Source organism: Aedoeadaptatus urinae, from assembly GCF_900155585.1.
Lineage (GTDB): Bacteria > Bacillota > Clostridia > Tissierellales > Peptoniphilaceae > Aedoeadaptatus > Aedoeadaptatus urinae.
The window spans coordinates 230,687-273,141 of record NZ_LT707416.1 but is presented as its reverse complement, the minus strand read 5'-3'; the positions used below and the strand labels follow the sequence as shown (position 1 = coordinate 273,141).

Sequence of the window (42,455 nt, the reverse complement as noted above, 5' to 3'; positions counted from 1 at the left end):
CCCGGCAAAGCAAGAAAACTCTTCCTCACCGACATCACCTACATCAAACACCAAGGCCACTTCTCCTACGTCTCCGTCATCATCGACGCCCAAACCAACGAACCCGTCGCCTACAAAACCAGTACAAGCTACAGCCTCGACTTCGTCCTCGAAACCCTCGAACAACTCAACACCTGCGGCTACAACCAAAACGCCATCATCCACTCCGATCAAGGCGTTCACTACACAGCAAAAAAATTCCGGGACACCGTCCAATCCATGGGCCTCATCCAATCCATGTCAAGAAAAGGCAACTGCTGGGACAATGCACCCTGCGAATCCTTCTTCGGCAAAATGAAACAAGAAGTCCCGTTCGACGAAAACGCCGACGACCAAGAGATCGAAGCCGCAGTCAGCGACTACATAAACTACTACCGCTACCGCCGATACCAAGAAGGCCTCGGCGATATGACGCCATACGAATACGGCTCCACACTACTCCACGCATAGGGGTTGACGTGTCCAAAGAAGCGGGTCCGCCTTAATTCGCCCTCTGCCCCTTCCCCGGGGCCCCATCCCCATCCACCCACAAAACGCTTTTTATATGTGCGGAACCCTTACGGGTTCCGATTTTTATTGGGATGTGCTGCACACCGGGCTTTTTCGAAACGGATAGATCGTTGTACCACCCACAAACGCCTTTTAGCAGTGCAATCATGACCTACGGCGAAAAAGCCCGGCATGAAAAAAACCCTGTTTGCGAACAGGGTTTTTTTGCGCTTATTTTAAGCTGCGGCCATAGGCGTCTGCCATTAAGGCGGCGGCTTTTATTTTTTCTGCGGAAATATCTTTGCTTGCCCTCTTGTACTCCGTGGTTTCCGGAACGAAGGTCATCATTTCGTCCAGGTCGTCGGCGGTAAGTCCCACGTCCTCCAGGGTAATGGGCAGGCCGATGGATTGGTTGAAGCGGGCGATTTTTTTCAGCTCCGCCTCGTTGCCGTCGTAGGCGTGGAGCACCATGACGCCGAAGGAGACCACTTCGCCGTGAAGGTAATTGCCTTCTCTCGGGATCAAACAGGCGGCGTCGAAGAAGATGTGGGCGATGTAGGAATTGTAGTAGAAATCCGGCTGATTGGTGAGATTGCTCACGTAACCCGTGGAGACCAAGACGTCCAGGGCGATTTCTTCCACGGCGCGGGAGACGCGGTTGTGCTTTACATCCTCCAGGCCCTCCTTGCCCCACTTCAGGAATGGCTCTTCGCAGGTTTTGGCAATGCCCACGCCCAGGCGGGCCATGTGGCTCAGGTCGTCGCCTTGCGATGCGGAAAGAACCTCCGCCTGCTTACTGATGCCGTCGCCGATGCCGGCCCAGAAATAGATTTCAGGCGCTTCGGCGATGATTTTCAGGTCGATAAAGATGTCCGAGGGAGACTTGGGAAATTCGTAGCCCCGCACCCGGCCGTCCTCGTGATAGACGACGGCGATGGCGGTCATGGCCGCACAGTTGGAGCAGATGGTGGGAAAGGAAAAGGCGGGCTTGTCCATGCGCAGGGACAGCACCTTCGCCGTGTCCAGGGCCTTGCCCCCGCCGATGCCGAAGATAATATCGGCCTCTTGAACGGCGGGCTCTTTCATCAGTCGTTCGATGTTTGCGTCGGTGCACTCCACGCCGTAGACAAAGGTGCCGGTGATGGTCGTATCGGTGCCCTTGAGGGCTTCTTTTATTTTTCCCGAGGCGGCATCCAGGGCGCGCTTTCCGCCGACGAGGACGGCTTTTTTAAAGCCTCTCGAAGCCAGCACCTCGGGCAATTCGTCGTAACCGTCCTTCGACAGGTGGTAATTCGGCATATACATAGTTATTTTCCCCTTTCGTTATTGCAAGATGAAAAACACTATACACCCGGCGCGCCCTCCGGCGCAAGAAATACGGGAGAAAAATATATTATTCAGTCTCTCTCTTTTCGTCTGTTGCCTCGGCTTTATTGTCTTTCATCGTTTTCTGATTGACGTCTTTCTCCTCGCTCCTTGGCTTCGCCTTCACCGGCTTCACCGAGGGCATAATGCCCTTGGCCACCACTTGAGGGAAGAGGTAGAGGCCCAGGTTTTTCGGGTGGGTGTGGTCGGAAATAAAGATCTCGTCTTCTTCTTTGGCGATTTTGTGCCAGTCGATAAGGTGCACCCGCTTCGACGCCTTGGCGGCGGCGGCGAGCTTTTGATTCACCGGCTCTTCCCAGGGATCAGGCATGACGGTGTTGACCAGGTACACCGGGTGCTTGCCTGTGGCAGCGATGAGCTCGTCCAGCACCTTCGCATTAAAGTCGTAATTGGTGCCCAGTTGAATGACGATGGGGGCATCGGGTGAGAGGGCACTGAGGTCGTGGCTTTCTAAGACCTCTTGGCCTTTCACCATTTGGCGGTTCTTCTTGCCGTCCACGGTAAATTTCGGCAGGAGCATTTTAATGTATTCCGCCTCCATTTCCGTCAAGCTGTCGCCGATCATGAGCCCGTCCTGCTCGGCCAGGGCGTTTATGTCCTTTTCGCCGAGAGCCACCTGAGGCCAGCGGCGATTGATTTCTCTGATTTCCTCGGAGAGGTTTTCGTCGTCCACGGGCTCCGGCTCTTTGGCCTTGGCCTCGGCCTTCTGCTTCGCTTCGATTCGCTTTGCCTCGGCCTTTTCCTTGGCGGCGATGCGCTTCGGACTGAAGGCCGCGGAGCCGATCAGGGTCATTACCGCAAGGGCCGCGGCGGAAATCCTCAGGGCACGCTTCTTCTTTATCGGATGCTTGAAGAGGCGGTAGGTGCCTTCCCCTAAGAGGAAGAGCACGGGCAGTTGAATGAGGACCACGGCGAAGTAGGGCAGCTCACTGTGGGAGAAGGCCTGTTGAAAGACGAGCATCACCGGGTATTGCCACAGGTAAAGTTCGTAACTGCGCTTGCCGAAATAGTTTAGCACGGGATTGCCCAAGGCTTTGGCGGCGATATTGTCGTCTTTTGCCGTGAAGAGCAGGAGGGCCGCGCCGAGGACGGAAAAGAGGGCCATGCCGCCGTAGTAGAGGAAGCCGCCGCTTTTAAAGACGACGAAGCAGATGAGCATGGCGGCCAGAAGCCCCGCTGCTTGGGGCGCTTTCGCCTTTTGACTGCCCTTGAAGCTGCCCTTTTCGCCCATAAGCCCGGCCAAAGCGCCTATGGCAAAGGCGAAGTAGCGGGTGTCCGTGCCGTAATAGACGCGGGTGATGTCTTTGACGAAGGGGGTCATAAGGGGCATTAAGAGAAGGGAGATGCCGCCGGTGACCAACAAGGACAGGGTGAGCTTGCCGCGATTCTTGCCGCAGATCCTTCTGATGACGGCCCAGATAAGATAGAACTGAAGTTGTGCCGACAGGGCCCAGAAGTGGGTAAAGGGCAAAAATTTTCCGTGGAGGTCGAAGTAGGAAAAGCCCCGCAGAATCTGTTGCCAGTTGTTCACGCCGAAGACGGCGCTGATCCCCGATGCGGCCACGTCGCGAAATTCCGCCTGAAAGGCCACGGCGGAGATAAAGAGCACCACGGTCACGACGAGGACCAATGGCGGCGTAAGCTTTTTGTACTGCTTGATGAATTTTTTAAAGGGCGCGGGCTTTTTTTTCGCCAGGTGCTGGCTCATGAGCAGATAGCCCGAGAGCAGGAAAAACATGACGACGCCTAAGTAGCCGCCGCCGATTTTATGGGGATAAAGGTGGTAAAGGATCACGCCCCACAAAGCCAGGGCGCGGAGTCCGGTAAAGGATCTGATTTCTTTGTGCAAGTCTGCCTCCTGAATACGGCAAAAGCCGTTATGTAGTCGTGGCTGCGCCGCCGAGGGCGAGCCCGCTATGGGCTAAATGTTATCACAAGGTTAGACCTATGAAAAGTTTCTTTCACCTTTTACAAGAAAAATTTTTTGCAAATAAAAAACCGGCCGATGCAGCCGGTTCGTCGTGTCATTTATTCATTAAGGATAATTCGTCGGGATCGCCGGAAAAGGTGACGACGCATACCTCCGGCCCCGTGTGGGCGCCGATAACGCAGCCCAACCGTTGGGAGGTGTCGATGTTTTTTTCTTCCATGCCCATGTCTTTCATGAGAAAATCCTTTACCAAGGCCACCCGCTCGGGCCAATCGCCGGAGTAGACATAGACCCTTTGCTCGGGATTAAAGACGCCGTCTTTGGAATGCTCTTCCATATATTTTCTCAGCTTCTTTAAATAGGCTTTGTTGCCGCGGTAGACGTCCAGCACTTCCAAGGTGCCCTCTTCCTTCTCCAGTTCCAACAGGGGGCAGAGCTGCAAGACGCCGCCGGCGATTTTCGTCGCCTTGGACACGCGGCCGCCCCGGTGCAAATACTCCAAGGTGCCCACGGTAAAGCATTCGTGAGAGGTGGTTTTGATCTTATTTAAGTAATCCGCAATGGCTTCCAGGCTTTCGCCTCGATCCCGCAGGATGGCGGCCTTTAATGCCAATAGCCCTTCACCGAAGGTGGCGGATTTGGAATCGACTACGGCGATTTTTCCCGGATAGTCTTTTTCCAACATGGCCTTCACCATTTCCGCCCCTTCGTAAGAGGAGGACAGGCCGGAAGAGAGGCCGATGTATAAGACTTCGTGGCCTTGATCGAGTGCCTCTCTAAAGGCTTCTTCCAGCACGCCGGGCAGGACCCGAGAGGTGCGGTAGACGGTGCCTTGGCGCATATTGTCGTAGAAGGTGTCGATGTCGATGGCCTTTCCCGTTTCAAATTCATTTTCTCCGTCGGAAACGGCGATGGGCAGCTCCACGATTTGAGCGCCTTCCCGCATTTTAAAATTTAAATCCGCACCGTCGTCGGTAAATATCTTTATCATGATTCGCTCCTTGTGGCGTAACTTGTTTTCGAATTCTTTTTATGATCCTCGATAATCCTTATATTACGTGTTCGGGCTTTTAAAGTCAATTACGTTTGAGCACGGAGGCCTCTACTTTTCAGCCCCCGCCACTTGTCTACTCGCCATTAAAATAATAAGGGTCGCAACCCCCAGCATGACGATGCTTCCCCCGGGCTTCAGGCCTAGGTAGTAGGAGAGGGCGAGGCCCGCCTCCGTAAAGAAGATGCCGAAGAGGATGGCGGCGACGTGGGTCTTCTTATAGCTCAGCTTCAACTGCAGGGCGCAGGAGACGGGAAGCACCAAAAGGGAGGAGATAATCAGCACGCCCACGGTGCGGGCGGAGATGGCCACGGTGAGCCCCGTCAAGAGGACGAAGATACCGCTCAGCCTGTCAGCGCGAATCCCGGCCAGGCGGGCGGAAATGCCGTCGAAGGACAGGTAGAGAAGTTTTCTATAGTTGAAAACCAGAAAGACGACCACGGCCAGAGACACGGCGAGGATCATGTAAAATTCGAAATCCGTAATGGCCACGATGGTACCGAAGAGGAAGGATTCGAAATTGGCCCCGCCTTTGACGAAGCCCGAGAGGATGGAGGCCATGCCCACGCCGGTGGACATGATCACCGCCGTGGAAATTTCCCCGTAGGAGGGAAAGCGGCGACGAATCCATTCCATGGAAAGGGCGGCGACGGCACAGGTGATGACGGCGCCTAAAATGGGATTGATGCCGAGCAAGAGCCCGAGCATGACTCCGGCCAGAGACACGTGGGACAGGGCGTCGCCGATCATGGCCAGGCGTCGATTGACGATGACCACGCCCATGGCGGGGATCACGATCGAAAGCACCAGGCCCACGATCATGGCTCGAATCATATAATCGTATTGAAAAAGCTCCATCAGCCTCACCTCTTTTCAAGGACGCCGTCTTCCAGGACGTAAATACCGTCGATCATGTCTTCCACTAAGTGTAATTCGTGGGTAATCATTAAAATCGTCATGCCGTGGGCGTCGTGGAGGTGGCGCAAAATGTGAAACAGCTCTTCCCTCGCCTTAAAGTCGATGCCCGTGGTGGGCTCGTCTAAAATAAGCACGTCGGTCATGGAGATCAGGGCCTTGGCGATTAAGACGCGCTGCCGCTGCCCGCCGGAGAGAGCGCCGTAGAGCCTGTCTTGAAAGCCCTGCAAGTCCACGAGGGAAAGGGCATCGTCGATGCGGTGCTTGCGCTCCTCTTCCGCGAGCTTTTCTCCGTAAAGGCCCAGGTCCACGATCTCCCGCACGGTAATGGGAAAGTCGTAGGAAGAGATCATGATCTGGGGCACGTAGCTGACGCGGGAAAAATCCGTGTCCTTGCCCAGGGGCTCGCCTTCGTATTCGATAACGCCCGAATCGGGCACTTCGATGCCCAAGAGGAGCTTGATCAAGGTGGATTTCCCCGAGCCGTTGGCCCCTATAAATGCGAGAAAATCTCCCTGCTTCACAGAGAGATTCACCCCTTTTAAAACCTCGTTCTTCCCGTAGGAAAAGTACAGGTCTTTTACACTGTAAATTTCTTTCATCGCAAGGCCGACTCCAATATTTTCAGATTGCTTTCCATGCGTTCGAAGTAGCTCTTGTCGGTTTCGTATTCCATGGGATCCAGTTCCTTCACTTCGGCTCCCGTTTCCGATGCGATGGTTTGTGCGATTTTGTCGTCTCCCTCCGGTTCCGTGAAGACGGTTTTAATGCCCTTGGCCTTCATTTCGTCGATGATGTCTTTCATGGCCTTGGGATCCGGTTCCGATTCGGAATTAATGCCTTCGATGGGAATTTGGTTTAAGCCGAATTCCTTGGCCAGATAGCCGTAGGCTTCGTGGCTGACGACGATGTCTTTGTGCTTCACATTATCCAACACTTTTTCGAAGGATTCGTCAAGTGCTTCAAATTGACCTGCGAGCTTTTCGTAATTGGCTTTGTAAAAATCGGCATTGTCGGGATCTTTCGCCGCCATGGCTTCGTAGATGTTTTCAGCCATTTCTTCCGCATTGTCCGGAGCCATCCACACGTGGGGATCCATGCCGCCGTGATCGTGTTCGTGACCTGCGGCTTCGTGTTCGTGATTGTCGTTGTTATGGTTGTGATTGTTGTGGTTATTGTCGTGATTATTGTTGTGGTTGTCGTGGTCGTGATCGTGTTCCGTCGCCTCATCTTCATCGTGGTGATGGTGATGGCCGCCGGCCAACAATTCGATGCCCTTCGATGCTTCCACTAAGCTCACGTCACCGTTTAAGGTGTCCTTTAAAGAGTCGGTGAAGGATTCCAGCCCGGCGCCGTTATAGATAAAGAGATCCGCTTCGTTTAAGCCGTTAATGTCCTTCGGCGAGGGCTCGAAGCCGTGGACCCCTTGGCCCTTGGGAATCATGCAGCTGACCTCGGCCTTTTCCCCGGCGATTTCCCGTGCCAGGTCGCGAAGGATGTAGGTGGTGGTCACCACCTTCAGGCCCTCGCCCTTGGGCTTTTGGCTCTCGGTGGCTACGACTTTATTGTCGTTGTTGTTATTGTTGTTATTGTCGTTGTTCGCCTTCGATCCGCAAGCGGTAAGCATCAGCGCGGCACAGGCCACGGCGATGATTTGTTTTGCTTTCATTTATACCTCCAAATAGAAATCATTGTTATTTAACATGCCTAAGTATATCACTTTTCTCCGCTTATTGGGAAGAGCTTTCAATAAATTTTTTCCTCCCCGCTTTTCTTTTTTGCGCCCATGGCTTATGATGATTCCGGGAGGGTGGCCAATGGAAAATTTATTGAGGGAAAAAGGCTTGAAGGCGACGAAGGGTCGCCTGGAGGTCTTGAAGATTTTAAAAGAGGCACGTAGGCCCATGAGCGCGGCCCAGGTCTTTCACGAGTTGCCGAAGGAAGTGTGCGCCTCTCTGTCCACGGTCTACAGGATTTTAAATCAACTGACCGAGGCGGATATTTTGCAGGCGTCCCTGGAGCAGGACGAGAGCACTTATTACGAATACCGAAACGAGGAGCACCGCCACTACATCGTCTGCTCCCGCTGCGGCAAGCTCGCCCCCATCGACGACTGCCCCTTGGATGCCTTGGAGAAGCACATTCTTCGCTCCACGGGCTACACCATTACGGGCCACCGCTTTCAGCTGGAAGGCATATGCCCCGATTGTTTAAAGAAGGAATAAAGAAACCGACGAAGCCTAGTAGAGTGACCCCATAAAGTTGGACTTAATCGAGTAAGCATTTCGCTTGCTCGATTTTGTTTTACATAACATTCGTTCTATGCGGATTTCATTCGTTCACGGTATTGCTTCGGACTCAAGCCACCCAACTTTTCTTTGATTCGATCGTTGTTGTAGTAGCGGATAAAACGTTCGATCGCCCGCACGAGTTCTTGCCGGCTTCGGTAGACGTAACCGTCGTAGATTTCTCTTTTCAGCACACTAAAGAAGTTTTCCATGGGTGCGTTGTCGTAGCAGTTGCCTTTTCTCGACATGCTCTGGAAGATGTGATGCTTTTTCAGCATGGCTTGATAGGCGGTCATTTGGTAGCCCCAACCACGATCGGAGTGGAAGGTGCGCCGGTAGGGGCAACCGTTGGTTCGTTCGATGGCTTCTTCTAAGCCTCGTAGCATGGTGACGCCGTTGGGTTGGTCGGAGAGGACGTAGCTGATGATTTCCAGATTGTACATGTCCATATATGGATCGAGATAGAGTTTCTTTGTTTGAAGTTTCCCGGTTTGATCTTCGATGTAGTATTTGAATTCTGTGGTGTCGGTGGTAATTTTTTGGTAGGGGATACAGGTGTTGAAGCGTCGATTGATTCGATTCTTCTTAATTTTGCCGACGACGCCTTTGTAGGAGTTGTACTTCTTGTATTTCCTACCGTAGGCGTGGACTTGAAGGCCCATGTCTTGAACCAGTCGTTGAACTTTCTTTTTGTTTACCACTTGGCCCCGGTTCTTCAGCTCCAGATGGATCCGGCGGTAGCCGTAGTCTTTGTGTTCGCGCCGAATGGCGAGGATCTCGTCTTTTAACGCTTGGTCTTTGTCTTCTTCGCTCCACTTTTTCTGCCAATACATAAAGGTGGATTTGGGAAAGTTGATGGCAGCGAGTATCTCTGTTAGTTGGAATTGTTCTCGGAGTTTGGCGACGATCCTCGCCTTTTTCTCATTTTTTCTTCCCTCACCAAACTCCTTAGCTCCTCCAGATATATCTTTTGAATGGTGAGCCTCCGATTCTCCGCTTCTAATTCTTTGATGCGGTTTTCCAATGCCTCACGTGAGCTTGCATCAAGAGGCTCCTTCTTAGTTGCAGACTTCGGTGGTTGATTGCAGGCGTCTTTCTTCGTCACAGGTCTCCCTCGCTTATGTGATTGCAGCCCCTCAATGCCCTCCTTTCGATACTGACTGTGCCATTTGGCGATCATGGACGGATTCGTCAAACCGAGTTCAAGGGCCAATTGTTGGTAACTACATTCGCTCGTTTCGTAACGTGTAATGGCTTCTAACTTAAACTCTACACTGTACGAGCGTTTATTTCTAGAGCGTATTAAGCCTTCATCGCCAAAATGTTTGTAATTGTTGACCCAGCGTCTGATCTGCGATTCGCCAATCTGATATTTATCTTCTAAGACGAGATAGCTTGTCTTCCCTGACAAGTATTCTTCGACGATTTTCCTCTTCAATTCATAACTGTATTTTGCCATTAAAAGACCCCCAAAGGTTGGATTTCTTGGTCCAACTTTTGGGGGTCAGTGCATAGGCCTCGTCGGTTCTTTTTATTTCATGTAGCGTCGGTCGATCATGTCTTTAATGAGCCAGGGTATGTGGCCGTAAAGGGAAAAGGACCCGCGATTGAACAGGGCTTTTTTTCCGCCGCCGTTAATGATCTGCAGGTAATTTTCCTGAGGGGTGTAGGTGCGAAGGCCGCACTCGTCGGCCAAGGTCTTCATGAGATTGTGGTAAAGCACCGGGGCCTGGCGTATGGCGAAGACCCCGGCCTTGGGCAAGCGGGGCCGATCTTTCAATGTGACCATGTCCCCCATGGCGAAGACATTGGGCGCCGCCTTTAAATAAGAATCCACGTAGACGTAATTGGATTCGGTAACGTCAAAGCCCTTGTACTCCACCTCCACGCCGGTAAAGCCCGTAGAGAGGATTAAGTAGTCGTAGGCGTAGGCTTCGTCCTCCGCCTGCACTTTCTCCCCGTCCACCCCGCGGACCGTGGTGGATTCGTAAAGGTCGATGCCCTTGTCCTTCAAGAGGCGGCGCAGCCTTTCCCTGGAGGCGGTATTCATGTTTTTCGCCACTTCACCGGAGGTGAGCAAGAGAACTTCGCGGAAATCATAGGCGGCTTTCAGCGCCAGGGCCAGCTCCACGCCGGATGCCCCGCCGCCGACGATGACCAGCCGCTTTTCTTTCAGCCCACTCGCCTTATCCAGCTGCTTTTTAAATGCCACGGTGCGGGCGATGGGCTTGACATAGCTCGCTTCCCTTTTCTCCAAAAGAAAGGGCTCCTGAGAGCGCACGCCCAGATTCATGGAGAGGATGTCGTAGGTGATATCCTCGGAATCGGTGATCACCGCGTTTTTTTCTCTGTCTATAGTGCGAATATCGCTCTCGATGTAATTGACCCCCGCCGCCTCGGCCAGGGCCCTCACGTCGAAGGCCATTTCTTCTTCACAATAGATGCCTTCCACATAGCCTGCCAGCATGCCGGAGTAGTACTGCTTGGGGTAATCGGTGATTAAGGTGACTTCCACGCCGCAAAGGGGCTTTTTCGCAAATTTCTTTAAGAGGAGGATGTGGCCGTGGCCGCCTCCCGCCAATACCAGATGTTTCATTCCCGCTCCCTTCTTTTCACAGAAAATTGCCGAATGGTTCTATCTTATTTCGTCTTTCCCTTTCGAATCACCAGGGCGAGGAGGACGCTTGCGGCGGTAATGGCCATGTTTAACAGCACCACCCGCTCGGGCCCCTGTGTGCCTGAGGCGGCGGTAATGGCTCCCGCCGCGGCGAGGACCACGTAATTGGCGAGGGACGATGCCATCATGACCACGGAGGTGATCTTTCCCTTATGCTCCTCGTAGAGGCCGTTGGCTTCCGCCACCACCAGCTGAAGCACGCCGCCGGCGCCGCCGTAGCCGATGAAGAAGCCGCCGATTAAAGGCGATACGGGGCTCTTCACGAAGTAGGTATAGGCGAGGGCGCAGAAACACAAGGCCGGGTAAAGGACGAGGACATCTTCCGTATCGATTTTCTTCAGCACCACGAAGGCCGTGGCCAGGACGGCGACGATGGTCCCCGCCGCATAAACCGACTGAATCATGGATGGGTCCTGCATGCCGTAGAGGCTGCCCAGCTCCTGATTGCAGTTGAGCCACAGGGTGAAGGTGGCGGTGGCGGTAAATCCCATGAGCACCACGGGCACGATGCCCCGCCGTAGGCCCATGGGGCCCTTGTCCTTCGCCGCTTTTTCCCCTTCATCGGGAAAGGCCGCCGTGAAGATCAAGAGGCCGTCCACGGCGATAAGCGCGCCGAAGAGGCTAAAGACGGCGGTGTAGCTTAAGGATTTTGCGGCAAAAAAGCCGATGACAAAGGGCAGCACGAATTGGCCCAAAGACATGGCGAATTTCGTAAACATATTGGCCCGCGGGCCCTTTTCCTTAAAGAGCTCCATGACCGTAGGGGTGACGCAGGTATCCAAAAAGGAATTGGCCATGCCGCCGATGATCGCCGCGGCGTAGGCGGCCTTTGCCGAGGGCGCATAGGCGATTCCGAAAAAGTACAGGGCGTAGAGAAAGACGCCCCAAAGGCCGGAGGTCTTTCGCCCCCGCCGGTCCGACACATAGCCGGATATAGGCAGAGCCACGAGGCGGCCCAGGCCCAGGGCTGCGATGACCTGAATCACCGCGGAAATATCCGCCGCGCCCCAGGCGCTTTGCAGGGCGGATTTGTATTGAGAGAGAATGGATACGCCGATGCCGTGAATAAAATAGGTGAAGTACAGGGGCAGGGCGGTGCGATAAATTGACGGCTTGTTTTTCATAATCACCTCGAATTTTCCACAAAAAAAGTGACCCGCGGGTCACTTTTCCCGGCTTGACGCCGACTCGATGGTATGCCATTCCGATTTTTGGTAAGCAACAGTAAGTAAGAAACAACTCTAAGTATTTAAACTTATAGCTAGGAGTAAGTCGGCACATTCGTCCATCGATATAGTCATTATCACATGAATCAATCATGCCGTCAAGGGTTCTTTATCTATTTCTTACCGGATTTTTAAATGCCCATAAGGGCGCGAAGGGCGTCGTAAATGCCATGGGTCATGGCGCGAAATTCCACCGGGGTTTGTTTTTCGTTGACGGAAATCAGCTCGCCGTTTAAGAAATTCATGGTGACGGAGAGCATGCCCTCTTCGATTTCCACGTAAAAGCCCAGCCGCTTGTCTTCGATGACGGCTTCAAAGCCGAAGCTGTCCCCGTCTAAAATGCGAATGCACTCGTCGTAAATGGCGGCGAGCTCTTCGAATTTAAAGAAGCTGTCTTCCGCCTCAAAGGGCGCGCCGTCGTGCAGCCCTTCGATTTTCGTAATCAAGTAATCGGTGCTGAAGCCCGTGCCCACGCCCCAGCCCGGCGGGTACTCGAATTCCAAAATTTCCACGTGGATTTCCGTATTTCCCTGTTTTAAATCAAGCATGACCTATCTCCTGTTTACTAAATGAAAGCCCTGCTCTTCGGCGATTTCGGCGAGAGCGGCGCGGTTTTTTGAGGCACCCTGTAAGCGGGCCACCACTTGCTTCGAAAAGGAATCCACCCGCCGGTTCGCATCCCTTAAATCGTAATAGGTCTGCATTTCTTCGTCGTAATCGGCGATGGCTTCCATGTAACTGTCCTGTACCACATAGCTGTCGGTAAAGCACTTCAGCTCCATGGGCATGCGGGGCTTGAGCTGCGGCGCTTGAGCGGGATGGCCGAAGCCCAAACCGAAGACGGGGAAGGTGAGCTTGGGCAGGTCCAAGAGCTCGATGACGGCGCGGGCGTCGTTTAAAATGCTTCCCAAATACACGGCCCCCAGGCCCGCCGCCTCGATGGCGTTGGTGACGTTTTGCCCCGCCAGAACCGCGTCGGTAAAGCCTTGGAAGAAGCGGTCGCTGTCCGCCTCGGCTGCGAGCTCAAAGCCCTGTTCCCGGGCAATGCGGCTGTTGCGGTAGACGTCCACGATAAAGACCCACAACTCCGGCGCCCGGGCGATGTAATCCTGCCCGCCGATTTGAGCCAGGGCCTGTCTTTTTTTCTCATCGACGATGCGAATAATGGAATAAGATTGCATCCCCGTAGATGTGGCCGTGTGATTGGCCACGTCCTTCAATAGCTCCACCAGCTCCGGATCCACGGGCTCCTTCGTAAATTCCCGAATGGTCACGTGGCTTAATTGCTTTTCGAACAACTTTCTATCCGCCATTACTTCCTCCTTTGTTTTTCCTTCAGCCGGCGAATCCACAGATTGCCGATTTCCGCCGTGGACTCCATGGTCTTGATCTGCATGCGCAGAAGACCCTTTAGGGATTCGGCCAGATAGGCGTCTTCTTCATCGGATGTGGTTTTGAAGAGCCCGCCTTCGTCTTTGCCGTAAAGTTCGATGACCATTTCCCCGGGACCGCCCTCCACATGTTCCACTTCCACGGCAAAGGGCGACTCGGCCATGGGCATCAGGGCCGCGCTCTCCCGCATGGCGGGTAGACGAATTTGTGAGGGGTCGAAAAATTCCTCCTCATCGGAGGCCTGCTCGCTTAAATAGACGCCTTCGTCGGTGATCCCGTCCACAGAGTAGAGGCGGTGCTTCTCTCCCACGAGCCACAGGCCGTCTCCCGCCTTCAGGCGAGAGCGATAGGCTTCCTCCACGGCTAAAAAGCCTTCCTCGTCGGGGAGGCGATCCGTATATAAGTAATAGGCGCGATTTCCCTGTGCCATAGCTTCTCCCATCTCTTTAAAAAGAAAAGGTACCGACTGTGCCGGTACCTTCTGCATTCAACGCTTATTTTGCGTTTTCGTTTATCCATTTCATGGATTCTTTAACGGCTTCGTCTGTGGGGATTTCGACGCCGGTTTCCGGATCCTTGCCGGCTACTTTGCCGTAAATGTCCGATGCGGGCGCTTGTTCATTGTTTTGGTTTTCTTGTTCTCTTCTGGATTTTGCTTTTTCTTCTTTGTTAGACATTACATCCTCCTATTTGTGGTACACGTGGCCGGCGTGAATTCGCGCAGCCCGATATATTTGTTCCATTAAGACGACGCGCATGAGGGTGTGGGGCAGGGTCATTTCGGAAAAAGACAGGAGCCAATCGGCCCGCGCCTTCACGGCGGGCGAAAGTCCCATGCTGCTTCCGATGACAAAGACCACATCCCCGTCGGTCGTTTCAATGAAATCGTACAATTTTTTTGAAAAAGCCGGTGAATCCACCTGCTTTCCCTCCACCGCCAGGACGATTACCCTGTCCTGCGGTTTTATTTTTGCGAGCAGGCGCTCGCCCTCCCGTTGAAGAACCCCTTCCGCCTCTTTGGCCGACAGGCTTTCCGGAGCGCGCTCGTCCTTCAGCTCCACGACATGTGTGGGGACGTAGGGCCTTAAGCGCTTCACATACTCCGAAACCAAGGCATCCAAGGCGCGGTCCTTTAACTTTCCCAGGGCCAGTACCTGAATACGCATCCTTAGATCAATGCCTTCACTTCTTCAAGGGCTTTGTCGTAGTCCGGGTGATTGGTCACTTCTTGGACGTATTCAACGTATTTTACCTTGTCGTCTTTGCCGACGATGACGATGCCGCGGGTCAAAAGGCGCAGGCCTTCGATTAAGAAGCCGTATTTGTTGCCGAAGTCGCAGATTTGATAGTCGCTGACGAGCTTGGCGCGGTCGATGCCTTCAGCGGCGCCGAAGCGTTCTTGTGCGAAGGGCAGGTCGTTGGAAATGGTGATGACGTGAACGTTATCGCCTAAATCCGTAGCCATTTGGTTAAAGTTGCCCGTTTGAATGGAGCAGACGCCGGTATCGATTGACGGAACGACGGAGTAAATACGTACGGTACCGTTTAATTCCTTGGATTCAAAGGGACTTAAGTCGTTGTTTACCGCAACAAAATCCGGGGCTTTGTCGCCGACTTTAATTTCTTTGCCTAAAATGTTGATGGCGTTTCCGCCAAATGTAATGTTTTCTCTGGACATAATGTACCTCCTAAACTCATTGGTTCATACAGTACATGTATATCCTAATTTAGACAAAACAAACACAGAATCGCAAGCAATTTTATTTTTTTCGCCGCGCCAAAGTCCCGCCGATGCGGTATGATAGATATAGAACAGGAGGCATTATGACTTTCAATTCTTCCGCCCTGGTCTTAGACGGGCGTTCTCATACATCATTAGCCATTATTCGCAATTTAGGTCGCCACGGCATTTCGGTGCGCACCGTGGACATTCTTCCCTCGGACTACGGCATCAGCCGCTACACGAAAGACGCCGTCCTTCTCGAAGAGGGAGCGGACGAGGTCCTTTTAAACAGCCTTATCGCCCTTTCCGAAGAGGGCGAGCCGCCAGTGCTCTTTCCGACATCCCCCGCCTGGGCCGCCTTTGTGGCGCAGCACTTTTCTCTCTTGAAAAAATATTTCCGCTTTCCCGCCGAGAGCCCGGAGGGGATTTTTTGGCGCGGATCAACGGATCTATTCGACGATTTAATGCCGGCTACCGTGGCTTTAGACGGAGAAACTCTCCAGGCCACAGAGCTGAAAATCGCCACCACCGTCGGCTTTCCCTGCCTCATTCGAAAGCGCAGCTTAAAGGCCGGTGATCTTTCCCATCCGGCGCAATTTATACCGAGCCCCGGCGCCCTGTCCCGGGCCCTTGAAGAAATTTCCGATCCCGAAAGCTATGTCGCCCAACGCTTCATTCCCGGCGATGCCTCGGACAATTCCTCCGCCGTGCTCTATTACGGCAAGGGCGGCGAGCTGGCGGGCTTCGTCACCGCCGAAGTGCTGCGCCAATGGCCGGAAAATATAGGCGAGGCCACCTACATGAAGCAGAAGTGGATCCCCGAGCTCATCGGCCTGGTCCATCCCCGGCTGAAGGAGGCGGGCTTTCGCGGGCTGATCCACGTGCGCTACAAGCGGGACGAGTTCAGCCGCAAGGTCTATATTACCGGCGCCGACACCGCCTTTCCCCCCGAGACGGAGCTCTACAGCCACCTGGGCTTCGAGCTGCCCTACCTCTATTACCTCGACGCCACGGGGGAGGAAGTGCCCAAGATTTTCTTTCAATCGGACACGAACTGCCACTTCAAGGACGGCTTCAACGACATGCGGGCCGTCGGCAGCTATTTAAAAACCGGCCACATGGGCCTCATGAAAATCATCAGCGACTACAAATTCAGAAAGGTCCCCGCCACCTGGGCTTGGGACGATATGGGCCCGGGTCTGAACAAGCTAGGCTCCGAAGCCTTGAAAAAAGCCGACGTCCTGAAGGACAAGCTGCCACTGAAAAAATAAATGCAGACATGAAAAAACGACCCCTTGCCGTTTCAGCAAAGGGTCGTTTTTATTTGGCGGAGCGGGTGGGATTCGAACCCACGTGCCCGTGAAGGCAAACTGATTTCGAGTCAGCCCCGTTATGACCACTTCGATACCGCTCCACGCCTATTGACTTAACGAATCTATTATACAGGAATTTTCCCCGTTTTAAAAGTCGTTTTTGTCTAGGCTGTTCTTTACAGTTTAATATAGTTTAAGGGATTTTTTGCCACGCCGCCGACGCGCACCTCAAAGTGCAGGTGGGGGCCGGTGGAGCGACCGGTGGAGCCGATCTTGCCGATGGATTGTCCCTGTGCCACCACGTCTCCGACCTTGACGTTAAAGGCGCTTAGGTGGGCGTAGCGGGTGGAGGTGCCGTTTTGGTGATCGATGATTATGAGGTTGCCGTAGCTTCCCGCCATGCTTGCGCGGGTGACGACGCCGCCGTCTGCCGCGATGACATCGGTGCCCGTGCGATTGGCCAGGTCGATGCCGTAGTGGAAGCGGCCCCAGCGGGGACCGAAGGGGGAAGAGAGGCGGCCGACCGTGGGCTTAATGAAGTTGCCCGTGGCCACGCCTTCTTTGGTGCCTACGACGACGACTTGATCCACGCTCTCTTGAACCAGGCGGCTGCTTTCCGTGACCGAGGAAATGACCTTGCCGTTTTTCGATTGAAGGGCCGTGGTGGTTTCCACGACGCCGGCCTTTCCGGCACGTTCGACCTTTTTCACGCTCTTCAATTGATTGGCGTCTTCTCTCACCACGGTTTTAAAAGCCACGGTTGCTTGAGCCTTCACTTCCTGATCCAAGGTGACGGTAATCATAGGCGCCGCCTTTAAGACATTGATCTTGGAGCCCTTGTGCAGGGGATCCTCCCAGTTGACGTTTAACGCTTTGATTTCGTCCACGGTCATGTTGAATTTTTTCGCCACGGATTCCAGGGATTCCGTTCCCTCGGCCATGTAGACGACCTCTTCTCTGCCGCCGGTTAAGAGGGCCTTAAAGGCTTCGTCCACGGTAAGGGTCACATCCCCTTTGGCGGGTTCGGCCTTCATGGCGGGCTCGATGTCCATGCGGCGGACGGTAGCGCCTTGGGCCTTAAAGTGGTTTTCGATTTTCTTCATGAGGGCATCGTAATCGGCGGCACTCTTTAAATTAAAGACCGCCTTATCGCCTATGTATACGGCGACGACATCCCCCTTCTTTTCACTTTCCGCGACAACGGCCGCCGCCTTGGCTTCCGCGGGGGCATTCCCTTGGGCAAAGGCCGGGCTGTAAACCAAACCCGCCGCCATCATCGCCGCCAGGGCGCTTACTTTTATCGTTCGATTCATCTTGTTCATCTCTGTCTCGCTTTCTAATTTTATCTATATGAAACCTCTCAGGCTTCGTTACTAATTTGTAACTCTTTTAGAGCACGAGGGATATTATAACAGAGAACCGCCCCTTGTCTATGGCTTTAATACTACAAAAAGATGACAGTTTCATGACAAAAGTCATAAATACGTAAAAAAAAGCGAAGGCTCGACCTTCGCTTTTCGTGTCTGTCAGGTTGTATTTTTCTTAGATGGCGCAGGGGCTGTAGCCGCAGTCCTGGCACTCGGCGCAGCCGCCCGAGTGGTTCATGGTGCCGCCGCACATGGGGCAGGTGTCGGGATTTTCCGTCATTTGCTTGGCGATCTCCCGGTTTAATTCGTCCTGCAGCTCTTTGATGCGATCGGTGGGATCCTTCTTATCCTTGGTGATCAAAATGCCGCTTCTGGCGCAGCCGTCGCGATAAATGGTGATGCCCTTCAGTCCCCGCTCCCAGGCGTAAACGTAAAGGTCTTCCACGTCCTCCACGCTGAATTCATTGGGCACGTTCACCGTGGAGGAGATAGAGGCGTCGATAAATTGCTGCCAGGTGGATTGGACGTTGATCCGGTCCCGGTAATTTAAATTGGAGGTGGTGATGACGTAGTCGGGCAGCTCTTCCTCCGTCGACAGATTCTGAGCCTCCATCAGCTTGCGAATGATCTCCGTATACACCGTGTAGTAGGTGTCTTCGGCATGGAGGGATTCGGATTTTCTCACGTAGCTGATTTGGAAGATGGGTTCCACGCCGTTGCTGCAGCCGATTAGGGTGGAGATGGAGCCGGTCGGCGCGATGGTGAGGAGCTGAGAATTTCTCAGGCCGTGCTCTTCGATAAGAGCCATCACGTCTTCGTCGGCATTGGAGCGAATAAATTCACTGGCCAGCACCTTGTCTTTTCTGTAGCGGGGGAAGGGGCCGTCTTTTTTCGCCAAAAGGGCGGATTGGCGCAGGGCTTCGTTGACGAGGACCCGGCCGATTTGATTGATGAGGTTTAAGGATTCCGAGGAGCCGTACTTCACGCCCATTTTAATGAACATGTCGGCGACGCCCATAATCCCCAGGCCGATTTGACGCAGATCACGAGACAGCTCCCGTTGCTCCTTCAAGGGGTGGAGGTTCATGTTTTCGTCCAGCACCTCGTTTAAATAGATGACGCCCTCCCGCACCAGTCGGCCGAAGGATTCAAATTCGAAGCGGGCAAATTTGCTGAAGGGATATTTTACAAATTCCCCTAAGTTTATGCTGGCCAGATTGCAGGAGCCGAAGGCGGGCAGGGGCTCTTCCGCGCAGGGATTCACCCCGGCGTATTCGAAGGTGTCGTCTTCGCTCATAATGTGCCAGGAATTGATTCGGTCCTTAAAGAGGACGCCGGGCTCGGCCATATCCCAGTTGTTCAGAGCCAAATTGTGCATCATCTCCCGTGCGCTGACTTCTCTTCGGATTTTTTCCCCGGTGGCTTCCACGTCGAATTTTAAAGTAAAGGGCTCGTCCTTTTTGTAGGCCTCGAAGAAATCGTCGCCGCAGTTGACAGAAATATTGGCGCTGGTGACCTTATCCAAATCCTTCTTTACATTAATGAAGTCGATAATGTCCGGGTGGGAGGCGTCCATGTTGAGCATAAGGGCGCCGCGACGGCCCCGCATGCCGATAAGGCCCGTAGTTAGGGAGTAGAGGTCCATAAAGCTCACGGCCCCCGTGGTGGAGGAGGCGGCGTTGTTGACTCTGGCACCCTTGGGACGAAGCTTGTTTAAGGTGAGGCCCACGCCGCCGCCGTAGCTGTAGGTGCGCGCCATCCACTTCGCCGTGTCGTAAATGGATTCGATATTGTCCTCTACCTGGGGCATGACGTAGCAATTGGACAGGGTGATCTTTTTTCCGAAGGCATCGAGACCGCGGCCGGCCAAAATCCGCCCGGCAGGCATAAATTCCTTATTGGCAATGGCCTTTTTAATGGCGGAGTTGCCTCCGGAGACCCGCTCCAGAAAGCCCTCGAAGTTTTCCGAATCGAAGCGGTATTTCTTCTCGTAAATGTCCCGCTGCAGATCCGTCATGTCCCAGCCGTGTTCCCGCAGGCGGGCGCGTTCTTCCCGGTAGAGAATGTATTTTTTTGCCGCCGCCGGATCCTTCGTCATCAAGGAAATTTCCACGGCGTCCTGAATGGCTTCGATGTCGATGGCATCGCTGCCATCGAATTTTTCCGTCACCTCTCGGGCTACGGCACGGGCCGCTTCCTCGTCCACGCCCTTGTCCGTTTCCGCCATGGCTTTTTGTACGGCGACGACGATTTTTTCTGCGTCGAAGTCCACCACATTCCCGTTACGCTTGCGAACCTTCATCCTTTTCCTCCTTTTATTTATCCACATGTTATCAACATATAGTGGTTAAGTTTCTGCTTACCTCAAAATGTAGTACATGATTTAATACTACGTCATGGGCGACGGATTTTCAAGACGATTTTTTTCAAATAAAAAAGACGCCGAAGCGTCTCAGTTTTCGTCGTAGGCTTTTAGGTTGTAGGCCTTTATGGTTCGAATCAAAATGTCGCCGTAGTGGGGATTGGTACTGTAGCCCGCCGGGTACAGGGCCTTGGCATAAGCCTCGGCACTTTCCGCCCTGCGCACGGTCTCGTAACGAGGCGCCTTGGCGATGAGCTTGCCGTAGTCGAAAAAGCTCTCCCGGGCGGAGCCGTAGGTGCGAAAGCCGTCCTTCACCATTTTTTCCGTCTCCCCCTCTATCTCCATGGTGGGAAGGACGACGCCCTTGCCTTTGATGCCGAAGTAGTTATTGTAATGCTTCGACAGTTCACTTTCGCCGAAATTCGATTCCACCGCCGCCTGGGCCAAAATCACCGAGGGGTAGAGCTCGTACTTCTTCCCCACTTCCTGTGCCAGAGGGGCGAACTCCGCGAAAAAATCTTCCCGGCTTAATATCGACGCCCGATCGGGCTCGTAGCGGGGTCTGAGAAAAAACAGAAGGGCCGCCACGAAGGCCATGGCGAGGAGGAGAGCCCGCTTTCTCTTTTTCACGATTTATTCCACCTCGATCACCGTGTCGGGATCGTCCTTAATGTAGAAGACATTTTTCCCCATGGCGGTCATAATGATGACCACAAAGGGCATGAGGTAGTTGAAGACGGCGAAGGGCATATAGGCCAAGGGCGAGACGTGGAGCACGCCTTTCATATAGACGCCGCAGGTATTCCACGGCACGAGGCAGCTGGTCACCGTCCCCGATGCCTCCAGGGTGGAGGAGAGGAGCTTCGGGTGCAGGCCCCGGCGCCGGTATTCCGGTGCAAACATGCGCCCCGGCACGACGAGAGAAATGTATTGCTCCGGCATGGTCATATTGGACAGAAGGCAGGTCAAGAGAGTGGCGCTGACGAGGCCCGTCACGGAACGAATTCCCTGAACCAAGGTCTTGACGATGACCTCCATTTGCCCCGTCTCCTCGGCGATGCCGCCGAACATCATGGCGATTAGGGTCAGGGACACGGACTGCATCATATTCATCAGCCCGCCGGCGGTTAAAAGCTTATCCAGGCTTTCGATGCCCGTTTCGGACACGTAGCCGTTCATGCCGCTGCCTAAAATTTCGTTAAGGCCCACGGTGGGCTGAATAATCGGGCCGATCAGCGTGGCTACCACGATGCCCAACACGATGCCGGGAAGCGCCGGCAGCTTAAAGGCGATGGTGACGATAACCACAATGGGCGGAAGGAGTAAGAGAGGGCTGATGACAAAGGTGCTCTTCAAGCCTTCCTGCAATGCCGTGATCCCCGAGGTGTCCGCAGCACCCGTCGAGCTGACGTAGCGGCCGGTTAAGAAGGCGAAGATAACCAGGGTAAGGACATAGGTCACCATGGTGGGCTTGATCATGGCCTTCACGTGGGTGAAGACGTCGGTGCCGCTCATGGCGGGGGCCAGATTCGTCGTATCCGACAGAGGGCTCATCTTGTCCCCGAAATAGGCGCCGGACAAAATGGCGCCGGCGGTAACCGGAGCCGGTATGTTCAAGCCTTGAGCGATCCCCATAAGGGCGATCCCCATGGTAGCCGCCGTACCCCAGCTGCTTCCCGTGGCAAGGGAGGTAATGGAGCAGATCACGCAGGCCGCGACGAGAAAAATCGAGGGCTTTAAAATGCCCAAACCGTAATAAATCATGGAAGGCACGACGCCGGTGGCGATCCAGATACCCACTAAAATCCCGATGGTGATTAAAATCATCACCGAGGGCAGGGCTTGGGAGATCCCCCGCACCATGGCCTTTTCGATATCATCCCATCGGTAGCCGATAAATAAAGCCATTAAGGCCGCAAAGATCACGCCGATAAACATGGGAATGTGCGGCTCGATCTTAAATTTTAAAATACTCACGCACATAATCACCACGAGGCCGAGAAAGACCGTCAGGGCCTCCCACAGCTTCGCCTTCCTCGGCGCATAATTGTCATTCATGAAGGGTCCTCCTCCCGGTAACTTTACTGCATTAGCAAGTGTCAATAGTTGAAGTCATTATAATATAAAACATCGCCGCTTGCCACAGAAATGACTTTCCCTCGCCGTAATTTTTCCTAATCTTGTATTTTCTGAAATAAATCCGCAGAAAAGAGATGCGCACCGCTTTGAATCGAACCCAATGCATTCACGCTTCCCTTTTGCCGGAGGGACGCGCGGAAAATTTTTTATTTCACGTTTCACCCGACATAACGATCGGCCTATTAAACAAGGCAACCGCTCAAGACCATAAAAAGACCCCCGACGGCGGGCTCCGAAAAACCGATCGTCGGGGGTCAAGAAATCCTTGTATATTCTGTTAAATTTTATTTCATGAATAAGCCTAAGATACCGCTGGAGTTCAGCCAGATACACAGGATGGCGAAGGGAGCGATGTATTTAATCATGACGGAGACGAAGCCCTTGCTCTTGAAGGGGAATTCTCCGTTATTGGTGACGGCTTTTTCAAAGTTGTCCATACCCCAAACGTGGCCGATGACGATACACATAAAGAAACCGGCAGCGGGCATGAGGATGGATTCTGCGATGTAGCTGACTTCGTCGAAGAAGTTCATTGCCATGGGCGGGAAGGTAATTCCGCTCCAGATACCCATAGACAGTGCTTCGGGGATGGCGATTAAGAAAGCGATGAAGCATACGAGCCAGGTAGCCTTTTTTCTGTCCATATCGTAGGAGTCGATGAGCCAAGAGGTCGGGTTTTCAATCAAGGAAACCGACGAGGTGATGGCTGCAAAGAGAACCAGGATAAAGAAGATAACAGCCCACAGGGAGCCTAAAGGCATGGAGTCGAATACGGCGGGCAGCGTGATAAAGATAAGGCCGGGACCCGCGGAAGGTTCGAAGCCGAATGCGAAGACTGCGGGCAGAATGGCAAAGCCGGCGAGCAGTGCTGCGCAGGTGTCTAATAGAGGAACGACAATGGAGTCTTTTTCGATGTTACTGGAATCCGGTAAATACGAGCCGTAGGTAATCATAGCACCCATCCCAAGACTCAAGGAGAAGAAACATTGCCCCAGTGCAGCCGTTACCGTACCGAGTGTCAATTTAGAGAAGTCGGGTTTTAAGTAGAATTCCAAGCCTGCTCCGGCTCCGGGAAGGGTGACCGAACGAATGGCGATGACGATTAACAAAGCGAACAGGGTAGGCATAAGAACCTTCGATGCCCGTTCAATCCCGGAGGAGACGCCTGCTTGAATAATGATGGCATTGATGATAACAAAGAGCAGGGTGAAGAAAATAGGAGCTCCACCGCTGGAAACGTAAGAGGTGAAAAAGTTTTCAGAATCGCCGGCGATTCCGGGAAGATGACCCATAACGGATTCCACGATATACTTCAGAACCCATCCGCCGATGATATTGTAATAAGTAACGATCATAAAGGGAACCAAAATTCCCAAGACGCCTACAAATTTCCATTTCGACGCGATTTTCTTATATGCGCCGATAGGATTGAGTTTCGTGTACTTGCCGATGGCCATTTCGCCCAACATGCAAGTAAAGCCGATTGTTGCAATGATAATCAAGTAGATGACGACGAACACGCCCCCACCGTTTTGACCCGTCAAGTAGGGGAACTTCCATAAATTCCCTAAACCAATGGATGAGCCTGCAGCAGCGAGGATAAAACCAATCTTACTGAAAGAGCCACGATCTTTTTGATTTTCCATAAAATCATCCTTTCACAACAAATTGCAACAACATCTGTGGAGCGTGCTCCATAAACGTTATATTGTATTCTTATTCTATCAGTAGATTTTCTTAAAATCAATGCATTTTTAAAGAAAATTTATTATTTGGGTGATAATATTTGCAAAAAGATGTCATCTGTTTTCCCCGTCGCCGAAATTTATTAAGCGGAATGAGATGAAATAGCCGAAAAGGGGGAAAATCACTTGTCGAACGTTTTCCGAACCACACCGGAAATTTTTTTAGGCAACAAAAAATGCGCACCGAAGTGCGCATTATGCTATCTTAAAATTAATTTTAGAAAGCAGGCTTGATGTCGTGATCGTCCCGGGTTTTGCCCATACCCATGACGCCGCAAATGGTGCCCACAAAGGCGCCGACGATGCCGGGGAGGAGCCAGCTGAATCCGAATTCAGCCAAGGGCATGCTTTCGACAATTTTCGCAGCCCCTTCGAAGGATCCGGTGGCATTGTAAATCGTCGTGAATGACGCAGCGATAATGGTGCCGACAGCCATGCCGATAATGGTGCCGTCGTACTTGATTTTACGATCGAAGATCATAATGAAGGACATGGCGATAATGGCGGGATAGACGATGTCGAGGACCGGGCCTGCCAGGCCGATAATGCCTTCGACGCCCACCAAGGACAAGACGAAGCTGACGAGGACGGAAGCGAGGACGACGTATTCGTACCGCCACTTGTCTCCGGAGACGGAGTTAAAGAAGTTTCCGGCAGCGGAGGTTAAGCCGACTGCCGTCGTTAAGCAGGCCAGGCTCACGGCCACGGCAAGGGCGACTTGGCCCCATCTACCTAAAAGCATGCCGACACATCCCACGAGTATTTCAACGCGGGTGGCATCTTTGGGGAAGTGGGTACCTCCTTGTGCGCCGACGTAGGTCAGACCGCCGTAGATGACGAACAGCAGAACCATGGCCAGGACGCAGACATTGATGATCATCATTTGCTTTTCCTTCTTCGTTGCGCCGCCGTAGCCCTTTCGAATCAAGTCGCCGGTAACGATGGAGGTACACAAAAGAGCGACCATGGCGTCCATGGTTTGATAGCCTTCCTTAATCCCTTCGGTAAAGAAGCCCGTGCCTTCTACGGGAACAACGGGGCCGATGGGATGGATCACGGCCTTTGCGATAATCAAACCTAAGAAGACGAGCAGCACCGGCGTAATGTATTGGCCGATAATGTCGATAACCCCGGTTTCCCGAATGGACAGGGCAAAGGTAATGGCGAAAAATATACCCGAGGTCAACCAAATCGGCGCGCCGGGAAAGAAGGGAAGGATCCCGACCTCGTGGGTCGTCGCCGCCGTACGGGGAATGGCGAAGACCGGGCCGACGCTGACCATGCCTGCGGTAGCCAGGATCACGGCGAAGGGATGATTGACCCGCCGTCCCAGGTCCACGGCCTTGCCGCCGGCAAAAATAGTGACTACCAGGGTGATGATGGGAATGACCGGGTCGGCAAGGAGAAAGCCTGCCATAACCGATGTCCACGAATCCCCGGCTTGGAAGCCCAAAAAGGGAGGGAAGATTAGATTGCCCGCGCCGAAAAAGATAGCGAACAGCGCGAAGCCGATGACAATGACGTCTTTTGATTTACTGCTTTTCATATATACACTCCTCAAAATTCAATACGAGATTCATTATACAGAATATTGAAGGCAATCTCTACGAAAGCAGTCATTTTGATTGTTTTATCGGAAAATGCCTTGATTTCCCAAAATGATTTTGGAAAATCAACACAAAATTTGAAAATTTTTAGGACCTAATTTTACATTAAACGATCAATATATTGTATATCATCGCTTCGCCCCTATTCGTACCGATTATTTTTTACGTCGCGGTACGCGGCGAGGAAGGACATGTCCATTTCCATAACGGCTTCGCCCTTTTCGTCCCGCACCGTCACGTGCATGTGGACGACGCCGTGTTTACCTCCCTTTCTGACATCCACGTGATCCACGACGATGGTGGTGTAAAGGGGCATATGAGCATAGACGGGCTTTAACCAGCGCAAATTATCCATGCCCATGCCGGCGACGAGGCCGCCTTCATCTAATTTCGTATGCACCCACTTGCCCCAACAGGCGTTTAAGGTGTGAAAGCCCGAGGCGATAAGGGCGCCGAAGCGACCGGCCTCCGCCGCCCTCCGGTCCACGTGAATGGGTCTGGGATCGTAGATGCGGGCGTAGTCTATGATTTCCTCTGACCTTAAGGAAACGGGAGGCATTTGAAAGGTGACGCCCTCTAAATAATCCTCTAAATACATCTTGCCTCTCTTTCTCAGCGAGCATCGACGATGGTGCCGCCGCCCACGACTTTCTCTCCGTCGTAGCAGACCACAGCTTGGCCCTTGGCGATGGCACCGTGGGGCTCGTCGAAGATCAAGGTGATCTTCCCGTCTTTTTTGTCGATTAGTGTGGCCGCCGTCTCCTTGCCGTGGTAGCGGGTGCGGGCAGTAACTTTCATTTCGTCGGTTTCGGGGACGCTGAGCCAGTGGAAGTCCACGGCATCCAGCTCCTTCTTCTTCAGGCTTTCCTTATTTCCCACGACGACGCGGTTTTCCGCCATGTCCTTATCCAGGACGTAGACCGGGTGGCCCGCGGCCACGCCCAGGCCCTTGCGCTGGCCGATGGTATAGCCCACGGCGCCGTCGTGACGGCCGAGGACGCGGCCTTCCTCGTCCACGATGTCGCCTTTTTCATAGGTCTTATCTTCCCGGCGCTCCAAAAAGGCCTTGTAGTCGCCGTCGGGGACGAAGCAAATGTCCTGGGAATCGTGCTTCTTCGCATTGACCAGGCCCGCCTCCTCGGCGATTTTTCGCACCTCGCTCTTTTCCAAATTTCCCAAGGGAAAGAGGGTGTGGGCCAGCTGCTCCTGACTCAGGCTATAGAGGACGTAGGATTGATCCTTCTTTTCGTCGGGCCCCTTTAAAAGGGCGTAGCGCTTTAATTTTTCGTCGTATTCAATGCGAGCGTAGTGGCCCGTGGCGATGTAGTCGCAATCCAGCTCCCGCGCCCGCTTGTATAGGTCTTCGAATTTTAAGTAGCGATTACAGTCGATGCAGGGATTGGGCGTCCAGCCCTTTTCGTAATAGGCGACGAATTTGTCGATGACCTCTTCCTCGAAGCGGGCGGAAAAATCGTAGACGAAGTAATCCATGCCCAGCTTCGCCGAAACCATGCGGGCATCGTCGATGTCGTCTAGGGAGCAGCAGGTGTGCCCGGTATGGGCCACGGTGTCATTTTCGTACAATTTCATGGTGACGCCGATGCATTCGTGCCCGGCTTTTTTTAATAAGTAGGCGGCGACGGAGGAATCCACGCCGCCGGACATGGCGACAAGTATGCGACTCACGATCTCTTCCCTTCTAATATTTCTCTCAATGCCTTTAAAAAGGCTTCCACTTCGTCCATGGTGTTTTCCCTGCCCAGGGACAGGCGCATAGGCGCCCGATTTTTCTGATCCACGCCCATGGCGCGAAGGACGTGGCTTTCCGTGGCGGCGCCGGCCTGACAGGCGCTGCCTCCGGATAGGGCGAAGCCCCTGCGGTCCAGCTGATACAGGAGGACGTCCCGTTCCATGCCCTCCACCATGGCGTGGACGATGCGTCCGTCGGCGGCGGGGACGGTAAGCGCCACGCCTTGAATTTCTTCCAGGCCTCCCCTCAAGCGGCGGGACAGCTCGTCCATGTGGGCGGCGTCCTCTTCCCTGTGGGCCTCCGCCTCTTTTAGTGCCTCTGCCATGGCGCAGATGGCGGGGACATTTTCCGTGCCGCTGCGTATGCCCCGCTCCTGTCCCCCGCCGTAGATGACGGGCTCGAGCTCCTTACGCGTAAGCAGAATCCCCACGCCCTTGGGCCCGTAAAATTTGTGGCCGCTCATGGCCACGGTGTGAGCAAAGGCGTAGGTGTCCATCGGTCGGTGGCCCGCCGCCTGCACGGCGTCCACGTGAAGGTGCACGCCCCCGTCGAGGCCCGCCGAGATCTCTTTCAGGGGCTGAACGGTGCCTACTTCGTTGTTCACCGCCATGACGCTGACCAAAAAAGTGTCCTCTCTCACGGCGGCAAGGACATCCTCGGCACTGACCACGCCGTTTTTATTCGGGGCGATGTAAGTCACTTCTACACCCTTTTCTTCCAAGGCTTCGGCGCATTTCAGCACGGCCTCGTGTTCCATGGCCGTGGTGACCATGTGGCCCGGACTCTTTTTTCGGTTTTTGTAGGCGCTCATGATGGCGATGTTGTCGGCTTCCGTTCCCGATCCCGTAAAAATCACGTTTTTCATGGACAGGTCGAAGAGCTGCGCCACGTCCAATCGGGCGCCTTCCAAGGCGTTTTTCGCCTCCCGCCCCAAGCGGTGGGGGCTGGAGGGATTGCCGTAGCCCTCTCTTAAGAGGGCGGTCATGGTCTCAAGGGCTCTTTCGCTCATGGGGCAGGTGGCCGCGTGGTCGAAGTAAATCATGGATCTCCTTTCACAAAAACAGCTCCCCGAAAGGAGCCGTCTATTTTTTTCCTACTGCCGCCGCCCGAATTTTCAGTTCATCGGGAACGCGGAAGGATTCTTTTATTTTCCTCACGGTTTTACGACGCACCGACGGCGTCAGTGCTTCGGATTCCAACAGGGTAAATACGGCCTCTGCATCGTGCAGGAGCGCTTCGGCAAAAAACCATGCCATAGCCATGTCCACGTAGTAGGGGCCGCTCTTAACGGCAGCTACGGCGGGAATGAGCCCCCGAGGATCCTCCGCCAGGTGGCGAAGGGCGAGGACGATCCCCAGCCGGGATACGAAGGGGCGGGAATCTTTCATTAGCGTCTTATAATAATCCCTGTAGTCACCCCGATAAAATTCCTGCGGGTCCATGGTATCCACCACGGCCCAATTATCCAAATAGGGCAAAAAATCGTCCAGGGCACGGGCGACATCCTCGCAGGCCCCGCCATTGATCAAGAGGCCGTGAAGGATATTCTCCTCGTAGCTCTTATGGGGCAGGGCGTCGAGAAAAGACCCGTCCAGGCTCTTGGCGAGCTTTCTCAAGGCGGGCATGGGTACGCCTATGATTGTATCCGAGGACACCGTGGGAATCAATCGCTCTAAAAATGCCTTGTGCCGCTCTGTGGCCGCCTCGCGCAGGGCTTCCTCCAAGGCCGTCATTTCACGGCTTTATAGATGATAAAGAGCAGAATCAAAAGGACGATGGCCACGAGGACCGGGCTGATGCGGCCTTTCTTGGGCTCGGGCTTTCTTTCCGGTTTCTTTTCCGGTGCCTTGGCCGGTGCTTCCTTTTTATCGGGAGCGACTGCTTTTTCCTTCAACCCTTCCGGTGCTTTCTTTTCCGGTGCGGCTTCTTTTTTCGGCGCTTCTTTTACGGGAGCCGGTTTTTCTTCCGGTTTTTTCTTTTCCGGGGCTTCCTTTTTCGGCGCCGGCTTAGCGCTGTGGCTTTGATGCTCCAGGCGTTTTTCCTCGGCGCTAACCCTTGCGTCCTTTTCCGGTTTCTTTTCCGCCTTTTTCTTCCGCTTTTGCGCCTGTTTCTTGCGCTTGTCCACGGGCTTCGATTCCTTATAAGCATCTGCGGCCTCGACCTTTTCCGGGACCTCGATCGGTTTTTCAGCCGGCGCTTCTTTTTCTTTCGGCGCTTCCCCGCGAGCCGGCGCCTTTTCTTCCGGTGCTGCCGGCTTTTCTTCGGCAACTTTCTCTACAGGCTTCGATTCCTTATAGGCATCTGCGGCCTCGACCTTTTCCGGGACCTCGATCGGTTTTTCAGCCGGCGCTTCTTTTTCTTTCGGCGCTTCCCCGCGAGCCGGCGCCTTTTCTTCCGGTGCTGCCGGCTTTTCTTCGGCAACTTTCTCTACAGGCTTCGCTTCCGATTTTTCCTCAGCGACTTCCTTCACGGGTTTTTCTTCGGCCTTCGGCGCTTCCTTCACGGGCTCCGCCTTTTCAACGGTTGCCTCGTCCTCGGGCTTGTAGCCCAGGGGATAGACCATGGGCGTTGAGCAGGACGCACAAAATTTTACACCGGGCTCATTTTCATAACCGCAATAACGACATTTCATTTCATTCCCTCCTTAACCTGATCCTTTAGGTTTATCTATACCCGAAGGATGATTTTTTATTTCACGGATAAGGGGCTTTTAAAAATTTTCTTTTAATTATTCTCCGAGGATTTTCGAAGCTTGGGCATGGGAAGCTGGGCGATAAGTATGGCGACGAAGAGAAGGACGCAGCCGAAGGCCTCGCGGGCAGTCAGGGCTTCGCTTAAGAGGATGATGCCCCCTAAGAGGGAAAAGACCGCCTCCAGGCTCAGGATCAAACTCGCCGTGGTGGGCTCCGTGTAGCGCTGGCCCATGATCTGCAGGGTAAAGCCCACGCCGCTCGATAAAATCCCCAAATATAATATGGCGGGCAGGGCCTTGGTGTACTCGCCGAAGAGGGAGGCCCCGGTAGACACAACGAGAATCAGCGACAGTATCGCCGCCGTAAAAAATTGAATGCAGCTCATGGCCACGCCGTCCACATAGGGCGCGAAGCGGTCGATGACGAGAATATGGACGCTGAAGGCCACGGCGGAGAGAAGGACCAGAAAATCTCCACGGCCCATGGAAAAGCCCGCGCCTTTTTTCATGCTGATAAAGTACAGCCCCACGGCGGCGACGAGGACGGCGAACCAGGTTTTTTTCGAAATGGGATGGTGTAAAAGTATGCCGCCGATGGGCACGAGGACGATGTAAAGGGCCGTAATAAAACCGCCCTTGCCGGCGGTGGTGTATTGAAGGCCGTATTGCTGAAGGGCCATGGCCACGCTTAAACAGATGCCGCATAAAATGCCGCCCTTGATGGTTGCCTCAAGATCCGTGCCCACGTCCCTCAGCTTCGGAATAAAGAGGAGCACGATCAAAAGAAACAGCGCCGCCGCCAAGGAGCGATGCACATTTAAGGCGAAGGGATGAATGTAGTCCATGCCGGCGATCTGTGCCACCACGCCCATGCCCCAGATAATCGTCGTTAAGAGCAAAAGCATAATGGCCTGACTACGCTTCATTTTCCCCTCCCTTGTCTAAGGTGACGCCGGTGGCGTGCATACTGAAAATTGCCTGATAGCAGAGGATGCCCCTTTGAAAAAAGCGCACCTCCACATTGTCGTTGACCTTGCCCCGCTTGTTGAAGGCGGCTTCGGCCGTGACCTCGCCCTCGTAAAGGGGCGCGTGGTAGAAGCAGGAAGCGGCCTTGGTCACCACCACTCCTTTGCGGTCACACAAAATGGCGCTGATCACATCGGCCATGCCGAAGTGGATCATGCCCTGGCAGGTGCCGGCGGAATTAATGGCGCCGGGCCATACCTTCCAGGTGGCGGTGAGCGTCTCGCCCTCCTGCTCCTTTATACTCAGCTCGGAATCCGCCATCAGGCGGTGATCCAAGCCCTCTTCTAAATAATGAAATACTGCCATGATTCCTCCCTACAGCTTCGCCATGTCAAATAGACCCTTGGCGCAGAGCGTCTCCTCCTGCCATACTTCGATCTCCATCACCGAGGTGTAGCTGCCGACCTTTTGAAAGCTCCCGCGAATATAAGCATCTCCCAGGCGCACGGAGTGGAAGTAATAAAAGTTCACGCTCTTGGTGAGCAGGTGATTGTTCCTAAGGCCCAGAGCCGCGCAAACCACGTCAGCCACGGAATAAACCGCCCCGCCGTGGGCGATGTCCTCCGGATTCAGCGAATTTTCGTCTACATGCCAGCGGGCATAAATACGCTCGTCCGTGTGCTCTAAAATCGTCAGATCGAACTGACTCGTAAAGCGCTGAAAAATTTCACGCACTCTTTTTTGTCTCCACTCTTCCATGCTTCCTCCTATAAAAAACGCAGCTGCCTGCTGTAATTCTCCTCTAAAGACGACACACTCAGACCCAAAAGCCGCAGCTTTTCGCCGCCGTAGAGGGCGCAAAACAGGGCCCACGCCTCTCGAAACAGCAGCGCCTCCCCCTCCAGGGGCAGGCCGAAGGTCTTAGATTTCGTGTGCGTGTGAAAATCCGACGTCTTGAGCTTCACCGTCAGGGTGTAGCCCACGATGCCTTTTTTCTCCATGAGAAAGGCCGTCTCCTCGGCGAAGCGCTTTAGCCGCTCTTTAAAAAAATTTCTGTCCCGCGTCTCGATGAAGGTCTCCTCGGTGCCGATGGATTTTCGCTTCCTGCCGGGCTCCACGGGCCGCAGGTCCTCGCCCCGCACCCGGTCGTAAAGCTCCAGGCCCGGTTTCCCGAAGGCCTCCTCCAGAAAATCCCGATCCAGGGCCTTCAGATCCGCCCCGTTGTGAATCCCCAGCTCCTTCAAGCGCCTTTCCGTCTTCTCGCCGATACCGTGAATCCTTGAAAGGGGAAGGCCGTCGATAACCTGCGCCGCCCATTTCCGGTCGATGACGGTAAAGCCCGCGGGCTTGTCCATGTCCGAGGCGATTTTTGCGAGAAATTTATTGTAGCTCAAACCGCAGCTCATGGAAAGGCCGAAGCGGCGCTTCACTTCCCTCTGCATGGTTTTCGCAAGGGCCTCGGGATTGTCCGCCCCCGTTAAATCCAAATAGGCCTCGTCGATGGACACCTGCTCCATGGGAAAGCCGTAGTCGTGTAAATAGCCGAAGACCTTTCGGCTCGCCCGGCCGTAAACGCCCTTTCTCGTAGGCACCACGATGAGATTCGGGCAAAGACTCCTCGCCATAAACATGGGCATGGCGGAATGCACCCCGTACTTACGTGCCTCGTAGCTCGCCGTGGTGACGATCCCCGAAGGATTCTTTCCGCCTACGGCAAGGGGCTTGTTTTTCAGAGCGGGATTCAATAGAATCTCAACAGAGGCAAAAAACGCGTCCATATCCACATGTAAAATGTCCAAATGAATCACCACCCTAATATATCAAAAAACCACCGTCGGCGTAAATCGCCTATGAAAAGGAGACAATATGAAACAAAAAATCGCCCTCTTCGATTTCGACCGCACCGTCATATCCACGGACTCCATCCTTATATTATACGACGTAACGGCGAGAAAAATCCCGGGCTTTCGCTCGAAACTTTACCGAACCCTGCTTCTCGGCAGTCTGTTTAAATCGCCGAAGGGCGTGAAGAAAAACGTCAAGGACAGCTTTCTCTCCATGCTCCGCTACTATACGGAGGACGAAATCAAGGCCTTCGTCTACGAGGATGTCATGGCACGCACCTTTAAAGAGGCGGTGGATGAAATTTACGCCCTGAAGGCCGCGGGCTACTACCTGCTTTTGGTCTCCGCCTCCGTGGAGGATTACCTGAAGTACGTGGGGGACGTGCTCCCCTTCGATCACATTATCGGCACGAAGACCGACGACGAGTACCGCATGACGGGGGACAACAACAAGCGCGGAAAAAAGGTGGACAACATTCTCGGACACCTGACGGAAAAGGGCATGGAGATCGACTACGAAAACAGCGTCGCCTACAGCGATTCCCTTTCCGCCGACCGCCCCATGATGGAGCTGGTCAAGACCCGCTATTTGATCAACAGCAAGACCGATGCCGAGGGCTATTTGCATCTCGACTGGCACGAAATCACACACGCTTCCTTAAACGATTAAATACTTTTTCCCCGGGTATCTATCATCCGAACATCGCAGCGCGCGATAGGACGGGCACCATCGATTGCGCGATGGTAAATTCGGAAAGGATGAGGGCATGAGTCTGATTATATACTACGGCATTAAGGGCGAGGAGCGAAAAGCTCGTTTGATTGAAGCGGCAAGGGCACAGGACATCGCCTTGCGGGAAGTGGCACGGGATGAGGTCGGCGAATACGTGGGCTATTTTGCGGGCCTGGAAGGCTACGAAAAGCTCGGCGGCGCGGAGGATGCGCCTGATGAAGAGCTGTTGGTCTTTGTGGATCTGCACTCCCACGAGCTGCAAAAGATTCTTATGGCCCTTCGGGACATGGGGGAAGTGTTCCCTCACAAGGCGGCCCTGACGGACACCAACAAAGACTGGACCTTTGCCCGGCTTATTAAGCACATTCGCCGGGAAAATGCCATCGTGCAGGCCTGGTCGAAAATGCTCGCCGTGGCCAAGGAATCCATGGAAAAGCAAAAGACCGATCCCACCGACGCCCGCGCCGAGGCATTGGCTTTTGCGAAGGACCTTCGCCTGAAGGGCGAGGCCATGGAAGAGGCCGATGTGAAGGAAGCCATACGTCGCCTGGAGGAAAGCTTATAAAACAAAAACGAGTCCCGAATCGGGGCTCGTCTTTTTATGCTCTTCTTCAGCTTATTCGCCGCGAATCTTTTGCAAAAGTTCCTCCGGCGTCAAATTGGCCTCCACCTCGATGCGCTTCAGCCCGTAAAGGGATTGGGGCAGCCCTTTGATCAGGGTGTTGACCCCGGTATCCGAGGTAAAGGTGGCGCAGACGCCGTATAGGCCCAACAGGCCCTGAGTCATATCGGAATAGGTGCCGCGGGGATAGGCGACGGCGCGGATGGGCTGCCCCGTCACTGCGCGGATCAGCAAATCCTCTTTCTTGAAATCGTCGCCGAAGGCCTTCATATACTCCTCTTCCGTTTCGTGGGGAAATTGCCCCATGTCTATGCGCACCGGCTTCTTTGTTTCCAATTCTTCCGATTGATGCATATCAAAGCTGTGGCTTTGTATGTCGATGAGGCCGGAATCCTGCATCTCCCGCGCTTCTTTTTCGCCGAAATGGGGAATAATCGGCTCGCCCGTGTCCTTATAGGTGGAGGATCCGAAGGTAGAGCCGACGCAGTATATGACCGCCTTCATATTCATTTCCTTCAAAAGGGGAAAGGCCTTGTCGTAATTGCTTAAATAGCCGTCGTCGAAGGTGATGAGAATGGGATTGTCCCCTAAATCCACGCCCTTGTAGACGTAGTTATACAGGTCCTGCAAGCCCACCGTATGGTAGCCCGCCCCACGAATCGCCGTCAGATAGGCCTTCAGCTTGTCCTCGGAAATGGCATAATCACCTTCGCCGATGTGGTGGAGCATGAGGACGGGAAGCTTTTTAGTATAGTTCGCTTCATTGCGAACCACCTCGTATTGCCGGAAGGAGGCTAAAAAATCCTCGACGCCCTTGCGATCCACGTAGTGACCGAAATCCTCCGGAATATAGTCGTCGCCCTTGTCGTAGATTCGATCCAGAATCATGCGGCCCACGCTGTTTCTGAAGTGGGTGGCGTCGTAAAAATAGCGGGGATCGGCGGAAATCGACGATTTGGAAAAATCCCAGAAGGGCGTGATCTCGGCCAAACTTCTGTAGAAAAGATCCAAATCCTTCGCGGGATAGTTGGGGAAGTCGTCCTTGTAAATGGGGATCACCACCACGGTGAGCTTCACATGGTTCTCGTCGCAAAGCTTTTTAATGGCCGCCATGGTCTCTTTAAATTCCTTCATTTTTGCAAAGGGCTTCACTTCCCGAGGGTAGTCCTGAAAAACCCGATAGTCCTCTTTCTCCACATAGGCGTTTAAATCGCCGATGCCTTCCGTGTCCCTGAGCCGCTTGTCGTAGCTGCCGGTTTCGGGGAGAAAGACGTCGAAGTCTTGAGTGAAGAAGGTGTCTTTCCTCTTGTCCCTCAGCTTGTTTACGAAATACCGCGGATCGGCGAAAAGATAGTCTTTGTAAAAGGCCAAGAGACTTTTCCCGGAAAGCTTGGCCGGCATGCGCAGATTCAGCTGGTCTTCCCCGATGTCGAAATTGATCGCCGTGTTGTAATTAATGCCCAGCATAATTTCGTCCACGGTGTAATTTCGAATCAGGTAATCCACGGTTTCATAGGAGTCCAAAAGGTCGGAGCCGTAATAAAAGCTGTTGTAGTAGCTCTTTCCCGTGTAGCTGCTCAGCTGTTTGGGATCGAGGCTGCCGCAGCCGGAGGAGCCGACGATGTAGGCATTGTACTTATCGTGATTCTTGTCGATGTAATGAATTTTCGCCGTCCGGGGATTTTGCGTGAAATTATAGGAATCCCAATCCATGAGAGACTCGTTAAACAGGCCGAAGGGATTGATAAAGTAATTGCCCGCGCCGATGGCGGCAAAGATGAGGACGAGGACGGAGACGATCATTATAAAAAATTTTTTCGTGGTCATATCCGTTCCTTTCTAGTACTGGCGATAGATAAATTCCGTGGGCACATAGCCCCCGGCATAGACGACGAAGACGACGAAGGCGAGGGCAAAGGCGCCGATGACGCCGAGTTGCACCGGCGTGGACGCTTCGTCGAAGCTCTTGTATAGATTGACGCCCCCCTCGAAGGCCAGGTCCACGAGAAAGACCAAGAAGATGCTGATAAAAAGCACGATCAGCTCGTTATTCGTGTAGCCCATTTCGTGGAGCAAATACAGGGGCGCGGAGCCCAAATGGAAATTTTTAAAGGTGTGGGCCCACATCTTCAGGGCCACGAGAGCCCCCGATGCTCTGGAAAAGTATCTGCCCAAGGTCACGAGAAGATTGGTGCGAATAATTTGAAAGAGGGTGTAGACCCGGGCCTTGGGGTCGATGCCCAGCTTCGCCAGGGTTTTCTTGTAGGTCCCTTCCAAATACAGGCTGAAGGAAATAATCGTGCCGTTCCACAGGCCGTAAAGGACGTAATTCGTGCCGGCGCCGTGCCATATCCCCACGATGAAATAGAGGATATAGGTGGAGAGGCAAATGGAAATTAATTTGCCCCGCTTCCGTCCGAAGTGTTTCTTCGCCTTCTTGTTGACGAAGACCAGGGGCCGTGACAGGTTCAGGGGATAAAAGACGTAATCTTTCATCCACGTACCCAGGGAAATATGCCAGCGACGCCAAAAGTCGGCCAGGGAGCGGGAAAAGAAGGGGCGGCGAAAGTTCACGGCCATGTCGATGCCCAGGATTTGGGAAATCCCTCGAATAATGTCGATGCCGCCGGAAAAGTCCGCGTAGATCTGTATGCTGTAGGCAAAGACCGTCAGAAATACAAAGAGGCCGGGATAGGAGCCGTAGGAGTCGAAGACCGTATTGACCAGAAGGCCCAGGTGGTCGGCGATAAAAATCTTTTTAAAGGCGCCCCAACAAATGGTTTCGAAGCCGTAGCGCAGATTGTCCGAATCATAGGCCTTGTTTTCCAAGAGCTGAGGCATAAGTGCGTCGAAGCGGCCGATGGGCCCTTGAATGACTTGGGGAAAGTAGGAAATAAACAGAGCCAGCTTAAAGGGGTTCCTTTCGATTTCCACCCTGCCCCAATAGAGGTCCATAATGTAGGATATGGACTGGAACATGTAAAAGGAAATGCCCAGGGGAATCAAAAGATTAAAGCGATTGGAAAGAAGGGGCGTGTACTTGATGAGAAATAAAAAGGAAAAGTTAAAGAGGAGGCAGGCCGTTACCGCCGCCTTTTTCAAGCCCTTGTTCTCGATTCTATGGACCAGGAGGGAGAACAGGTAGATATTGATGATGGAGAAGAAAATAAAATAGGATTTCGTAAAATAGACGTAAAAGAAAAGGGACGCCGCCAGAAGAAGCGTCCATTGAGCACGCCGAAAAATTGTGTAATAGGCAAGTATTACACAAATTACGAAGGCGATGTATGTGCCTTTAAATAAAATCATTCGTCCAGTTGCTCGATAAGATCCGCGATTTGATCGACGGTGGCAAAGTTTTCGGGAACAATGTCATCGACTCCGATCGTCACGCCGAATTCCTCTTTCACTTCGATAATAAACGAAATCATGTCGAAGGAATCTAAAATTTCCTCTTCGATTAAATCCACATTTTCTTCCGGATCAAAGTCCTCGTTGATCTCACGAATCAGGGCAATGACCCTTTCTCTCGTATCCATCCTTACCTCATTTCCTCTAAAATATAATTCACACATTCATAGTCGCCGAAGCGGAAGGGAAAGCCGCCGTAGAGGCGAATGGCCGCCTCGTTGTCTTCCCGAACCCACAGGCGTATGGCGGAAAAACCCTTCTCTTTCGCCACAGCCATAAGCATCTCGACCAATTCTCTTCCCACGCCCTCGCCTCTGGCGCCCGGGGAGACGACGATGTTTTCCAAAATCAAGTGGCGAGAGCGGCTCGAATACCTGAGATAGCCGCGGAGCCGTGCGCCGTCATAAGATGCAAAGACGCGTTCGTTTTTTATTTCCTCCGCCATCTCATCTACGGGCAGACAGTGGCCGGTGTAGGGGTCGATGTGGTTCCACTGAAGCTCCGTAATTTTCTCCGCATCCTCTTCCCGGGCGAGGACCCCGGCCCTCGCCGCCTCGCCCACGTCCATGGTAGCGGAGCGCCTCTTCATATAGGGGCGCCAGCCGCCCTCTTCCAAAAGGGCGGGAAAGGCCCCTTCCTTCCCCGGTTTAAAAATAAAATCCAAGATACAGGGCTTCTCCCGACGGGGGCAGATGGCGGAAGTCACGTCGCCCTTCAAGGCGTGGTAGGTTTGAAAATAAGCCCCCTCGTCTTGAAAAAAGAAGACGCCTCCGTCCACGGGCTCGTAGAAAAGCGTCCCCTGACGGATCAGCCCTTCGGCATCGAAAAGCAGGCCCTCCAGATTGGAAAAGCCCTTTTTCGACAAATTGGCCCTGAAGATCTCGTTAAATTCCGCGATCGTTTCAATTTTTTTCATCGTAATCCGCCTTTATCCTCGTGCGGTCGATTTTACCGTTTCTATTATAAGGGAATTTCTCATAAAATAAAATCTCGGCCGGCAACATGTATTTCGGCACTTGCTCCTTCAGCTTATGGGAAAGGGCGCCATCTTCCTCGCCGCTGTAGGCGAGAATAATGCTCCTGGCCTCGTAATCGTAAAAGGCCACGGATTCTCTCACGCTCTCGATTTTATTGGCCGCCGCTTCCAACTCTCCCAGCTCGATGCGATTGCCCTGATGCTTGATCTGTTGATCCTTTCTGGAGACGAAGATCAATTCCCCGTGCTCGTTGGTGCGAGCCAGGTCACCGGTTCGGTAGATAATGTCCCGGTAATTTCCGTGGCGGGGATTTTGAACGAAGACGGCTTCCGTCTTCTCGGGATCCTTGTAATAGCCGTAGGCAATTCCCGTTCCTCGGGCGCAAATTTCCCCGAGTCCCTCCCCGGCGACGGGCTCGTCTTTCTCGTCCAGGAGAAAAACCTCCATATTCGGGCAGGCACCGCCGATGGGAATCACCTCTTCGGCGCTGAATTCGCGATGGATTTCGTAGTAGCAGCAGTCCACCGTCACTTCCGTGGGGCCGTAAAGATTGATGAAGCGGGCATCCGGTGCGCAGGCTTCTTTCCAGGGCAGGTAATTTTTTCCGTAAAGGGTTTCGCCGGAAAAGAAGACCCGCTTTAAAGTCGTCGGCTTGATCTTGCTCAATGCCCCGGAGCCGGAAATAATATTGAGCCCCGATGTGGCCCAAAGAAGGGTGGTGACTTTTTTTTCGTTAAAAAATTCCACGGCCTTAATAGGGAACATAAAATAAGACGGCCGCAAAATATATAAAGTAGCGCCGTTTCTGAGCATTTGGTAAATCCCCTTTACCGAGCAATCGAAGTAGAAGGGCGCCTGATTGGCGATAATGTCTTCCCCGGTAATGGAGAAGGTGCAGGAAAGAAAATCCGCAAAATCCATGACCATGCGATGGCTGATGACGACGCCTTTCGGGCGGCCGGTGGAGCCGGAGGTGTAGATCATGTAGGCGGGATCCATGTCGATGGTTCCCTTTACGGCCCTTTCAACCCCGCTCTCGTCGATTTCTTCTTCCATAAGGGCGTCGTAGCTCTTCGCCGGATAAGCAAAGTCGTTGAAGATATTTTTTTCTTTGATGCCCAGACAGAGAAGGGGATCCACGTCGTCTAAAATTTGCGCCATGCGCTCCTTCGGCATGCGCTTGTCCATGGGTACATAGAAATTTCCGCTGTAGAGGACGCCCAGAAAAAGGACGACGGATTGGCTCGCCCGATCCACCTCCACGGCCACGGGGCGATTTTTTGCGCCATATTCCCTGCATATATACGAGGCGACTTTTTGAGCGGCTTCTCGCATTTGTCGAAAGGTCAGTTCCAGTTTTTCGTCGGACAAAGCCAATTTGTCCGGAAAGCGACGGGCACTCTCTTCCAGATAGTTCGCTAAGCTGTTAAGCAAAAGTCTTCCCCCTTTTCATACTTTTTACGGATTTATTATAGCATAGATTTCTCGCAACAACGGAATTATCGGCCTGCTCCCGAGGCAATGCCGCGAAGGAATAGTATGTAAAAAAAATCGAGCAAGCGAAATGCTCACTCGATTAAATCCGATTTTATGGGGTCGCTCTCGTCACTTTCTTATTCCGCCAATGCGCCGCCGCAGCTGCTTCCGGCTCCGGCCGTGCAGCCGTAGCAGTATTCCTTCCACACGATGGGGCGGGACAGCTCGTCGGCTTCGATCACCTCGTCGATGGTCTTATAGGTGGCGGCGGGGATTCTTTCCGCTTGATGGAAATCGCAGTCGTAGATGCGGCCCTTGGGGTCCACGGAAATTTGGAAGCGGCACATGAGGTTTTCCACGGTGTCGGGATTGAAATTGTCCTCCAAGAGCTTCATGTACTCCTCTTCAATGCCTTCCTCCCGCAGCTTGTCGCCGAAATAGCCCATGGGCATATTGGTAATGGTGAAGAGCTCGGAAAATTCCACGCCCTCTTCTTCCAAATACTTGCGGTAATCGGCCTCTAAGCCCTCTTGAGGGCCGGGCAAATAGGCGCCCAGGGGATTGTTCACCAGGGACAGGTCCTTCTTGCTGCCGTAGCCCATGGCGTTGAGCTTCCGCAAATTGGGGATCACGTGCTTAAAGGTGCCTTCGCCTCGTTGGGAGTCCACGTTTTCTTCCGTGTAACAGGGCAGGGACACGACGACGTGGATATTCTTTTCATCCAAGAGCTCCATAAGCTCGGGATTTTTGTCGATGGCCACGGCATTGGTCCGAAGGATAATGTCGTCGGTATACTCGCTCACCTCGCGGATAAAAGGAATGAGGAGGGGATGGGTCGTCGGCTCGCCGCCGGTAATGTCCACCGTATGGAAGCGGTGCTTCTTCAATGCCTCCATGCATTTGTCCATGGTTTCCTTCGACATTTCGTCGAATTCGGAATTTTTCATGACGTGGCAGTGAGCGCATCGCAAATTGCATTTGCCCGTAATATTTAATTGCAGGACGCCGACGGGACCGGTGGTGCGAAATTCTTCCGGTACGCGGTCGATAAATGCCATAATGATCTTCCTTTCTGATTTTTCTATATTCTCCTAACTATCATAGCATAGGATCGAATCTATGTGAAAAATCCAGTATTTTGTTTTTCTATGGCCGTTCCTCTTTTTTCGGAAGGGTGAAGTCGAAAATCGTCCCCGTAGGCTCGTTGTCTCGAATGTCGATTCTTCCCTCCAGGCGGCGGGCGATTTCCTTTACCAAAGCGAGGCCCACGCCGTAGCCGTCGTGATTTCTCGACGGATCGGCGCGGTAAAAGAGGTCGAAGGCCTTGGCCTTGTCTTCCTCATTCATGCCCATGCCCGTGTCGGCGACGGAGACGATGGCCTTCTCTTTGTCTTCTGCGAAAGAAATGACCACCTTTCCACCGGGCTTATTGTATTTCACGGCGTTGTCCAAGAGATTATACAAGGCCCGCTCCAAAAGGGCGTCGTCGGTTTGAAGGATCACATCCTCCCCTTCCACGGCGAGGGCCACGTTTTTTCCCGCGGCCTTTTCTTCCAGATCCAGCACCAGCTCCCGGGCCAATTCCTTCACGTTTACGGGACGAAGGACGGGAGCGGCGTCGCGACCTAAGAACAAAATCTCTTCCACTAAATCGGAGAGGCGGCGGATATTTTTTTCCATGCTCTGAACAAAGGCGGCGAGCTCCGGATCCATGGTCTCTCTCTTCTTCTTGAACACGTCCACCTTGGTCCTGAGCACCGCCAATGGCGTGCGCAGCTCGTGGGCTACGTTCACGGAAAAGAGCCGCTCTTTTTCGTAATTGTCGTAAATTTTATCCAGGGTCTTTTGAAAGGCTTCGGACAGGGCGACGATTTCGTAGGCGCCCTTTTCTAAAACCAGGCTGTCTTTTTGCGCCATGGCGTCCATGTCCGTGGCCGCCACTTTTTTCGTAAGGGCCTCCAAGGGGCTGAGGGTGCGGCGAATGAGCAGGATAAAGATTCCGCCGCCTAAGAGCCCGGTGGCGAGAAAGACCCCCAGGGCGTAGAGCTTGAAATCCGCCAAATGGCGAATCTCGTCCTCGTCGATAAATACCATAACCGATTCGTCGGCAGCGGATTTTCCCTTCATGCGACTTTCCACTTGAGCCGTGAGGTTTGAGGCGATGTCCGCCTGCCGCCGGGTAATGAGAAAATTGGAGAGGATCAGCATGATCATAAAGACGGCGAGGCTCGCCGCCGTCAGTTTAAAAATAATGGAGCGATCCGTTCTTTTATTCCCTGTCAATCATATAACCCCTTCCGATTTCGTTTCGAATGATGTTTTCTCCGGTGGCTTC

Annotated in this window: 44 protein-coding genes and 1 tRNA gene (1 of these 45 cut by a window edge); 5 read left to right on the top strand and 40 right to left on the bottom strand. The window is 53.3% G+C overall.

Translation table 11 applies throughout. The annotated features are described in order from the left end of the window. Window positions 1-489 (top strand): IS3 family transposase (locus BQ7397_RS09160; RefSeq protein ID WP_159435152.1); only part of this gene is annotated, 489 nt, incomplete at its 5' end. Between the two features lie 270 nt (window positions 490-759). Here the strand turns inward: BQ7397_RS09160 and BQ7397_RS02165 are convergent. The 6 genes from BQ7397_RS02165 to BQ7397_RS02140 all read right to left on the bottom strand — a co-directional run bounded on the left by BQ7397_RS02165 (window position 760) and on the right by BQ7397_RS02140 (window position 7,479). Continuing rightward, window positions 760-1,833, bottom strand: coding sequence for an iron-containing alcohol dehydrogenase family protein (locus tag BQ7397_RS02165; protein ID WP_077074548.1), 1,074 nt, complete (start codon window positions 1,831-1,833; stop codon window positions 760-762). A gap of 88 nt (window positions 1,834-1,921) precedes the next feature. Continuing rightward, complete coding sequence (locus tag BQ7397_RS02160) at window positions 1,922-3,763, bottom strand: acyltransferase family protein (RefSeq protein ID WP_077074547.1); 1,842 nt, start codon at window positions 3,761-3,763, stop codon at window positions 1,922-1,924. A gap of 175 nt (window positions 3,764-3,938) precedes the next feature. Beyond that, window positions 3,939-4,835, bottom strand: coding sequence for a DegV family protein (locus BQ7397_RS02155; RefSeq protein WP_077074546.1), 897 nt, complete (start codon window positions 4,833-4,835; stop codon window positions 3,939-3,941). Between the two features lie 111 nt (window positions 4,836-4,946). Beyond that, entirely contained in the window at window positions 4,947-5,753 is an 807-nt protein-coding gene (locus tag BQ7397_RS02150) for a metal ABC transporter permease (protein ID WP_077074545.1), read from the bottom strand. A 5-nt stretch (window positions 5,754-5,758) separates the two neighbouring features. After that, the gene (locus BQ7397_RS02145; RefSeq protein WP_077074544.1) at window positions 5,759-6,412 is read right to left on the bottom strand and encodes a metal ABC transporter ATP-binding protein; all 654 of its coding nucleotides are present in this window, start codon (window positions 6,410-6,412) and stop codon (window positions 5,759-5,761) included. Beyond that, window positions 6,409-7,479, bottom strand: coding sequence for a metal ABC transporter substrate-binding protein (locus BQ7397_RS02140; protein ID WP_077074543.1), 1,071 nt, complete (start codon window positions 7,477-7,479; stop codon window positions 6,409-6,411). The genes BQ7397_RS02145 and BQ7397_RS02140 overlap by 4 nt, the downstream gene beginning before the upstream one ends. 148 nt (window positions 7,480-7,627) lie before the next feature. Here BQ7397_RS02140 and BQ7397_RS02135 point away from each other — a divergent pair, with 148 nt between their 5' ends. Further along, window positions 7,628-8,035, top strand: a complete 408-nt coding sequence (locus tag BQ7397_RS02135) for a Fur family transcriptional regulator (RefSeq protein ID WP_077074542.1) — start codon at window positions 7,628-7,630, stop codon at window positions 8,033-8,035. A gap of 95 nt (window positions 8,036-8,130) precedes the next feature. On the opposite strand, the gene BQ7397_RS08940 is transcribed toward BQ7397_RS02135, so the two are convergent. From BQ7397_RS08940 to tpx, 10 genes are all read right to left on the bottom strand, one after another. Beyond that, the gene (locus tag BQ7397_RS08940) at window positions 8,131-9,063 is read right to left on the bottom strand and encodes an IS3 family transposase (RefSeq protein ID WP_234970557.1); all 933 of its coding nucleotides are present in this window, start codon (window positions 9,061-9,063) and stop codon (window positions 8,131-8,133) included. Beyond that, on the bottom strand, window positions 8,973-9,557 hold the full coding sequence (locus BQ7397_RS09285; RefSeq protein ID WP_077074540.1) for a helix-turn-helix domain-containing protein: 585 nt from the start codon (window positions 9,555-9,557) through the stop codon (window positions 8,973-8,975). Before BQ7397_RS09285 ends, BQ7397_RS08940 begins: the two co-directional genes overlap by 91 nt. Window positions 9,558-9,629: 72 nt before the next feature. Next, window positions 9,630-10,694, bottom strand: coding sequence for an FAD-dependent oxidoreductase (locus BQ7397_RS02120; RefSeq protein ID WP_077074539.1), 1,065 nt, complete (start codon window positions 10,692-10,694; stop codon window positions 9,630-9,632). Between the two features lie 44 nt (window positions 10,695-10,738). After that, window positions 10,739-11,899, bottom strand: coding sequence for an MFS transporter (locus tag BQ7397_RS02115; RefSeq protein ID WP_077074538.1), 1,161 nt, complete (start codon window positions 11,897-11,899; stop codon window positions 10,739-10,741). A 233-nt stretch (window positions 11,900-12,132) separates the two neighbouring features. Next, a complete protein-coding gene (locus BQ7397_RS02110; protein WP_077074537.1) occupies window positions 12,133-12,549 on the bottom strand; it encodes a hypothetical protein in 417 nt (138 codons plus the stop codon). A gap of 3 nt (window positions 12,550-12,552) precedes the next feature. Continuing rightward, window positions 12,553-13,314, bottom strand: coding sequence for an NADPH-dependent oxidoreductase (locus tag BQ7397_RS02105; RefSeq protein WP_077074536.1), 762 nt, complete (start codon window positions 13,312-13,314; stop codon window positions 12,553-12,555). Next, window positions 13,314-13,823, bottom strand: coding sequence for a hypothetical protein (locus BQ7397_RS02100; RefSeq protein WP_077074535.1), 510 nt, complete (start codon window positions 13,821-13,823; stop codon window positions 13,314-13,316). Before BQ7397_RS02100 ends, BQ7397_RS02105 begins: the two co-directional genes overlap by 1 nt. A 64-nt stretch (window positions 13,824-13,887) precedes the next feature. After that, a complete protein-coding gene (locus BQ7397_RS09280) occupies window positions 13,888-14,070 on the bottom strand; it encodes a CDIF630_02480 family spore surface protein (RefSeq protein WP_077074534.1) in 183 nt (60 codons plus the stop codon). Window positions 14,071-14,079: 9 nt separating this feature from the next. After that, complete coding sequence (gene rlmH, locus BQ7397_RS02090) at window positions 14,080-14,559, bottom strand: 23S rRNA (pseudouridine(1915)-N(3))-methyltransferase RlmH (RefSeq protein WP_077074533.1); 480 nt, start codon at window positions 14,557-14,559, stop codon at window positions 14,080-14,082. A gap of 2 nt (window positions 14,560-14,561) precedes the next feature. Further along, entirely contained in the window at window positions 14,562-15,071 is a 510-nt protein-coding gene (gene tpx / locus BQ7397_RS02085; RefSeq protein WP_077074532.1) for a thiol peroxidase, read from the bottom strand. Window positions 15,072-15,217: 146 nt separating this feature from the next. Here tpx and BQ7397_RS02080 point away from each other — a divergent pair, with 146 nt between their 5' ends. Continuing rightward, window positions 15,218-16,387, top strand: a complete 1,170-nt coding sequence (locus tag BQ7397_RS02080) for a hypothetical protein (protein WP_077074531.1) — start codon at window positions 15,218-15,220, stop codon at window positions 16,385-16,387. A 54-nt stretch (window positions 16,388-16,441) separates the two neighbouring features. Here the strand turns inward: BQ7397_RS02080 and BQ7397_RS02075 are convergent. The 16 genes from BQ7397_RS02075 to BQ7397_RS02000 form a co-directional block, all read right to left on the bottom strand. Continuing rightward, a tRNA-Ser gene (locus BQ7397_RS02075) sits at window positions 16,442-16,530 on the bottom strand. A 75-nt stretch (window positions 16,531-16,605) separates the two neighbouring features. Next, window positions 16,606-17,751: a peptidoglycan DD-metalloendopeptidase family protein gene (locus BQ7397_RS02070; protein WP_077074530.1), complete on the bottom strand. Its 1,146-nt coding sequence runs from the start codon at window positions 17,749-17,751 to the stop codon at window positions 16,606-16,608. A 220-nt stretch (window positions 17,752-17,971) separates the two neighbouring features. Next, complete coding sequence (locus tag BQ7397_RS02065; RefSeq protein ID WP_077074529.1) at window positions 17,972-20,098, bottom strand: adenosylcobalamin-dependent ribonucleoside-diphosphate reductase; 2,127 nt, start codon at window positions 20,096-20,098, stop codon at window positions 17,972-17,974. A 150-nt stretch (window positions 20,099-20,248) separates the two neighbouring features. After that, a complete protein-coding gene (locus BQ7397_RS02060) occupies window positions 20,249-20,788 on the bottom strand; it encodes a glycoside hydrolase family 73 protein (protein ID WP_083703369.1) in 540 nt (179 codons plus the stop codon). A 3-nt stretch (window positions 20,789-20,791) separates the two neighbouring features. After that, window positions 20,792-22,216 (bottom strand): Na+/H+ antiporter NhaC, encoded by a 1,425-nt coding sequence (gene nhaC, locus BQ7397_RS02055; RefSeq protein WP_077074528.1) that lies wholly within the window; start codon window positions 22,214-22,216, stop codon window positions 20,792-20,794. 365 nt (window positions 22,217-22,581) lie between these two features. Then, the gene (locus BQ7397_RS02050) at window positions 22,582-23,943 is read right to left on the bottom strand and encodes a sodium-dependent transporter (protein ID WP_077074527.1); all 1,362 of its coding nucleotides are present in this window, start codon (window positions 23,941-23,943) and stop codon (window positions 22,582-22,584) included. A 316-nt stretch (window positions 23,944-24,259) separates the two neighbouring features. Beyond that, window positions 24,260-25,588, bottom strand: coding sequence for a branched-chain amino acid transport system II carrier protein (gene brnQ / locus BQ7397_RS02045; RefSeq protein ID WP_077074526.1), 1,329 nt, complete (start codon window positions 25,586-25,588; stop codon window positions 24,260-24,262). 203 nt (window positions 25,589-25,791) lie between these two features. Beyond that, complete coding sequence (locus BQ7397_RS02040) at window positions 25,792-26,247, bottom strand: MaoC/PaaZ C-terminal domain-containing protein (RefSeq protein ID WP_077074525.1); 456 nt, start codon at window positions 26,245-26,247, stop codon at window positions 25,792-25,794. A gap of 14 nt (window positions 26,248-26,261) precedes the next feature. Beyond that, the gene (gene mnmA, locus BQ7397_RS02035) at window positions 26,262-27,335 is read right to left on the bottom strand and encodes a tRNA 2-thiouridine(34) synthase MnmA (protein WP_083703368.1); all 1,074 of its coding nucleotides are present in this window, start codon (window positions 27,333-27,335) and stop codon (window positions 26,262-26,264) included. Beyond that, complete coding sequence (locus BQ7397_RS02030; RefSeq protein WP_077074523.1) at window positions 27,332-28,441, bottom strand: cysteine desulfurase family protein; 1,110 nt, start codon at window positions 28,439-28,441, stop codon at window positions 27,332-27,334. Before BQ7397_RS02030 ends, mnmA begins: the two co-directional genes overlap by 4 nt. 40 nt (window positions 28,442-28,481) lie before the next feature. Continuing rightward, on the bottom strand, window positions 28,482-29,132 hold the full coding sequence (locus tag BQ7397_RS02025; protein ID WP_077074522.1) for a DNA alkylation repair protein: 651 nt from the start codon (window positions 29,130-29,132) through the stop codon (window positions 28,482-28,484). Next, a complete protein-coding gene (locus BQ7397_RS09420; protein WP_077074521.1) occupies window positions 29,129-30,031 on the bottom strand; it encodes a zinc-ribbon domain-containing protein in 903 nt (300 codons plus the stop codon). The genes BQ7397_RS02025 and BQ7397_RS09420 overlap by 4 nt, the downstream gene beginning before the upstream one ends. A gap of 92 nt (window positions 30,032-30,123) precedes the next feature. Beyond that, entirely contained in the window at window positions 30,124-31,017 is an 894-nt protein-coding gene (locus BQ7397_RS02015) for a DMT family transporter (protein WP_077074520.1), read from the bottom strand. Continuing rightward, window positions 31,007-31,423: a hotdog domain-containing protein gene (locus BQ7397_RS02010; RefSeq protein ID WP_077074519.1), complete on the bottom strand. Its 417-nt coding sequence runs from the start codon at window positions 31,421-31,423 to the stop codon at window positions 31,007-31,009. Before BQ7397_RS02010 ends, BQ7397_RS02015 begins: the two co-directional genes overlap by 11 nt. A 9-nt stretch (window positions 31,424-31,432) precedes the next feature. Then, complete coding sequence (locus BQ7397_RS02005; protein ID WP_077074518.1) at window positions 31,433-31,816, bottom strand: PaaI family thioesterase; 384 nt, start codon at window positions 31,814-31,816, stop codon at window positions 31,433-31,435. 8 nt (window positions 31,817-31,824) lie between these two features. Further along, on the bottom strand, window positions 31,825-32,856 hold the full coding sequence (locus tag BQ7397_RS02000; RefSeq protein WP_234970555.1) for a DNA polymerase IV: 1,032 nt from the start codon (window positions 32,854-32,856) through the stop codon (window positions 31,825-31,827). Window positions 32,857-32,923: 67 nt separating this feature from the next. Here BQ7397_RS02000 and BQ7397_RS01995 point away from each other — a divergent pair, with 67 nt between their 5' ends. Continuing rightward, entirely contained in the window at window positions 32,924-33,571 is a 648-nt protein-coding gene (locus BQ7397_RS01995; protein ID WP_077074517.1) for an HAD family hydrolase, read from the top strand. Window positions 33,572-33,668: 97 nt separating this feature from the next. Further along, entirely contained in the window at window positions 33,669-34,199 is a 531-nt protein-coding gene (locus tag BQ7397_RS01990) for a DUF3783 domain-containing protein (protein ID WP_077074516.1), read from the top strand. A 51-nt stretch (window positions 34,200-34,250) separates the two neighbouring features. Here the strand turns inward: BQ7397_RS01990 and BQ7397_RS01985 are convergent, their stop codons facing one another. From BQ7397_RS01985 to BQ7397_RS01950, 8 genes are all read right to left on the bottom strand, one after another. Then, window positions 34,251-36,083 carry a polysaccharide deacetylase family protein gene (locus BQ7397_RS01985; protein WP_077074515.1) on the bottom strand — a complete coding sequence of 611 codons (1,833 nt, stop codon included), beginning with the start codon at window positions 36,081-36,083 and terminating at the stop codon, window positions 34,251-34,253. A gap of 12 nt (window positions 36,084-36,095) precedes the next feature. After that, complete coding sequence (locus BQ7397_RS01980; protein WP_077074514.1) at window positions 36,096-37,565, bottom strand: MBOAT family O-acyltransferase; 1,470 nt, start codon at window positions 37,563-37,565, stop codon at window positions 36,096-36,098. Beyond that, a complete protein-coding gene (locus tag BQ7397_RS01975; protein WP_077074513.1) occupies window positions 37,562-37,795 on the bottom strand; it encodes an acyl carrier protein in 234 nt (77 codons plus the stop codon). Before BQ7397_RS01975 ends, BQ7397_RS01980 begins: the two co-directional genes overlap by 4 nt. A gap of 2 nt (window positions 37,796-37,797) precedes the next feature. Continuing rightward, on the bottom strand, window positions 37,798-38,583 hold the full coding sequence (locus tag BQ7397_RS01970) for a GNAT family N-acetyltransferase (RefSeq protein WP_077074512.1): 786 nt from the start codon (window positions 38,581-38,583) through the stop codon (window positions 37,798-37,800). Continuing rightward, on the bottom strand, window positions 38,570-40,078 hold the full coding sequence (locus BQ7397_RS01965; protein ID WP_077074511.1) for an amino acid adenylation domain-containing protein: 1,509 nt from the start codon (window positions 40,076-40,078) through the stop codon (window positions 38,570-38,572). Before BQ7397_RS01965 ends, BQ7397_RS01970 begins: the two co-directional genes overlap by 14 nt. A gap of 179 nt (window positions 40,079-40,257) precedes the next feature. Beyond that, on the bottom strand, window positions 40,258-41,178 hold the full coding sequence (gene arsS / locus BQ7397_RS01960) for an arsenosugar biosynthesis radical SAM (seleno)protein ArsS (RefSeq protein WP_077074510.1): 921 nt from the start codon (window positions 41,176-41,178) through the stop codon (window positions 40,258-40,260). An 88-nt stretch (window positions 41,179-41,266) separates the two neighbouring features. Next, the gene (locus BQ7397_RS01955; RefSeq protein ID WP_077074509.1) at window positions 41,267-42,403 is read right to left on the bottom strand and encodes a sensor histidine kinase; all 1,137 of its coding nucleotides are present in this window, start codon (window positions 42,401-42,403) and stop codon (window positions 41,267-41,269) included. After that, window positions 42,390-42,455, bottom strand: the 3' end of a protein-coding gene (locus tag BQ7397_RS01950; protein WP_077074508.1) for a response regulator transcription factor. Its footprint extends 606 nt past the window's final position; 66 of the gene's 672 nt are visible here — the last part of the coding sequence; the start codon falls outside the window, past its right edge — the gene reads right to left on this strand; its stop codon occupies window positions 42,390-42,392. The genes BQ7397_RS01955 and BQ7397_RS01950 overlap by 14 nt, the downstream gene beginning before the upstream one ends.

What these genes read in the sequence shown, in the direction of transcription:
- BQ7397_RS02165 (WP_077074548.1), bottom strand. Translation starts at nt 1,833, where the DNA reads ATGTATATGCCGAATTACCACCTGTCGAAGGACGGTTACGACGAATTG.
- BQ7397_RS02155 (WP_077074546.1), bottom strand. Translation starts at nt 4,835, where the DNA reads ATGATAAAGATATTTACCGACGACGGTGCGGATTTAAATTTTAAAATG.
- BQ7397_RS02150 (WP_077074545.1), bottom strand. Translation starts at nt 5,753, where the DNA reads ATGGAGCTTTTTCAATACGATTATATGATTCGAGCCATGATCGTGGGC.
- BQ7397_RS02145 (WP_077074544.1), bottom strand. Translation starts at nt 6,412, where the DNA reads ATGAAAGAAATTTACAGTGTAAAAGACCTGTACTTTTCCTACGGGAAG.
- BQ7397_RS02140 (WP_077074543.1), bottom strand. Translation starts at nt 7,479, where the DNA reads ATGAAAGCAAAACAAATCATCGCCGTGGCCTGTGCCGCGCTGATGCTT.
- BQ7397_RS02135 (WP_077074542.1), top strand. Translation starts at nt 7,628, where the DNA reads ATGGAAAATTTATTGAGGGAAAAAGGCTTGAAGGCGACGAAGGGTCGC.
- BQ7397_RS09285 (WP_077074540.1), bottom strand. Translation starts at nt 9,557, where the DNA reads ATGGCAAAATACAGTTATGAATTGAAGAGGAAAATCGTCGAAGAATAC.
- BQ7397_RS02120 (WP_077074539.1), bottom strand. Translation starts at nt 10,694, where the DNA reads ATGAAACATCTGGTATTGGCGGGAGGCGGCCACGGCCACATCCTCCTC.
- BQ7397_RS02115 (WP_077074538.1), bottom strand. Translation starts at nt 11,899, where the DNA reads ATGAAAAACAAGCCGTCAATTTATCGCACCGCCCTGCCCCTGTACTTC.
- BQ7397_RS02110 (WP_077074537.1), bottom strand. Translation starts at nt 12,549, where the DNA reads ATGCTTGATTTAAAACAGGGAAATACGGAAATCCACGTGGAAATTTTG.
- BQ7397_RS02105 (WP_077074536.1), bottom strand. Translation starts at nt 13,314, where the DNA reads ATGGCGGATAGAAAGTTGTTCGAAAAGCAATTAAGCCACGTGACCATT.
- BQ7397_RS02100 (WP_077074535.1), bottom strand. Translation starts at nt 13,823, where the DNA reads ATGGCACAGGGAAATCGCGCCTATTACTTATATACGGATCGCCTCCCC.
- BQ7397_RS09280 (WP_077074534.1), bottom strand. Translation starts at nt 14,070, where the DNA reads ATGTCTAACAAAGAAGAAAAAGCAAAATCCAGAAGAGAACAAGAAAAC.
- rlmH (WP_077074533.1), bottom strand. Translation starts at nt 14,559, where the DNA reads ATGCGTATTCAGGTACTGGCCCTGGGAAAGTTAAAGGACCGCGCCTTG.
- tpx (WP_077074532.1), bottom strand. Translation starts at nt 15,071, where the DNA reads ATGTCCAGAGAAAACATTACATTTGGCGGAAACGCCATCAACATTTTA.
- BQ7397_RS02080 (WP_077074531.1), top strand. Translation starts at nt 15,218, where the DNA reads ATGACTTTCAATTCTTCCGCCCTGGTCTTAGACGGGCGTTCTCATACA.
- BQ7397_RS02070 (WP_077074530.1), bottom strand. Translation starts at nt 17,751, where the DNA reads ATGAACAAGATGAATCGAACGATAAAAGTAAGCGCCCTGGCGGCGATG.
- BQ7397_RS02065 (WP_077074529.1), bottom strand. Translation starts at nt 20,098, where the DNA reads ATGAAGGTTCGCAAGCGTAACGGGAATGTGGTGGACTTCGACGCAGAA.
- nhaC (WP_077074528.1), bottom strand. Translation starts at nt 22,216, where the DNA reads ATGAATGACAATTATGCGCCGAGGAAGGCGAAGCTGTGGGAGGCCCTG.
- BQ7397_RS02050 (WP_077074527.1), bottom strand. Translation starts at nt 23,943, where the DNA reads ATGGAAAATCAAAAAGATCGTGGCTCTTTCAGTAAGATTGGTTTTATC.
- brnQ (WP_077074526.1), bottom strand. Translation starts at nt 25,588, where the DNA reads ATGAAAAGCAGTAAATCAAAAGACGTCATTGTCATCGGCTTCGCGCTG.
- BQ7397_RS02040 (WP_077074525.1), bottom strand. Translation starts at nt 26,247, where the DNA reads ATGTATTTAGAGGATTATTTAGAGGGCGTCACCTTTCAAATGCCTCCC.
- BQ7397_RS02030 (WP_077074523.1), bottom strand. Translation starts at nt 28,441, where the DNA reads ATGATTTACTTCGACCACGCGGCCACCTGCCCCATGAGCGAAAGAGCC.
- BQ7397_RS02025 (WP_077074522.1), bottom strand. Translation starts at nt 29,132, where the DNA reads ATGACGGCCTTGGAGGAAGCCCTGCGCGAGGCGGCCACAGAGCGGCAC.
- BQ7397_RS09420 (WP_077074521.1), bottom strand. Translation starts at nt 30,031, where the DNA reads ATGAAATGTCGTTATTGCGGTTATGAAAATGAGCCCGGTGTAAAATTT.
- BQ7397_RS02015 (WP_077074520.1), bottom strand. Translation starts at nt 31,017, where the DNA reads ATGAAGCGTAGTCAGGCCATTATGCTTTTGCTCTTAACGACGATTATC.
- BQ7397_RS02010 (WP_077074519.1), bottom strand. Translation starts at nt 31,423, where the DNA reads ATGGCAGTATTTCATTATTTAGAAGAGGGCTTGGATCACCGCCTGATG.
- BQ7397_RS02005 (WP_077074518.1), bottom strand. Translation starts at nt 31,816, where the DNA reads ATGGAAGAGTGGAGACAAAAAAGAGTGCGTGAAATTTTTCAGCGCTTT.
- BQ7397_RS01995 (WP_077074517.1), top strand. Translation starts at nt 32,924, where the DNA reads ATGAAACAAAAAATCGCCCTCTTCGATTTCGACCGCACCGTCATATCC.
- BQ7397_RS01990 (WP_077074516.1), top strand. Translation starts at nt 33,669, where the DNA reads ATGAGTCTGATTATATACTACGGCATTAAGGGCGAGGAGCGAAAAGCT.
- BQ7397_RS01985 (WP_077074515.1), bottom strand. Translation starts at nt 36,083, where the DNA reads ATGACCACGAAAAAATTTTTTATAATGATCGTCTCCGTCCTCGTCCTC.
- BQ7397_RS01980 (WP_077074514.1), bottom strand. Translation starts at nt 37,565, where the DNA reads ATGATTTTATTTAAAGGCACATACATCGCCTTCGTAATTTGTGTAATA.
- BQ7397_RS01975 (WP_077074513.1), bottom strand. Translation starts at nt 37,795, where the DNA reads ATGGATACGAGAGAAAGGGTCATTGCCCTGATTCGTGAGATCAACGAG.
- BQ7397_RS01970 (WP_077074512.1), bottom strand. Translation starts at nt 38,583, where the DNA reads ATGAAAAAAATTGAAACGATCGCGGAATTTAACGAGATCTTCAGGGCC.
- arsS (WP_077074510.1), bottom strand. Translation starts at nt 41,178, where the DNA reads ATGGCATTTATCGACCGCGTACCGGAAGAATTTCGCACCACCGGTCCC.